The following is a 51,725-nucleotide window of genomic DNA, read 5'->3' on the forward strand; positions in this document are numbered from 1 at the left end:
CTGGGTTACAAATCGCCTGATCAATACGAAAAGCAGTTCAATCGCCTAGGGTATGTGCCCTAGGTTCCTTGTCCGAGAAACCCGGGGCACTCCAACCTGACTCCGTTATCGTCACCCACTTCGCTCGAAGCAGCTGCCGCTACAACATTGAAATTACGCGCAAGCACCTGAAAAAGCGCGGCCGGCAGCCTCGTCATTGGTGGGCTGAAGCTCGGGAACGGGATTGCTACTCCAGACATCGCGGCCATTTCGTTCGCCACACACGTTTTCAGATCAGAGGCAATCAGCTTAAGTAAAATGGAAAGTCCATGAGCCTCCTTATCGGCCTTATCCTTCGCGGCCGCTAGCTCCCCAATTGTGCCTCTCGCTCGGCCAATCAGAATCGAGTGCTGCATCAGAACACTAGAAATATGCGCCGCGAGCATCACGAATTCCGAAGCCAATCGATTAAATTCAGGGAAGTAGAGAAGCGTAAGCGTAGAAACCTTGATTCCGGGATTAGGGTCGATTGACTCTTCACCATCGAATACAATAGCAACGCTTTTCTCATCGATGTACTGAACGCTTGCGTTGAGTGCTGCCAAAAGTTCCTCAGCCTTCTGCCGCCTCAACAGCTTCCACTCACGACTCATCCAATCGTTGTGTGCAAGGTCGATGCGAACTTGCTCGGCAACTTCGGTCGTTTCACGCAACCGCTGTTTCAGCTCGTCGAAGTCCTGCTTGGTCGCATAGTTCTCACCCCGCTTTCGTAGGTAGGCGCCAGCAAAGGCTCCAACTGCACTGGCAACCGCTATCAGCGCCACCCATACAATCCAAGACGCCCAGGTTGGGGTCTGCTCGGCTGCGATAACTTGCGCGAGTGCATGGATCTGTTCTGCGTTCATCTTGCCCCTAGATTTGGTCTACCCACCAATAGCGCCTCAACTTGGACCGGGTGCTTCAAGGGAAGAAGCTTTGCGTGTGGTCGTATTACTTTGGTGCGCTGCTAGCCAGTTGACTAGGAAAGCGTAGCGCGATCGGATGCGGTATGCAGAGCCGCATTGGTCCGCGAGCCGGTGGCCCGTACGCAAACGGACTGCAGCCCACTCGCGTCCGAGCTTCGGCTCGCCGGGGTCTCCGCATTACGCTCCGATTGTCAGAAGGACCGGAAGCTAGGCCACTGAGGGCGCAGAGGAGGCGCAACAGGTAAATGATGCGCGGCGTCTTGAGGATCGAGGCAGGGCCGCCTCGCATCAGTTAAACGCGCGCGTCCAAAAGGCGAAGCTATTAGTGGGTGGTCGATCGCCCATTTGGAGACCAATCGTTCCTCTGGTTTTTGAACCATCAAGTGAATGATACTGCACTTTATCCCCTGTTTCGACGGTATTTATCTAGAAATGAAAATCTTGACTGATGATGTCGTCCAGCACCGTGTCAACGTTGTACAACTTTTCTTTGACGATTCGGTAAAGGTCAGCGAATGATTGGAGTGCCTCCCGGGTGCGCAGCTCTGCGGTCGTATACGTCACCGAAACGATGTCACCGTGCCAAGGGTCGGAACTGGCAGCAATGATCTCGTCCGCGGTCACCTCACCTGGATAGTACTGAAGTAAATAGCCATCATCGTTGTGCAGGATGGACCATCGGTGTGATGCGTAGTGAAAGAAAAATTCTGCGCTAGATAGCTTTACTACGTTACGGATGTTCTCTTTCTTCGAGATCATGGCGTTTACGGCTTGTACGATTTTCATCAGACATCTTCCCGCATGTTTTCTGCGTAGTCGGATAGGTCAATATGGCGAAGCGATTCGCGAAGTTCGCTCACGAGTGATCTTTTCAAAGGTTCGTTAAAGCGTCTTCCGCCGGTGCCGTCACGAATACGATCACATAAATTGGAAAGCCTGGGCTTCAGAAGCGGACTTCCATCAATCTGTCCGCAGATGTCGTGAAAAAGACTCACGGCCTCTGCGCGACTGGCGGGGTCGTTTGCATTGAGATCGTTCAACTTTTCAAGCTTGAAGCGAAGCTCTGCCAAGCTATTTTGGTGCACGAACGTTGAGATCGTACGTATAAAAGAAGTGATTTCAGCTCGCTTCGTTATGAATATCCAGACGGCGATTGCAGACGCAACTATCGTTCCAATATCCGCGGCAACCTCCAAGGTTGCTACCATCGATTTCCCTATCGCCAGCCACATACTCATGTGTCAAGTGTCCGTCGCAATTGGATGACATCGATGGGCGTCACACTTTACTGAGTCATTCCACGATGCGCGCTGCAGTCGTGCGTAATGCCTCAAACAGCCCAAGTTCATTTCTAAACGACTGACTGCAACTCTAGTTCTACGTTATTAACAGCTATCTCACCCGCATTTGCTGTACCCGCAATTCAAACACGTCGCACACCCGTCCATCAGCACCAGCGCCTTGGTGCTGCACTTGTGGCACATGGTCGCGGACGGCGGGAAACTCGCGCCGTCGCCGGTGATTTCGATGTCTTCGGGGTGGTCGTCGGCGCTGCTGGGCGCGCGCGGCGCGCCGCTCACGTCACTGTTTTTTTTTGAGCCTTCGCGCTGGGCGATCTGCTTGCGCTTCTCGGCGATCAGGGCTTTCTGGGCGTCGGACATTTCCGGGTCGTGCATCATGCCGATCGACTTGAGGTGGTCCTCGACGATCATCCCGAGCTCGGCGACCAGCGATGGCATGTACACGCCGCCGGCCTTGAAGTAGCCGCCCTTGGGATCGAACACGGCGCGCATTTCCTCGACCAGGAACGTCACGTCGCCGCCCTTGCGGAACACGGCGGACATGATGCGCGTCAGCGCGACGATCCATTGGAAGTGATCCATCGACTTGGAGTTGATGAAGATCTCGAACGGGCGGCGCTGTTCGTGCTCGGAGCCGGCGTTGAGCACGATGTCGTTGATCGTCACGTACATGGCGTGTTCGACCAGCGGGGATTTGATCTTGTAGGTGCTGCCGATCAGCACTTCCGGGCGCTCGATGCGCTCGTGCATGTGGATGACATCGGCCTTGGGCAGTTCCGCCTCGACGACCTCGCGCGGGACGGACGAGGCTTCGATAGCCTTGTCTTCCGGTTTGACGACGGCGTATCCGGTGATCTTGCGGTCGATCTTGACGGCCATGGCGGGTGTCCTGGGTGGGGCGGTGTTGGTGCGGCTGGTGGGAGTCGGGAGCGCGCGGACTGCGGCTCTCCTTCTCCCCGGGGAGAAGCTTTGCAACTGCGGTCGGTGGGATCGGGACGTCGTCTTTCCCTCACCCCAACCCCTCTCCCGGAGGGAGAGGGGCTTTGAAGCTGGGCGGGTGGAGATTGGGACGTCGTTCTTCCCTCACCCCAACCCCTCTCCCAGAGGGAGAGGGGCTTTGAGCGACCGCGCGCTCATCGAGAGCGCGGCTTCAGCAGATGGATCAGGCCTTCTTCGACGCGCGCTTGGCGGCGCCCTTCTTGGCGGCGACCGAACGCTTGGCGGTCTTGACCGTCTTCTTGGCGACGCCCTTGCGGGCGGCGACGCTGCGCTTGGCGGTCGCGGTCTTGGCGGCAGCCTTCTTGGCGACCTTCTTCACCGCTTTCTTGACGGTCTTCTTGGTCGCGTTGACCTTGCGGGTGGTCGCGGCCTTCTTGGCGGCGGTCTTGCGGGTTGCCGACTTCTTGGTGGCGGCCTTCTTCGCCGGTGCCTTCTTTGCGACCGACTTCTTCGCCACCGACTTCTTGGTGACTGCCTTCTTGGCCGTAGCCTTCTTCGCGGTGGCCTTCTTCGCCGCCGCCTTCTTGGCGGTCTTCTTGGTCGCGGTCTTGCCGGCGCCCTTGCGCTTGAGCGCGGCGATCTCGGACGAGGCGGCGGTCTTGGCGGCGGCGAGCGACTTCTTCACCGCGGTCACGCGCTTGCTGACGGCCTTGCTGGCCGTTTCGGCGCGCTTGGTCGCGGCCTTGCGCACCTTGGTGACGCGCTTGGTGACGGTCTTCTCGACGTCCTGCGCGCTCTTCTTCGCGGATTTCGCGACAGCGCTGGCGCGCTTCTTGACCTCGGCGACGATGTCCTTCGCCTTCTCGGCGACATCCTCGGCGGCGTGCGTCAGGGTATCGGCAACCCCGTTTCCGTTACTCATTATCGGTGTCCTCGTCAGTGAACTTTACGGAGCACTTTGTCCGCGGCGGAAATGTAGCGCGAAGCCGGTGCGCAGGGGAGCAGCAATTGCGGATGCAGCGGTGGTGCGAGTGCGGCGTGTGCTGCCATCCTCTGCGCCGGCGTTGCCGCCGACGCATCGGGCGGTGCTCAGAACTTGCCGTAATACCCTTCCTTCAACGCGTCGAACAGATTGGCGGCGGTGTGCATTTCGCCGTCGTATTCGATCTGTTCGTTGCCGGCGACCTCCAGCACTTCGCCGCCTTCCAGCTCGAAGCGGTAGGTGGTGTTGGCGAGATCCGCTTCCTTCACCAGCACGCCCTGGAACGCGGCGGGGTTGAAGCGGAACGTCGTGCAGCCCTTGAGGCCCTGCTGGTGGGCGTAGCGGTAGATGTCCTTGAAGTCCTCGTACGGGTAGTCCGTCGGGACGTTCGCGGTCTTGGAGATCGAGCTGTCCACCCAGACCTGCGCGGCGGCCTGCACGTCGACATGCGCCTTGGGCGTGATGTCGTCGGCGGCGATGAAGTAGTCCGGCAGCTGCGCATCGGGGTCTTCTGAGTACGGCATGGCCTTCGGATTGACGAGTTCGCGGTAGGCCAGCAGCTCGAACGAGAAGACGTCGACCTTCTCTTTGGATTTCTTGCCTTCGCGGATCACGTTGCGGCTGTAGTGGTGCGCGAAGGACGGCTCGATGCCATTGGAGGCGTTGTTGGCCAGCGACAGCGAGATGGTGCCGGTGGGCGCGATCGAGCTGTGGTGGGTGAAGCGCGCGCCGGCTTCGGCGAGCTGGTCGACGAGATCGGGTGCGACCTCGGCGATCTTCTGCATGTAGCGCGAGTACTTGGCGTGCAGCACCTTGCCGGGAATCTCTTGGCCGATCTTCCAGCCGTCAGCCGCCATTTCCGGGCGCTTGCGCAGCATGGCCGCGGTGACTTCGAAGCGTTCTTCCATGATCGGCGCGGGGCCTTTTTCCTGCGCCAGCGTCAGACCCGTTTCCCAGCCGGCGACGGCCATCTCGCGCGCGATGCGCTCGGTGAACTCGCAGGAGTCGGGCTCGCCGTACTTCATCTGCAGCATGGTCACCGTGCTGCCGAGGCCGAGGAAGCCCATGCCATGGCGACGCTTGCGCATGATCTCGTCGCGCTGCTTCTGCAGCGGTAGTCCGTTGACCTCGACCACGTTGTCCAGCATTCGGGTGAACACCCGCACGACTTCCTTGTATTCCTCCCAGTCGAAGCTCGCTTCGCGGGTGAACGGCTTGCGCACGAACTTGGTGAGATTGACCGAACCGAGCAGGCAGGCGCCGTAGGGCGGGAGCGGCTGCTCGCCGCAATTGTGTGCGTGCAGGCCGTTCGCATCGAAGGTGTTGATGCCGGGCACCTGCACGTCGTAGACGTCCTCCATGCCATCGCTGGTCACAGACGTCACGGTGGCCAGGAACCGCTCGCGATTCGGCGCGCGCACGTAGTCGCCGATCAAGCGCCACAAACGGGCCTCCTTGTCCGCGTCAGCAAATCCGACCGTCCGGGCGTAGGCCTCGACGTTGTCGCCACTGATCACAAGCTCATGTTGCGCACGCACGGCGTAGTCGGCGTGCCCGCCGCGCCCATCGGGTAATGCGCGCAGGCCCGCCCCGCGCCGGTTGCAGTAGATCGTCGACGCGATACCCAGACGCAGCAACATCCGCTGCACCGCCTCCAGGCACGGAAGATCGCTTTGCGCCAGACGCACGCTGACACCCTTGAGCTGGCTGCCCTGCACCGAGCCGTCGCTGTCGAACAGCCCTCGCAGAAAGCCGCGATGGCAGTCACTCGAACTACGCTCGAGCGCTGCCGAGATCACCTTGTTGCCGGGTGACATGCCCACTTGTTCTGCCAGACGTTTCAGCGCGGCCAGCGAGAGACGGAATTCGCTGCGGCCTGCCACGCTGTACCAGCCATCAAAATCGGCGCGATGCGGCAGCGTTCGCGCGGCTTGTTCCGCCGCGTCCATCAATGCGTACGTGCCCGACGACAACCCCACCGGCGCACCGTTGGCGACCTGGGCGGGCACGAAGACCGACAACACGGCCTTATCGGCCTTCAGCACGCCATCGCCGAGCAGTAGCCCGAGCAGGAAGCCCTCGTCGTGGGTGTAGTCGCCCGCCCACGTCGCCCCGTCGCGATGATTGTTGAGCAGCACGCGGTCGCCCGGCTGCAGATCGCCAGCCGCGCACCATTCGGTATCGAGGGACCACCGTGTGACGCGGCTTGCTCGCCGCACGCGATGGTCGGCGGTCAGACGCAGCCCATACCCTTCGCGGGTGGCAAGCCGCACAACAGGCTTGGTGGCTGTCCGGAAAAATCCCTCGGCGCCGGTCAGGTGGTCGCCCCCATCCACGCGGACGGCGAACTGCTGACCGACCAGATCGGAGACCTGCCGCGGCCCTTCGCCCGTCTGCACCCAGGTGTCGGCGGTGACGCACGGGTTGGTCGCGCGGATCGTCTCGCACCACCAGTTGTTGTTCATCTCGTTGACGCGGTCGATGAGGATGAACCCCGGCTCGGCGTAGTCGTACGTCGAGACCATGATCATGTCCCACAGGTGCCGCGCGCGGACCTTGCCGTAGACCTTGCAGGCGACGAGGCCGTCTTCGCGCGACACGTAGCTGCTGGTCTGCGGCCATTCGCGCCAGATCACCTGTTCGGGATCGGCGAGGTCGAAATCGGCGGCTTCCTTCTCGTTGATCGGGAACACCAGCGGCCAGTCGGCGTCGGTGTCGACGGCTTCCATGAAGCCGTCGGTGATCAGCAGCGAGAGATTGAACTGGCGCAGGCGGCCGTCTTCGCGCTTGGCGCGGATGAAATCGCGCACGTCGGGATGGCTGACGTCGAAGGTGCCCATCTGCGCGCCGCGGCGACCGCCGGCCGACGACACGGTGAAACACATCTTGTCGTAGATATCCATGAAGGACATCGGGCCGGACGTGTATGCGCCGGCGCCGGCGACGAACGCGCCCTTTGGCCGCAGCGTGGAGAACTCGTAGCCGATGCCGCAGCCGGCCTTCAAGGTCAGGCCGGCCTCGTGAACCTTCTCGAGAATGCCGTCCATCGAGTCGACGATGGTGCCCGACACGGTGCAGTTGATGGTGCTGGTCGCGGGCTTGTGTTCCAGCGCGCCGGCATTGGACGTGATGCGGCCGGCGGGAATCGCGCCGCGGCGCAGCGCCCACAGGAAGCGCTCGTGCCAGTGGCGCTGCTTCTCCACGGTGGTCTCGGCTTCGGCCAGCGCTTTCGCCACGCGCTGGTAGGTGCCGTCGATGTCGGCATCCACGGCCACGCCCTGCTTGGTCTTGAGGCGGTACTTCTTGTCCCAGATGTCGTCCGACGCGGGTTGCATCGGAATGTCGGGACCGGTATCGGACTTCACCGCCGCGAGGCGAACCGTGCTCATGGTGTTGCACTCTCCTTCGAAACCGTGATCCGGCTGGTGCCGACGCGGTGTGGATGTGTGGAACGGGCGCGCACTGCGCACGCGTGGCGCGAGCCGCGGCGCGATGGTGTGTGGCAGGTGGCGGCGCCCGATGACGGGATGGCGAAAGCGCACGGAGGCAGCGGCCCTGTGGGCCTGCGCTGGCAGAGGTCCGGCATGCTCGACCCGCGATCTTCCATCGCTGGCTTTCCCCATTGCGGCGACGAAACGGTTTTCCGTCGAAACCCTATCCGTAGGGCGCCGCCGGCGCCCGCACCCAAGATGTAGTGGACGACAGGACGGCCCACGCTACGCCGGTGCCCGACCGGCGTCAACGTGCGGGGCAGCAAGGGCGGTCGTGCGCGCACTGCACGCGCAGAGGCGCATCGCGCTCTCAGTCCGCAGGCGCCCAGAACGCCATGTCGCCGTATTCCCACCGCCAGGGCAGGCCGGTCTCGCCGAGCACGAACCGCACCAGATGCGGAAATGCCGCTTCGGCGCGCACGTCGTTCGCCAGGATCACCACACAGCGGCGGCCGCGATGCACGCACACCCAGGTGTTGCCGGTGTTGTCGTTGTGCCCGCCCTTGTAGAAGCCCGCCCCCTGCGGACCGTCGAACACGATCACGCCCAAGCCCGCGGCAAGTCCGGCATGCCGCTGCGCCGCGTCGGCCTCGGCCTGCAGCGTGGGGAACTGGCTGGCGGTGGTGATCGCCAGTTGCGGCCGTGTCAGTTCCGCCGCGCCTTGTGCGGTGAGACGGTCGCCGCGGATCCACGCGGCGGCCATCTTCGCCATGTCGGCAATGGTGGTGTCCATGGAGCCCGCCGCGCGGACCCGGCTGCGCGCATCGTGCGGCTCGCCGCTGCCGTCTGCGCGCCAGCCGTCGGCGAGATCGTCGGCAAATGCCGGCTGCCACACCATGTCGGTACGGGTCATGCCGAAGGGTTCGAAGACGCGTTGGCGCATCTGCTCGCCCACATCCAGGCCGAGGCCGCGCTCGAGCACGAACTGCAGCAGGATCATGCCCTCGCCCGAGTGGGCGTAGCGGCTGCCCGGATCGAAGTGGATGCGCAGCCTGCGGTCGGGTTCGAGGAAGGCGAAATTGCCGAAGCCGGCGCTGTGGGTGAGCAGGATGCGTGGCGTGATCGCGCGCCAGCGGTCATCACCTGCCAGGTCGCCCCAGGGTGCGTAGCCCGGCTCGGTGGGGTAGTCGCTCAGGGGCCGGGGCAGCAGATCGGCGATCGAGCGGTCCAGATCCAGCGCGCCTGCATCCACCAGCTGCATCACCGTGTGGGCGAACACCGCCTTGGTCAGGGAGGCGCCGTACATGACGGTGTTCGGCGTCAGCGGATCACCAGCGGCATTGCGCTTGCCGTGACTGCGCACGTGCACGACCTGGCCGTCCTCGATCACCGCCATCGCCAGTCCCTGCGCGCCGGTGGCGGCCATCGCGCGTGCGATCTCGGCATCGAGTGCCGAAGCCGTGGGCGCGGCCGCGCCCACGGGCAGGGCCCAGGCCCACATCAACGCGACACCGAGCCAGTACCTGTCACGCATGACGTCACCCCCGTGGCGGACCATGCCGAGCTTAGCAATGGCCGGCGCCATCGACGATGGAATCACCCGCATGAGATTCGGCCACGCCGCCGGCACAGGCTTGACGAGCACGACGGGCAACCGCATGAATGCGGACTTCAACACCGATTCAAGCACTGGCAACGACACTGGTGCGCAGCGCCGCTGTTCACCGGCGTTCGACCCGCTCCACCCGATCTTCCACGTGCCGCGACCACCACGCACCGCCGACAGGGGACGTTCCATGCGCGCCAAGACCACCACCCTCCTCGCCTTGACCTGCGCCGCCGCATTCGGTGGCTTCGCCGCCACTGCGATACGCGATGTGGTGCAGCAACCGGCCGGCGCCACGCCCGGCGGCCTGACCGCGGTGCCGACGATGGCCGCACTGCCGACCGCGGTCGATGGCGCGCCGCTGCCGTCGCTGGCGCCGATGCTCAAGACGGTGACGCCGTCGGTGGTGTCGGTGCATACCAAGCAACGCGTGCGGGTGAGCCCGTTCGGCAACGACCCGTTCTTCCGCCGCATGTTCCCCGAACTGAGCCAGGAGCGGATCAACGAATCCCTGGGCTCGGGCGTGATCGTCGATGCGCAGCAGGGCTACGTGCTGACCAATCACCATGTGATCGAAGGCGCGGACGATGTGTCGGTGACGCTGTCCGACGGGCGCACGGTGGAGGCGGAATTCATCGGCTCGGACATGGACACCGATATCGCGCTGATGCGGATCAAGGCCGACAACCTCACCGCGATTCCGCTGGCGCAGGACGCCAACCTGCAGGTCGGCGATTTCGTCGTCGCGGTAGGCAACCCGTTCGGCTTCGGGCAGACGGTGACCTCGGGCATCATCTCGGCGGTCGGCCGCAGCAACGTGCCGGGCGTGGGCTTCCAGAACTTCATCCAGACCGATGCGTCGATCAACCCGGGCAACTCGGGCGGCGCGCTGGTCAATCTGCGCGGCCAGCTGGTCGGCATCAATACCGCGAGTTTCAACACCCAGGGCAGCATGGCCGGCAACATCGGCCTGGGTTTCGCAATTCCGATCGGCCTGGCCCGCAACGTGATGACCCAGCTGGCGACGACCGGCAGCGTGCAGCGCGGCACGCTGGGCATCGACACGCAGACGGTGGATGCGCGGATCGCCCAGGGCCTGGGCCTCGACAACCCGCGCGGCGCCGTGGTCACGCGCGTGTACGGCGGTTCGCCCGCAGCACGCGCCGGCCTGCGCACCGGAGACGTGGTGATCTCCGCGAACGGCCAGCGCATCGACAACAGCGAATCGCTGCGCAACTTCCAGGGCCTGCAGGCGATCGACACGCCGGTGACGCTCGAAGTGCTGCGCGACGGCCGCACGGTGAAGGTGGACACGCGACTGACTGCGTTGCCACGCGACGGCGCCAGCGTCGACGCGCGGCTCACGGGTGCGACGTTCGCCGATCTGCCCGAAGCGCTGCGTCGGCAGAACCAGCGCGCCGGCGGCGTACTGGTGGAAAAAGTGGAGCCCGGCAGCCGCGCCTTCCAGAGCGGACTGCGCGATGGCGATCTGATTTTCGCGGCGAACAGCGGGCAATTCCGCGACCTCGCCGGCTTCCGCGACTCGCTGGCCGATCGCCCATCCGATCTGGTGCTGCGCATTTCACGCCGTGGACGCATCAACGACGTGATCATGCGTTGACGCCATTCCCCCGTGCCTCGCTTTCCGCGGGGCATCGTTCAACTGACAGGAGCACGACCATGAGCCCCACTTCGACCGACGCGGTGAAGACCCATCTTGGCGAGGCAGGTTCCCACCTGACCCAGGCCGCCCGCGATGCAGGCGCCGCGGTCAAGAACGCAGCGAGCGTCGCCGCCGACGAGCTCAAGCTCGGCCGTGCAACCGTGAAATCCGACCTCGCCGATTCCGCCATGGCCGGTGTGGCTGCGTTCGAGGAAGGTGGCACTGCCGCCAAGGAACAGTACGACGTGCTGCTCGACAAGGGCCGTGACCTGGTCGAAAGCGCTGCCGACCTGATCCGCGAGCGTCCGATCGCGGCGTTCGGCACTGCGTTCGCGGCAGGCTGGATCATCGCCAAGCTCGCGCGCAGCAAGTAAGCGCGCTTCGTGACCGAGCGCGTGACCGGGGAAGACCCGCGCGAGGAACCCGCCGGCAGCGCAGAGCGTGCGCCCGGCGAAACCCCGCATCTCGACGAGAGCATCCGCCGCATCCGTGCGGCGGCCACTGAAACCTTCAGCTCCGGACTCGACAGCGGCCGCGCCCTGCGCAAGCTGATGTCGGCCGACTTCGCCTTGTCGCGCAGTGCCCTCGGGCGTGCGCTGGCATGGTCGGCGGTGTCGGTGGTGTTCGGTGCATCCGCGTGGCTGCTGGCGATGGGCGCGGCGATTGCGTTGCTGCAGTCGTGGGGCCTGTCGTGGCTGGCGTCGATTTCCATTGCGACGCTGATCAGTCTGATCGTCACCGCGATCGCCGCATGGCGTGTCTCGGTGTTCTTCGACTACGCCGGCATGCACGCGACGCGCCGCCAGCTCGCGCGCCTGGGCATGTTTTCCGAAGCCGGTCACGACGATGACGACGAGGAAGCGGGCCTGCCCGCTTCCACGAGCGCATCCGACAGGGCGAAGACGCCATGAATTTCGAAGGCCTCAAGAATCGTGTCGACCGTGCCGAGGCACTGGTCGATGGTCGCGTGGTGCAGACCACGGACCGTTATCGCGCGTTGACCACAAGCTGGCGCGAAGCCTGGACACCGCCGCGCATCCTGATCGCCGGTCTGGTGATGGGATTTGCGACCGGGCATCTGGAGCCGCGACGCGCACTTGTGCGCCTTGGCAAGCTGGGCGGCCCGAAGTCCTTGCAACTCATCAGTGCGTTGTCGGGGCTGTTGACCTCGGTGCAGGCGACGGTGGCTGCCGCGACTGCGGAAAAAGCCGCAGAGACGGCGGACGACGCGGCGCAGACCGCCGACGAGGCGGCCGACAACGTGGCGGCGAAGACCGACGGCACGACCGATACGCAAGCGGCTGCCGCTGCTGGCGCTGCTGCAGCGGTGCAGGTGCAGCAGGCCGCCTCCGGCGCGACGCAACACCAGTCCGCCGGTGCCCAGACGCAGTCCGGCGCGACGCCGTCCGCGAGTGCATCGACGCCGCGACCCGATCGCAGACGTCCCGACCCGGTGCTGTCGGAACAGCCGCGTCCCGCTGAAGCGGCGACCGAGCTGTCGGAATCCGGGCGCTGAGCAGCGCCCGTTTCCCTGACCGCGTGGAGTCATCGCAATGAGTGTGCCCACCGTACCGCCGCCGGACGACGACGCGCCGCTTCCCGTGCCGACGCCGGTGGAACCGCGGCCGCGCGCGTCTACGGCACTGGTGGTGCTGACCACGCTGGCGGTGCTGGTGACACTGTGGGCCGCGCAGGGCGTTTTTCTGCCGGTGCTGCTGGCGATGTTTTTCGCGCTCGTCGGCAATCCCGTGTTGCGTGGTCTGCGCCGGTTGTGGATCCCGCGTTTCCTCGGCGCCTTGCTGGTGCTGTCGGCCGGTCTGGTAGCGGCCGGTGCGCTCGGCGTGCAGCTCTATGGGCCGGCCAGCGAGTGGGTGCAGCAGGCGCCCAAGCAGCTGCGCACGCTGGCACCGAGGCTGCAGTCTATGACCCAGCCCGTGCACCAGGCCAACCAGGCGGCCGAATCCTTCGCGCGGGCCACCGAAAACCGGCCGCAGCGGCGCGTGCAGCTGGTCGAGATCCAGGACAACGCCTCGTGGCGCACCCTGGTTGCGACGCCGAAGATGCTGGCCTCCGTGCTGGCCGTCGTGTTGCTGACGTTCTTCTTCATGGTCTACGGCGAAAACCTGCAGCGCAACGCGATCGCACTGCTGCCGGACCGGCAACGCCGCAAGCTCACGGTCGACATCATGCATTCGATCGAACGCGAGATCTCGCGCTACGTCTTGACGATCTCGATCATCAATACCCTGCTCGGTGCGACCTTCGCCGGTGTACTGCTCTGGATGGGATTCGCCCTGCAGGACGCCCTGCTGTGGGGCACGCTGGTGGCGCTGCTCAACTTCGCGCCGTATGTGGGTCCGTTGATCGGCCTGCTGCTGATGCTGCTGATGGGTTTCATCAGCTATGACGGCGCGTGGCCCACCGCGGCCTGGGCGCCCCTGGTGCCGGCGGCAATCTATCTGCTGTTGCACACGATCGAAGGCCAGTTCGTAACACCGATCGTGCTCGGCCGGCGCATGGCCCTGTCGCCACTGTTGCTGGTGCTGGCGCTGCTGGTGTTCGGTTGGATGTGGGGCATCATCGGCCTGCTGCTCGCGGTGCCACTGCTGGTCTGTGTGAAGCTGGTGCTGCAGCGCGTGGAAGGCTTCGAGGGCTGGGCGCGGCTGCTGGGCTGAGCCGCCGGGCGGCTGCTGCGCGCCGCTGCGGGACGCGCCGTTCCGCAGGGGCAACGGGACCACTCGTTACAATGGCCGCATGACGTTCCCCATCCGCGCCATCACGCTCGATCTCGACGACACCCTGTGGCCGTTCGCGCCGATCGGCGCGCGGGTCGAGCAGACACTGGATGCCTTCCTGCGCGAGCACAGCCCCGCGACGGCGGACATGTATCCGATCGAGAAGATGCGCGATCTGCGCACGCGGGTGTTCGCCGAGAACGCGCACCTGATGCACGACCTGTCCGCGCTGCGGCAGCTCACCATCGAACACGCGCTGCGCGACAGCGGCGGTGATCTGGGCCTGCTGGACGCGGCTTACGAGGTGTTCTACGCCGAGCGCAACAAGGTCGAGTACTACCCCGACAGCCTCGCCGCGCTCGAACGCATTGCGGCGCAGGTGCCGGTGGCGGCGGTGACGAACGGCAATGCGGATCTCGACCGCGTCGGCATCGGCCATCTGTTCGCGTTCACCCTCGGCTCGCGCGAACACGGCGTGGCCAAGCCCGACGCGAGCATCTTCCACGCCGCCTGCGATCGACTGAGCTGCGCGCATGGCGACGTGCTGCACGTCGGCGACCACATCGAGATGGATGTCGCGGGCGCCGCGCGTGCGGGACTGCGCACCTGCTGGATCAACCGCGAAGACAGGCGCTGGGAACACCCGACGCTCGCGCCCGATCTCGAATTCGACATGCTCACCGCGCTCGCCGATTGGCTCGATGCCGTACCGACCGTCGCCGACCGCACCTGACACGCTGCACTTGAAACAGGTTCCCCCAATGACCGACACCACGACCGACCTCTTCGCCACCACCTCGCAGGACGCACGTCCGCTGCACATCGTCGCGCGCGACGGTTACGCCGCCTGGCGCGACACGCAGCCGGCGTCGGTGCAGGCCTGGCTCGATGCGCAGGCCTTCGACGCGGCGCCCGGCGCGCTGGCCCTGTTGCCGGGCGATGGCGGTCTCGAAGGCGCGGTGCTCGGCATCGGCGACGCGCTCGATCCCGACAGCTACGCGCATGCGGTCTACGGCCTGCCGGAAGGCGACTGGCGCGTGGCCGGCGCGCACGACGCGGCGACGCTGCAGCTCGGCTGGGGCCTGGGCGCGTACCGGTTCGCCCGCTACAAGACGACGGCACGCAAGCCGGCGCGGCTCGCGGTCGATGCGCCCGATGCCGAAGCCGTCGACGTGATTGCGGCGACCACGCGCGTGCGCGATCTGGTCAACACGCCGACCGAGCACATGGGCCCCGAACAGATGGAAGCGGTGGTGCGCGAGATCGCGGACGCACACGGCGCGCGCTTCGAGAGCATCGCCGGGGATGCATTGCTCGAACAGAACTTCCCCGCGATCCACGCGGTCGGCCGCGCCTCGCATCGCGCGCCGCGCCTGCTGCACCTGAGCTGGGGCGAGGCGTCGCATCCGCATGTCGCGATCGTCGGCAAGGGCGTGTGCTTCGACACCGGCGGACTCGACATCAAGCCGGCCGACGGCATGCGCAACATGAAGAAGGACATGGGCGGCGCGGCGCATGCGATCGCGCTGGCCGAACTGGTGATGGCGCGCAAGCTGCCGCTGCGCATCACCCTGCTGGTGCCGGCGGTGGAGAACGCGATCGGCCCGGATGCGTTCCGTCCGGGCGACGTCATCGCCACGCGCAAGGGCATCAGCGTCGAGATCGACAACACCGACGCCGAAGGCCGCCTGGTGCTGTGCGATGCGCTGACGTTCGCCGGCGAGCAGTCGCCGGATGCGATTCTCGATTTCGCCACGCTCACCGGCGCGGCGCGCATCGCGCTGGGCCCGGACCTGCCGGCGCTGTTCTGCAACGACGATGTGCTGGCGAATGCCTGGATCGCCGGCGGCGAAGCGACGCGCGACCCGGTGTGGCGCATGCCGCTGTGGCGGCCGTACCTGCGCTACCTCACCAGCGGCATCGCCGACATCGCCAACGCCGGCTCACGCATGGCCGGCTCGGTCACCGCGGCGCTGTATCTCGAGCGCTTCGTGCCGGCGGGCACGCCGTGGGCGCACCTCGACACCTATGCCTGGAACGACAGCAGCCGCGCGGGCCATCCGCAGGGTGGCGAGGCGCTGGGCCTGCGCGCGGCATGGGCGTTGCTGAAGTCGCGCGTCTGAGGCGGCGTCAGCGCAACCAGCCGCGACGCGCGGCGCTGCGCGCGAACAGCCAGACCGCGGCGACGACCAGGATCAGCAGCAGCGGGAACCCGAGGCCGCGCAGCCCGGTCAGCGACCAGACCGGCGTCAGCGCATAGCTGGCCAGCATCTGCACGACGATCGCAACGAATGACACCCGCAACATCGGCTCTGCCCAGCGACGCGCGAACAGCAGCGCGACCGAACCGGCCGATCCCGCCAGCGTCGCCAGACCGAACAACCCGTAGATCCAGACCGGCATCGCCGCATTGATCTGCTGCTGGTCCAGCGGCAGCGCGGCACGCTGTTCGGGCGTCATCGACACCTGCAGCGCGAACACCAGCAGGCCGAACAGGTTCCACAGCAGCGCGGTCAGCGCGACCACACGGGCGCCCAGCGGCATTCGGGTCTGCATCGGGTGGTCCTTGGTCTGCGGCGACGGTGCATAGCGTAGCAGCGAGGGACTTTCGGCCCATCCAAGGGCCGGCGCCTGAAGCGGACACGACGCCGTTGCGGGCGAAGTTCCCGAAGCCGCCGCCGGCAGGCGAAAATGGGCGCTTCGCCGGGCACTGCCCGGTCCTCCATCCGGTCCCCGATGAACGCTTCGACGCAGCTGTCCCCCGACGAGATCCGCAGCCTGTTCGCGCAGGCGATGTCGCGCATGTATCGCGACGAAGTGCCGCTGTACGGCGCGCTGATGGAACTGGTGTCTGAGGTAAACGCTGCGACGCTGGCCGACGATCCCTCGCTCGCCGCGCGCCTGCAGCGCAGCGATGCGCTCGACCGGCTGGATGCCGAGCGGCACGGCGCGATCCGCGTCGGTACGCCGCGCGAACTGGCGACGTTGCGGCGCCTGTTCGCGGTGATGGGCATGCATCCGGTCGGCTACTACGACCTCGCCGTCGCCGGTGTGCCGGTGCATGCGACCGCGTTCCGCCCGGTCGAGGCTGCGGCGCTCGCGCGCAATCCGTTCCGGGTGTTCACCTCGCTGCTGCGGCTGGAACTGATCGAGGACGCCGCGCTGCGCGAGGAAGCCGCTGCAATTCTGGACGCGCGCGAGATCTTCACCCCGCGCGCGCTGGCGTTGATCGAACGCTTCGAGCAGGCCGGCGGCTTGAACGCCGAAGAAGCCGCCGAGTTCGTCGCGCAAGCGCTGGAAACTTTTCGCTGGCACAGCGAAGCCACCGTCTCGCACGCGACCTACCAGGCGCTGCTCTCAGCGCATCGGCTGATCGCCGACGTGGTCTGTTTCCGCGGCCCGCACATCAATCACCTGACGCCGCGCACGCTCGACATCGACGCCGCGCAGGCCGCGATGCAGGCGCGCGGCATCGATGCCAAGGCCGTCATCGAAGGGCCGCCGCGCCGCCGCTGCCCGATCCTGCTGCGCCAGACCAGCTTCAAGGCGCTGCAGGAGCCGGTGCTGTTTCCGGCCGGCGCCAGCGCCGACGCCGGCACGCACACCGCGCGCTTCGGCGAGATCGAACAGCGTGGCCTCGCGCTGACGCCCAAGGGCCGCGCGCTCTACGACAGCCTGCTCGCGCGTGCACGCGATGCCGGCGGCGCAGGCAGCACCGGCGACTACGCCACGCGCCTGGCCGCGGCGTTCAAGGATTTCCCGGACGACGACGACACGCTGCGTCGCGAGGGACTCGGCTATTACCGCTACGCGCTGACCGATGCGGGACGTGCGGATCCATCGGCTGTTGCGCGTGGCAATGTGGACGATGCGATCGCAGCCGGCCTGGTGACGGCCGACCCGGTGGTCTACGAGGATTTCCTGCCGGTCAGCGCGGCCGGCATCTTCCAGTCGAACCTCGGCGGCGGCGAACAGCGCGCCTTTGCGGCGCAATCAAACCGCGACGCGTTCGAGGCGGCGCTGGGTGCGAAGGTGCATGACGAATTTGGGATCTATGCGCGGATCGAGCGGGAGTCGCTGGTGGCGGTGGGGCTGGCGGGCTGAGTCGCTTTCAGCCCTCCCCCGCAGGCGGGGGAGGGAGTAGATCCCGCGCGCGACTGAGTTGTGACTACAACCACCCCTTCTGCCGCGCCAACCGATACGCCTCGATCCGGTTCCCGACACCCAGTTTTCCAATCGCCTCCGACAGGTAGTTGCGTACCGTCCCGTGTGAGAGCTTCAACTGCGCGGCGATCTCGCTGGCGCTCATGCCCTGCCCGGCCAGACGCAACACCTGCCGCTCGCGCTCGCTCAGCGGGTCCGGTTCGCTCCAGGCTTCAAGCGCGAGCTGCGGATCGATCGCGCGGCCGCCTTCGTGCACGCGGCGCAAGGCCTCGGCGAGTTGTTCGGCCGGCGCGTCCTTGAGCAGATAGCCGCCGACACCGGCATCCAGCGCGCGGCGCAGAAAACCTGCGCGCGCGAAGGTGGTGACGATGACCACGCGCACCGGCAGTGCGTGGCGCTGGATGCGCTGTGCGAGTTCGAGGCCGGTCAGGCCTGGCATCTCGATGTCGGTGACGAGGATGTCCGGCGACAGGCGCTGCAACTCGCGCCAGGCTGATTCGCCATCGCCGACGCTGCCGACCACCGACAGATCGTCTTCGAGATTCAGCAGCGCGGTCAGCGCGCCACGCAGCATCGCCTGGTCCTCGGCGATGAGGATGCGGATCGGCGCTTCGGGGGTGGGCATGCGTGGCATGGCGATGACGGTAGCAGCGGGCGTTGCTGGAAAGGCGAGCGGACGCATGCGTTGCGGATCATCCGTCCGGCGCTGCGTGCGTCACGCCCAGCGGAATGACCGCATCGATCCGCGTTCCGTCGGCGCCGCTGTCGATGCGCAACTGGCCACCCACTGCTTCGATGCGCTCGCGCATGCCGGCCAGGCCGTTGCCGGGCACGATCGCACCGCCGCGCCCGTCGTCGCTGACCTGCAACCGGATCGTGTCGCCTTCGCGCGTGAACTGCGCCTGCGCGGTGTGCGCATGCGCGTGGCGTTGCAGGTTGGTCACCGACTCGCGCAACGTCATCGCCAGGGCAGTCTCCACGGCGGGCGACAGGCCGGCGCCCGCGACGTGTTCGTCGAGGCTGTAAGCAAACGCCACGCCATCGGTTTCCAGCAGCAGGCGCGCGGACGCGAGTTCCGCGGCCAGACCTGCGGCGCGGATGCCGCTGACGGCCTGTCGCACCTGGGTCAGCGCATCGCGGGCGATGCCGCCGACCTCGCCGATCTCGCGCTGCGCCCCATTGGGATCGCGCTCGACCAGGCGCGCGGCGAGATCAGCTTTCAGCGCGACCATCGACAGCGTGTGGCCGAGCAGATCGTGCAGGTCGCGGCCGATGCGTTCGCGCTCGCCGACCGCGGCCAGCCGGCGCACCTCGTCGTGCGACAACCGCAGCGCGGCGTCCTGGCGGTTCTTCAGCCGCTCCGCGTGCACCAGCAGACCGATCATCACCGTCGTCACCGGCATCCAGGCCAGCGCCGCCCACGGATAGCCGAGCGCCCGCGCCCAGGTCAGCAGCACCGCGTTGAAGACCATCAGCGCCAGCACGTAACGCCAGACCGACGTGCGCGACAGCGCGCCGAGGAACACGCAGCCGAACACGAAGTAGCTCAGGCCCGACACGTACCAGGGCAGCAGGCCGAAGCACAGCGCAATCATGCCCAGCGCACACCACGGCGAGCGGCGCGCCGGCAACAACAGCGCGCCGGCGAACAGGGCAATGAAGACCGGATACGACAACAGCGTCAGCAGCAACCAGCGCAGGTCGTACCCGTACGGCGAGAACATCGGCACGACGAACACCCACACCGACCAGAACACGTGGATACCTTCGCTCCACGCTGGCCGGCCCTGCCGCAGCGCGGCCCCGATGATGGAATCCGGTGCGGCCCGCAGGCCGGCAAAGGTACGCATCGTCGTGGCGGTGGTGTCGGTCTGCATGTCGCGCAGCGTAGCCATCTCAGGCGCCCGCCAGAAGTGGCGTCCGTGCCGGGCCGTGGCGCTCGGCCTGCATCTCAGCGCAGTTCCACGTCGTCGAGTGCAAAGGCAAATGCGCCGTCGGTCTGGCCGGCGGTCCATGCGATGCCGCGCACCTGCGACAGATCTGCGCCTGCGAACCCGGCGAGCGGCAGGCGCACTTCGGTCCAATTGCTGCCGGCGTCGAAGCGCTGCATCGCCGGCATCGCGCTCGGCGATGCGCCGGAGAACAGCAGGGCGCTGTAGCGGCGCCCGTCGCCACGCACGCGGAACACGAGTTCGCGGCGCGATGACAGATCCGCGGGCTGCATCGCCTGCGCGGCCGGGAAGAAGATCACGCCGGACCACGGGAACGCGAAGCCCGGTTTGATCTCGCCCGAGACCTGCAGCGCACCGGCCGATCCATTCGCGCCGCCGGCGATGCGTGCATGGGCGACGGTCGACGCCCCGCCGGCCATCTGATCGGTGGTCGGCGCCCAGTTGCCGAAGCGCGCATCGAGACCGGCTTCGAAATCGCTGATGCGGGTGTCGCCCGGCACAGCGCCTGCGGTAGCTGCAGCAGCAGCGGGCTGTACGCGTTCGACGCGCGCGCCGTTCTTCCACACGGTGTCGATGCGTCGGGTCGCGGTGATGTCGTCGAGCGGGTTGCCTTCGACCAGCACAAGATCCGCGCGCAGGCCCGGCGCGATGCGGCCACGGTCGGCAATGCCGAAGCGCGCGGCCGGGGCGGACGTCGCCGCGACCAGCGCCTGCTGCGGCGTCAGCCCGGCCTGCACCAGCAATGCGAGTTCGCCATGCAAGCTCGCACCCTGGGCGGTTCCGGGGTTGGGTGCATCGCTGCCGGCAAGAATCGTCACACCTGCCGCATGCAGGCGGCGCACGCTATCGATCGCATCGACGATGCGGCGTGCCCTGGGCCGCGTCGACATGCGCGCGCCGAGACTGTCGCGCTGTTCCTGCGTCAGCCATGGCGACAGCGCCGGATCGTCCGCGAGCCGCCGCCCCGTATCCATGCCTGCCACCGAGGCGATCACCACGAGGGTCGGCACGACGAACACATCACGACCTGCGGCGTCGGCGACAAAGGCGTCGCTGGCGACGGCATCGTCGGCCACGTGCACGAAGCCGTCGATGCCGGCATCCAGCACCTCGCGGGCGCTGGCCTGCGTGGAGGCGTGGGCGACGGCGATGCGCCCGTGCGCGTGCGCCGCGTCGACGACGGCGCGGACCTGTGCGGCGCTCAGCGTCGGCAAGGTGCGGCCCGTCGCGTAGCCGCTGAGATCCTCGACGATGAGCTTGATGAAGTCGTCGCCTTCGGCCAACCGTGCGGCGATGAAGGCCGGAATATCCGTGCCGGCGTCGACGGTCGGCACCGGGAATCCGTACTGCGTGCCGTGCCCGCCGGGCGCGGTGATCGCATAGCCTGCGGCCCACAGGTCGGCGTGGGTGGTCGGCGCAGTGGATTCGCGTTGTGCGCGCAGCGCCGGCAGGCGTTCCGGCGTGCCGTGCATGTCGAGCCCGGTGGTGACGCCGACGCGCAGCATGTCCTGCTGCGCGTCGCCCCAGGCGTGCACGTGCGCGTCGATCAAACCGGGCAGCAGCGTGCGACCTGCGCCATCGATGACGGTGATGCCATCCGGCACCGCGAGGTGGGCGCCGACCGCTTCGATCAGGCCGTCGCGCACCACGACGGTGCCGCGCTCGATGACATCGACGCCATCGAAGATGCGCACGTCACGGATCGCGAATCCAGCACCGGTCGTGCTCACTGCCGGCGCTGCTGCCGGTGGCAGCGTCTGTTCCCGCCCCACCAGCACCACCGCAAGGCCGAGCACTCCCACCAGGGCCGCGACTGCCATCACACCGCGCCAGCGACGCTGGCCGTGCGCACGTGTCTGCATCACTGCGTCCTCCACTGTCGAAGCGGATGGTTTCAGACCGCGCGCGCAAGGCGGCGCAGCGCGAGCACACAGCAGGCCACGGTCACGACGACCAGTACCAGCAGGTGCAGCCACAGCGGCGTGGGTACTGCCTGTCCGGTCGCGCCCAGCGCGACCTGCGCCAGATGCCAGGCCGGCCACACCGGCGCGAGCGTTGTGAACACGGCGGGCAGCATCGACAGCGGCAGCCACAGGCCGGACAGGAAGGCCATCGGCAGGAACAGCAGGTTGACCCAGGCCGGCGCCGCGTTCGCGCTGGAGAGGCTGCCCAGCAGCAGGCCGATCGCGCAGAACGGCAGCGCGCCGAGCACGGTCACCGTCCACAGCAGCGCCCACTGCCCCGGCGCCAGCGACACGCCGCCGAACACCGTTGCCAGCAGCGCAAGCTCCAGCACGATGCCCAGTGCGAACAGCATCGCGATCAGCATCCGCGCGACGAGCCAGGCACTGGGCGGGGCCGGCAGTGCGCGGCGCAGGGCGAAGAAGCCGCGTTCGCGATCGATCGCCAGCGTGACCGAAAAGCCGAACAGGCCCGCGCCCATCGCGCCGAACACGCCGTAGGTCGCCAGCAGGTAACGCGCTGCCTCACCGCTGCCGCGACCGCCGAGCAGCAGGCCGAACATCACATAGAACAGCGCCGGGAACAGCAGCGTCGGAATGATGTACATCGGCTCGCGCAGCAGCCGCAGCAGTTCGCAGCGCGTGTCGAGCAGATAGCAGCGCCACAGGCGCGCGCGCGCGCCGGTCTCGATCGTCATGTCCATCACGCGGCCTCCTGCTTCGAATCGGAGACGGGCTCGCTGGACGCCGTCATCGCGACGAAGGCCTCGGCGAGGCCGGCGCGCTGCACGTCAAGATCGCCGAGCTGCGGATCGGCTTCCAGCAGGCGACGCAGCACCGCCTCGGCCTGCTCGGCCATGACGACGAGCTGCCCATCGACGGTCTCCGCCTTGCGCACGCCCGGCCAGCTCGCGACGACCGCGGGCGGCACGACGCTCGTGCAGCGGATGCGTCGCTGCGCGACCTGCGCGCGGATCTCGCCGACGCTGCCGTCGGCGCGCACACGGCCGGCATCGAGCACGACGACGCGATCAGCCAGTGTCTCGGCTTCTTCCAGGTAATGCGTCGTCAGCAGGATGCCGACACCGTCTGCGACCAGGCTGCGGATCGCACGCCACACCTGCTGGCGTGCGCCGATGTCGAGGCCGGTGGTCGGTTCATCGAGGAACAGCAGCTTCGGTCGCCCGCACAACGCGAGCGCGAACTGCACGCGGCGCTGCTGCCCACCCGACAGCCGGCCGTAACGCCGGTCGAGCAGTCCATCGAGGCCTGCGAGTGCGACGCAGTCGGCGACGCTGCGCGGCTGCGGATACCAGCTGCGCGTCAGTGCGAGCAGTTCGCCGACCTGCAACCGCTCCGGCAACTGCGCTTGCTGCAGCATCACGCCGATGTGCCGGCGCGCTTCGAGATCCGACGGATGCCGCCCGAACAGCGAGACTTCACCGCTGTCGGCGGGCTGCAGGCCGAGCAGGACCTCGATCGCGGTGGTCTTGCCGGCGCCGTTGACGCCGAGCAGCGCGGTGACCTGACCGGATGGCAGCGTGAGATCCACACCATCGAGTGCCTGCACGGCGCCGCGGCGACGTCGCACGCCGCGCAGGCTGGCGAGCGGCGGCAGTGCGTGCAGCGCGGTATCTGCAATGAGCGGGGCTGGGTGCATCGCGGTTCCTCCGAATTCCCCGCAGTTTCGTGCCCGGCACCCGGCGCGTGCAGGCGCAGGCGTCATGCCTTGCAGGTGACACCCGTCAGGTGACCCGCGGGCAGGAAGCGCGCAGACTCGGCCCGGCGCATCGCTGCGCCTGCTTCGCTGTTCGGCGCCCCGTCGGAAACTGACTTCCGGCAGGTTGGATCGCCCGACCCCCGCGGTCACACTCCCGCCTGTCGTCACGTCCTGCTTTACATGGAATCCATGCATACCAAGGCCGACCTGCTCAACGAACTCCGCATCGACCGCAAGGCGCCGCCCGAGCCGCCGTCGCGGCGCGGCCTGTGGATCGCCATCGCGATCGTCGTACTGCTGCTCCTGCTGGTCGCCGGCTGGGCGCTGTTCGGGCGCGATGGCGGCGTCGAGGTACGCACCGCGCCGGTCGTTGCTATCACCGCTGGTGGCGCGAATGCATCGGTGCTCGACGCGACCGGCTACATCGTCGCCCGGCGTACCGCGACGGTGTCGTCGAAGATTACCGGCCGCGTGCGTGAGGTGCTGATCGAGGAAGGTCAACGCGTCGAGGCCGGCGACATCATGGCCACGCTCGATCCGATCGACGCCGATGCGCAGCGCAATCTTTCTGCATCGCAGCTCGCCGCGGCGCGCAGTCAGACCGGCAGCGTGCAGGCGCAGCTGGCGCAGGCCGATGCCGATGCGACGCGCCTGGCCTCACTGGTCGATCAGCAACTGGTGTCGCGCTCGCAGTACGACCAGGCCGTCGCCCAGCGCGATGCGCTGCGCGCGCAGCTGGTCACCGCCCAGCGCAATACGCAGGTCGCGTCCGACTCGCTGGCCATCGCCGATCTCGGCGTCGACAACACCATCGTGCGCGCGCCGTTCGCCGGCATCGTGATCGCGAAGTCCGCGCAGCCGGGCGAGATTGTCTCGCCGCTATCGGCCGGTGGCGGGTTCACCCGCACCGGTATCGGCACGATCGTCGACATGGATTCGCTTGAAGTCGAAGTCGACGTCGGCGAAGCCTTCATCGGCCGCGTGCAGCCGAAGATGCCGGTCGAGGCGACGCTCAATGCCTATCCCGACTGGAAGATTCCCGCCGAGGTCATCGCGATCATCCCGGCCGCCGACCGCGGCAAGGCGACGGTCAAGGTGCGCATCGCCATCAAGCAGAAGGACGCGCGCATCGTGCCGGACATGGGCGTGCGCGTGAGCTTCCTGGAAGCGCCCAAGGCCGACGATGCGCAGCAGCCGCGCGGCGTGCGCGTGCCCGGCGCGGCGATCGTGCAGCGCGACGGCGCCGACGTCGCCTTCGTGCTCGGCGAGGACAACACCGTGACCCGGCAGACGCTCGAGACCGGCATCGCGCTCGGCAACGACCGCCAGGTGCTGTCGGGTGTCAACGCCGGCGACACCGTCGTGCTCGATCCGCCCGAGACGCTGGCCGACGGCGCGAAGGTGCGCATGGCCGCCTCCGACGCCGACAGCCGTTGATCGCACATCACATCCATCGAGCAGCATCCACCCCGGAGCGCGCCATGTCGTCCCTCGTCAGCATCCGCAACCTGCACAAGACCTACCAGCGCGGCCCGGAGAAGGTCGACGTGCTGCACGGTATCGACCTCGAGATTCCGCGTGGCGATTTCGTCGCGCTGATGGGCCCGTCGGGCTCGGGCAAGACCACGCTGCTGAACCTGATCGGCGGCCTGGACACGCCGACCGCGGGCGAGATCGAGATCGAAGGCGAGCGCATCGACCGCATGAGCGCCGGCCAGCTGTCGAACTGGCGCAGCCGCCACGTCGGCTTCGTGTTCCAGTTCTACAACCTGATGCCGATGCTCAACGCGCAGAAGAACGTCGAGCTGCCGCTGCTGCTGACCACCCTGGGCGCCGCCCAGCGCAAGCGCAACGCCGAGATCGCGCTGACCCTGGTGGGCTTGGCCGACCGGCGCACGCACAAGCCCAACGAACTGTCTGGCGGGCAGCAGCAGCGCGTGGCGATCGCGCGGGCGATCGTGTCCGATCCGACCTTCCTGATCTGCGACGAGCCCACCGGCGATCTCGACCGGCAGAGCGCCGAGGAAATCCTCGGCCTGCTGCAGGAACTCAACCGCGAGCACGGCAAGACCATCGTCATGGTGACCCACGACCCGAAGGCCGCCGAGTACGCGACCCACACGATCCACCTCGACAAGGGCGAACTGGTCGACAAGCCGGTCGGCGCGCACTGACCCACCACTTTCCGGAGACGGCACGATGAAATACCTGTCGCTGGTGTGGGCCCAGCTGTTCCGCAGCAAGACGCGGACACTGCTGACATTGCTTTCGGTGGTCGCGACGTTCCTGCTGTTCGGCATGCTCGATTCGGTGCGCGTGGCGTTCAACGCCGGCGGCAGCGTCGACGGCGCCAACCGGCTGATCGTCGCGTCACGGCTGTCGATCACCCAGTCGCTGCCGGTGCGCCTGCAGGCGGAGATCGAAGCGATCCCGGGCGTGCAGCAGGTGACGTACGCGATGTGGTTCGGCGGCATCTACCAGGACCAGCGCAACTTCTTCCCCAACTTCTCGGTCGCGCCGAACTTCTTCGACGTCTACGGCGAGTACGAGGTGCCGCCCGACCAGCTGCAGGCCTTCCGCGACACGCGCACCGGCGCGGCCGTCGGCGAGGCGCTGGCGAACAAGTTCGGCTGGAAGATCGGCGACACGATCCCGCTGCAGGCGACGATCTTCCCGCGCGGCGGCAGCAACGACTGGCCACTGGAACTCAAGGCGATCTTCCGCGCCAAAGACCGCGGCAACGTCGGCGCGGAGAACCAGTTGATGATGAACTGGGCCTACTTCGACGAGTCCAACGACTACATCAAGAACCAGGTCAGCTGGTTCACCGTGCAGCTCGCGAATGCGGACCAGGCCTCGCGCGTGGCCCAGGCGATCGACGCGATCTCGGCCAATTCCGACCGCGAGACCAAGTCGCAGACCGAATCGGCGTTCCAGCAGGCCTTCGCCAAGCAGTTCGCCGACATCGGCCTGATCGTCACGGCGATCATGGGCGCGGTGTTCTTCACCCTGCTGCTGCTCACCGGCAACACGATGGCGCAGGCGGTGCGCGAACGTATTCCGGAACTCGCGACCTTGAAGACACTCGGCTTCAGCGACGGCACCGTGCTGGTGCTGGTGATGGTGGAATCGGTGCTGCTGGTGGTGATCGGCGGGCTGGTCGGCCTGGGGCTGGCCGCGGCGATCATGCCCGGGGTCAGCGCGGCCAGCGGCGGCGTGATCGCGCTGCCGACGGTGCCGGCGCAGACGTGGTTGATCGGACTGGGCCTGATGATCGGCATCGGCATCATCGTCGGCGTGCTGCCGGCGCTGCGCGCGCAGCGGCTGAAGATCGTCGACGCGCTCGCGGGACGCTGACGTCATGGCCCATCGCACTTCCTTCCGCTGCACGACCAACCGGATCGGACCGACATGAAAAGCCCGTGGCTCTGGAACCTGCTGTCGATCGTCGCGCTGATCGTCGGCCTCGTGGTGTGGGTGCTGCTGCCCTGGTACGGCGTGCTGGCGATCGCGGTCGCCATCGCGCTGTGGCTGGTGCTGACGCGCGGCGGCCGGCTGGCCCTGGCAGCGGCGCGTATCGGCATCAGCAGCCTGCCGCAGCGCTGGGGTGCGTCATCGGTGATCGTGGTCGGCATCGCCGGTGTGGTCGGTGTGCTGGTGGCGATGCTGGCGATGGGCGAAGGCTTCAAGGCGACGCTCAACAGCACCGGCGACGACACTTCGGCGATCGTGCTGCGCGGCGGCTCGCAGGCCGAGACCAATTCGGTGATCACCCGCGACCAGGTGCCGCTGATCGGCACGCTGGCCGGCATCGCCCGCGACGCGCAGGGCCGGCCGTTGCTGTCGCCGGAGCTGTCGCAGGTGGTCAATCTGCCGTCGAAGGCCGACGGCACCGACGTCAACGCGCAGTTCCGCGGTGTCGGCGAACTGGCCTGGGCGGTGCGCGACAAGGTCCAGGTGATCGAAGGCCGCAGGTTCGAGCCGGGCCTGCGTGAGATCGTCGTCGGCCAGGGCGCGCGCAGCCAGTTCCGCGGGCTCGAAGTCGGCAGGACGTTGACGCTCGGCAACCAGCAATGGACCGTGGTCGGCGTGTTCGCCTCCGGCGATGCACACGATTCGGAGCTGTGGACCGATGCCGAGACGCTCGGCTCCACCTACAACCGCAGCGCCTACCAGTCGATCACCGTGCGCACCGACGGCACCGACGGCTTCACCGCGTTCAAGACCGCGATGGACGCCGATCAGCGCCTGAAACTCGACGTCTCGACCACGCGCGCCTACTACGGCAAGCAATCCGGTCAGCTGGCAACGCTGATCAATGTGCTGGGCACGGTGATCGGCGCGATCATGGCGGTCGGCGCCGTGTTCGGCGCGCTCAATACGATGTACGCCGCCGTCGCCGGCCGCGCACGAGAGATCGCGACGATGCGCGCGATCGGTTTCCGCGGCCTGCCGGTGGTGGTGGCGGTGATGCTGGAGACGATGCTGCTCGCCCTGCTCGGCGGCCTGCTCGGTGGGCTGCTCGCGTGGAGCATCTTCAACGGCTACAGCGTCAGCACGCTGGGCAGCAACTTCAGCCAGGTGGTATTCCAGTTCAAGGTGTCTCCCGAGCTGCTGTGGAACGGGCTGAAATGGGCGCTGGGCATCGGCCTGGTCGGCGGCCTGTTCCCGGCTCTGCGCGCCGCGCGCCTGCCCGTCACCGCAGCTTTGCGCGCGACATGAGTGCCGCATCGCCGGATACGTTGTCGAACGCCGACATCGCACGCGAGATTCAGTCGCTGCAGAAGCGCGCGTTCGAGCGCTACGAGGACGCCGCGCTGCGCGCCGAGGCCGATCCGGCGCGCGCGGAGGCTATCTACGCCCAGGCCGAACGCGACACCGCCCCCTGGATCGCACGCGCCACTGCGCTCAACGACGAACGCGTCGCCCGCTATCGGCGGCGTGCGAAACGCTGGCGCAACGCAGCGCTGGTGATCGGTGTCGTGGGTGCGATGGTCGTGATGTGGATGATGACGCGTGCGGGCTGATTGGCACCCGTAGGAGCGCGCTCGCGCGCGATGTGTCGATCCAGGAAATCTGCACTCGTGACGGCAGAGGGGTGACCGGGCGCCTGATGCTTGAAGACGCCATCAAAGCGCCGCAACGTCTAGGGAAGGTCTGAACAATTCCGCTTTGGCCGTCATTCCCGCGAAGGCGGGAATCCAGCGTCTTCGGTTTTCAAAGGCTTGAAGTCTCTGGATCCCCGCCTTCGCGGGGATGACGGCAGTCATTCAGACCTTCCCTAGCACGCTAGACCCCGCGATCCAGCAGCCCGTCCGCCAGCGCCTGCTGCACGTCATCCGGTGTGTCGATGTCCTGCGCGAGCGACGGCGCCTGCAGCCGGAACAGCTCCTCTTCCGGCAACGCCGCCAGCAGCGACCCGAATCCCCGATCACCTTGCAGCGCATCCACCTGCGCGAACACAGTGTGCGACAGCACCGCCGGCGCGCCGGGCCGCTCGCCGTGCATCACCGCTGCGCAGCCCGAGCGCACGCTGCGCGATCCATCGAGTAATGCGCGCAGATGCAGCGCGTTGAGCGCGGGCTGGTCGATACCGGTCACGAGCACCGGCCCGGGATGCGCCTGCAGCGCGCGCGATGCGGCCATGAGGCTGGCAGACAGCCCCTCGCGCCAGTCCGGCACCTCATGCAGTTCGACGAAGCTGTGCGGCGACGGGGCGAGCTCGGAAGCGACGTCATCGTGATACGCGCCGAGCATCACCACGAGCCGGCAGGGATGAGTGTCGGCGACCAGCCGCACCACGCGCGCGACCAGGCTTTCGCCACCGTGACGCAGCAGTTGTTTCGGCCGGCCGAGCCGTGTGCTGCCACCGGCGGCGAGCACGATCGCGGCATGCGCAACGGTCATCAGATGGGTTTCGGGGCGAAGGGTCGACATGGCCGCACTGTGCCAGAAGCCCGGTGCAGCGACCGGCGCACGCTGATGAACGGCGACCGTCTGTCATGCAGTTGTCATCGCAGTGCGATAGCGACGCCCGGGGGCGCGTCGATAGTCTGCGCGGCCGCCCCGCTCCCGCCCCCCGCCATGCTTCGCCTTGCCGTCCTCCTCGCCGCCTGCCTGCTCGTCGCCGGATTCTCGTCATGGCCGGGCATGGCGCATTCGCTGGCATCGAAGCTGGTCGCGCCGCCGGGAGCATCGCCGCTGTTGCAGACCGATCGTGTCGACGCCGCTTTTGCGCGACTGCCAAACCGCAGCGGTCACGTCACCACGAGCGACGGCGTGCCGCTGTTCTGGCGCGCGCTCGATCCCGGCGACTACGGCATGGACTACGCATGGACGCGACCGGCAGACGATCCGCACGGCATCGACTTCTCGCTCGATTTCCATGCCCCCTCCGCGCCGTCCGCCACGCCGCGCGGCACGGTGGTGCTGCTGCACGGCTGGATGATGGATGGCGGCTCGCTGCTGCCGTGGTCGATCGCGCTGGCCGAAGCCGGCTATCGCACGATCACCCTCGACCTGCGCAATCACGGCCGCTCGGGCCATGCGCCCTCGGGCTACGGCACGCGCGAGGCCGGGGACGTCGTCGACGCGGTCGTCGCGCTCCGCGAGCGCGGCGAGATCGCCGGCCCGCTGCACGTGTTCGGCGTGTCCTACGGCGCCGCGACCGCCCTGTTCGCGGCGGCCGATCCGCGCCTGCAGGCCGAACGCATCGTCGCGCTGGAATCCTTCGACAATGCCGGCGCCGCAATCCGCGACATGGTGCCGCACATGCTGGGCGAAACCGGCGGCAGCTGGCACGCGCAACTGACCCGCCGCTGGCTGCGTTGGCGCATCGATGCCTCGGTGCTGGATGCGGCGATCACACGCGCCGGCGACACGCTGTCCCTGCCGCTCGACGGCGTCGATGTCGGCACCGCGCTCGCACAGGCGCCGGGCTGCGTGCTGCTGGTGCACGGCGATGCGGATCGCCATGTACCGGTCGAACACGGCCGTGCACTCGCGGCCGCGATGCCCGGCGCGCGCTATCTGGAACTCGCCGGCGAAGATCACCTGAGCCTGCCGATGCGGCTCGATACGCTAGCGCCGACCGTCGTCGACTGGTTCGACGCGGCGACGTGTCCGCAGACCGCGCTCGCCGCCCGCTAAACCCGACTGTAGGAGCGCGCTTGCGCGCGATGGGCTCTCCCGGCAACGCTGCATCGCGCGCAAGCGCGCTCCTACATCGGGATACCGCGCCGATTACGCCTGCTGCGCGACGATCCGCCGGCGCGACTGCAGATAACCGTCGACCGCGAACACCACCAGCCCCACCCAGATGAAACCGAAGCCGATCGCACGGTCGATGCCGAAGGCTTCGCCGAAGAAGAACACACCCAGCAGCAACTGCAGCGTCGGGCCGATGTACTGCAGCAGGCCGATGATCGTCAGCGGCACGCGTCGCACCGCATAGGCGAAGCAGATCAACGGAATCGCGGTCAGCGCGCCACCGAGCACCAGCAGCACGTCGGTCCAGCCACCCCAGCGCAGGGAGAAGAACCCGCCGCCGCCCTGGGTTTCGAACCACACGAGGGCGAGCAGTGCGGGACCGAACACGAACAGGTTCTCGACGCCCAGTCCCTGCACCGCTTCGACCGCGGCGAACTTGCGGATCAGTCCGTACAGCGCAAACGAAGTCGCCAGGCACAGCGCGATCCACGGAAAACTGCCGTAGTTGAAGGTCAGCCACGCGACGCCGCCACCGGCGAGCGCGACCGCGATCCACTGCGGCAGCGACAACCGCTCGCGCAGGAACACCACACCGATGACCACGTTGAGCAGCGGATTGATGAAGTAGCCCAGGCTCGCTTCGACCACGTGGCCGCTGTTGACGGCCCAGACGTACAGCGCCCAGTTCGCCGCGATCAGGCAACCGGACATCGCGAGCATGCCGGCGAGCTTCGGTTGCGCGAGGATCTCGCGCAACCAGCCGCGGCCCTGGCGGATGGTCAGGAACGCGGCGACGAGGATCGCGCACCAGATCGAGCGGTGCAGCACGATCTGCAGCGACGGCACCTCCCGCAGCAGATACCAGTACAGCGGCATCAGACCCCAGATCACGAAGGCCGCGACTGCGATCCACAGGCCGCGGCGGCTTTGCGCGGCGTCGATCATGGCTCTTCTCCAGCGACTGCCGCAGCCGGTGTCGGGACGGGCTTCTTCGCGCGCGCGCGGCCCAGCGTGATCGCGACCACGGCGACCAGGATCACCGCCATCGCGCCGAGATCGTTGACGTGGAAGCGCTCCGACGCGAGCCACGCACCGAGCAGCACCGCGATTGCCGGATTGACGTAGGCGTAGCTGCCGGCGAGCGTCGGGCGCACGTTGTGCAGCAGCCACACGTAGGCAGTGAAGCCGATGATCGAACCGAACGAGGCGAGATACGCGACCGACAGCGTGCCCTTGAGCGTCGGCAGCTCGGCGAAGCGCTCGCCGATCAGCAGGCCCACCGCGAGGATGATCACGCCGCCGGCGAGCATCTGCGCGGCGGCCGCCATGAACGGCGACGGCAGATCGCGGCCGCGGCTCCACACCGAGCCGAACGCCCAGGCGAGCGGCGCGATCAACAAGGCGATGAGGCCGGTCGGCGTCGCGGTCAACGAACTGCCTGCGTTGAGCCACAGCACGCCGGCGAAACCGACCGCGAGGCCGGCCCATTCGATGCGCGACGGCCGATCACCGCGGATCGCTGCGAACAGCGCGATCCAGATCGGCGCCGACGCGACCGCGACCGCGGCGAGACCCGACGACACGCTCTGTTCGGCGATGCAGACCATGCCGTTGCCCAGACCGAGCAGCAGCACGCCCATCGCGAGCAGGGTCTTCCACTGTTTGCGCGTCGGCGCCGGCGCACCGCGCAGCCGCAGCGCCGCGTACATCAGTCCACCGGCAACGATGAAACGCATGCCCGCCATCAACAGCGGCGGATAACCACCCTCGAGGGCGAAGCGGATCGCGAGATAGGTCGACCCCCAGACGAGATAGACGGCCGCCAGCGCCAGCGCGATGGCCAGGACCGAGGCGGGACGCGACACCGGCGCGACGCTCATGGGGCTTCCGAAAGAGGAGACGACCGCGGATGCGGGAGCGGAATTCTACGCCTGCGGCCCGTTGCACGGCTGGAACGGTGGTGTTGCAGTCCTGCTGTAGGCGCGCGCTTGCGCGCGATGCGGCGTGACCGAGGAAAGCCCGATCGCGCGCAAGCGCGCGCCTACAGATATGAAAAAGCCGCCGCGATCACTCGCGGCGGCTTCGTCTTCGAACATGTCAGCGAATCAGCGCGCCCAGCGACCCGGCGCGGTCGAGACCGGCAACACCGTCGCCGACAGACCGCGGTCCGCATTGAGCAGGCGCACCGCGTCGGCCAGGATCGCCGCCGACTCGCGCAGCAGTGGATCCGGACGATCCTCGGCCGCCTTTTCAAGGCGGTTTTGCTGGGCGATCGCGCGCTCGTTGGCCTGCAAGCCGTCGTCGTCGGAATCCTCGGCGAGCGGATCGAGCTCCAGACCCAGCGCGCGACGCTCTTCCTGCCGCACCCGGCGCTTCTCGGTCTGGCGGTCGCGCTCGGCGCGGCGCTCGGCCTCGTTGAGCGAGACGAACTTCTTCTCGCGCTCGGCACGGAACTCGGCGATGTCCTCGGCCCACCAGACGAATTCCTTGTCCGTGGCCACGCGACTGTCGTGCAGTTGCTCAAGTTGCGGCAGCAGCGGCGCGAAATCGCCGTACTGGGTGTGCGGCACCGCGGCGATGCGCGTCCACGGCAATGCATTGTCGTAGGTGCTCTCGCCGAACTCGGTCGCATCGACCGTCACCGGGAAATGGATATCCGGCTCGACGCCCTTGTTCTGTGTGCTGCTGCCGCCCGGCAGGAAGAACTGCGCGATGGTCAGCTTGACCTGGCCGAAGCGCTTGGTCTCGTTCGCCGGCCAGCGGTCGAGATCGACCAGGTTCTGCACCGTGCCCTTGCCGAAGGTGGTCTCGCCGATGATCAGACCGCGGCCGTAATCCTGGATGGCACCGGCCACGATCTCCGACGCCGAGGCCGAACCGCGGTTGATCAGCACGGCCAGCGGACCGTCCCAGGCCACGCCCGGAGTGCGATCGCCCTGCACGCCGACGCGGCCACCGGCCTCGCGGACCTGCACCACCGGGCCCTGGTCGATGAAGAGACCGGTCAGTTCGACCGCCTCGTTGAGCGAGCCGCCGCCGTTGTTGCGCAGGTCGAGCACGACGCCGTCGACCTTCTTCGCCTTGAACTCTTCGAGCAGCCGCGCGACGTCGCGCGTCGCTGACGCGTACTCGCCATCACGGTTCCGGCGACCTTCGAAGTCCTGGTAGAACGCCGGCAGCTTGATCACGCCGATCTGCTTCTCGCGTCCGCCTTCGGTGTCCGCCGGCAGGGTGAGCGTCTGGGCCTTGGCCGCCTGCTCTTCCAGGCGCACGCGGGCACGGGTGAGCGTGATGCGCACCGGCTCGCTGTCGAGCGTGGCCTCGGCCGGCACCACGTCCAGGCGCACCTGGGTGTCCTTCGGCCCCTTGATCTTGTCGACCACATCGTCGATGCGCCAGCCGATCACGTCTTCCATCGGCCCGTTGGTGCCCTGGCCGACGCCGACGATGCGGTCGCCCGGCTTGAAGCGGTTGCTGATCGCAGCCGGACCACCGGGGATGACCTCGCGGATCACGACCACGTCGTCCTGCTTCTGCAACTGCGCGCCGATGCCTTCGAGCGACAGCGACATGCTCTGGTTGAACAGGCGCGCCGCGCGCGGATTGAAGTAATCGGTGTGCGGGTCGATCGAGCCGGTGTAGGCATTGAGGAAGCTGCTGAAGGCGTCCTCGTCGTTGAGCGCAGCCACGGTGTTCGCGGTGTTGAGGTAGCGACGGTCGAGCGTCTTGCGGATCTCGTCGTCGGCCTTGCCGGCGAGCTTCAGGCGCAGCCAGTCGTTGCGCACCGACTGGCGCCACAGGGCGTCGAGTTCCGCCGCATCGGCGGCCCACGGCGCGTCCTCGCGGTCGTATTCCCAGCGGTCGCTGCCGCTGAAATCGAAGATGTCCTGCTTGAGCAGTTCGCGCGCACCGGTGATGCGCTCGTTGACGCGCTGCTTGTACAGCGCGAAGACCTCCAGCGCCGGCGCCACGTCGCCGTCCCGCACGGCGGCACCCATGCCCGAACGGAGCGGTTCGAAGCGGGCGATGTCCTGCTGGGTGAAGAACAGCTTGCCGGCATCGAGCGTCTCGAAATAGCGATCGAAGATCTCGCCCGAGAGACTGCCGTCGAGCGCGCGCGGACGATAGGCGTAGCGGCTGTCGGACAGCAATCCGTAGACGAGCTTCGAGGCTGCCACCTGGTCGGCATTGGGCGTCGCCGGTGCACTGGCGATGGCGTCGGGCCTGGCCATCAACGCGAGCGGCACCGCCAGCGCGAGAGCGATCAGGGAGCCGGAAACGACGCGGGAAGCTTTCATGCAGGGTCCTGGATTGCGGATGCGGTCATCATGCGACAAGCCTTCGAGCCTGTCGCGTGAACAGACGCGTCGACAGTGCCGAAAGTTGCACGTTGCATGCAACGGACTGTACGGAAACCGGATGAATCGCCGCTGCGTTCATCGCGGCGTCATTCGAGCGGGGCGGATCGGAAGCCGGCTGGAGCGTCCCACTCTGTCGACTTTCTCGCACGCACCTGCGCCGTTTAATCGAGGTGCCCCGCGGAAGCGGATAAGGGCGCAACCTAGAATGTCCCAAGAGGTCCCCGCTCTCACCCGACACGCTCTGCGCGTCGACCTCTCCCAAAGAGAGAGGTATGAGGTTTCTGCGCGAGTCTAGATGACGCGTAACCGGACTGGACCGAGATACGAATCAGGCGGCGACGCCGGCGTCCATTGCCTGCTGGTCGGCGTGGTAGGACGAACGCACGAGTGGGCCGGAGGCGACGTGGCTGAAGCCCAGCGCCATGCCGTAATCCTCGAGCGCGCGGAACTCGTCCGGCGTCCAGTAACGCAGCACCGGATGGTGGTGCGCGCTGGGCTGCAAGTACTGGCCGATGGTGACCATGTCGACATCGTGCGCGCGCAGGTCGCGCAGGGTGCCCTGCACCTGCTCCATGTTCTCACCGAGGCCGAGCATGATGCCGGACTTGGTCGGCACGTTCGGATGCTGGGCCTTGAACTTCTTCAGCAGGTCGAGCGACCACTGGTAGTCGGCGCCGGGACGCACGTTGCGGTAGAGATCCGGGACCGTCTCGACGTTGTGGTTGAACACATCGGGCGGATTGGTCTTGAGGATCTCCAGCGCGCGTTCCATGCGGCCCTTGCCGCGGAAGTCGGGCGTGAGCACCTCGATGCGGATGTGCGGCGACTGCTTGCGAACTTCGCGGATGCAGTCGACGAAATGCTGGGCACCGCCGTCGCGCAGGTCGTCGCGGTCGACCGACGTGATCACCACGTACTTCAGGCCCATGTCGGCAATCGTGTTCGCGAGGTTCAGCGGCTCGCTCGCATCCGGCGGCTTGGGCCGGCCATGGGCGACATCGCAGAACGAGCAGCGGCGGGTGCAGACCTCGCCGAGGATCATGAAGGTCGCGGTGCCGTGGCCGAAGCACTCGTGGATATTCGGGCAGCTGGCTTCCTCGCAGACCGTGACCAGACGGTTCTCGCGCAGCTTCGACTTCAGCGCGGCGACCGCGCCGTTGGACGGAATGCGCACGCGGATCCACGAGGGCTTGCGCAGCACGGGGGCGTCGGCGAACTGCACCGGCGAGCGCGCGATCTTGTCGCCCGCCACCTGCTTGACGCCGGTCTGCAGCGACGCCGGCGGCGGCGCGGACACCACCTGCAGCGGGATCGATTTGTCGACGGAAGAGGACATGGCGGCCAGGACTGCGGGCGGAGGTTCATTGTAGGCCCCCGCCCCCGCAGTGTCTTGCCGGGCACCGGGGACGCTGCGTGTCATTCAGTGGCCGGAAGCGCCGGCGCGGGGCCCGCAGTCATCGCCAGGCCGAACTGCGCGGCCAGGTTCTCGAGCAGCATCGGCGCGACTGCATCGGGCGAGGACGGCCCGCCGAGATCGGCCAGCGACACCACCTGCAGGCCTGCGTAGCCGCAGGGATTGATGCGCTGGAAAGGCTCGAGATCCATGGCGACGTTGAACGCCAGGCCATGGAAGGTGCAGCCGCGGCGCACGCGGATGCCCAGCGCGGCGATCTTGGCGTCGTTGACGTAGACGCCCGGCGCGCCATCGCGGCGCACGGCTTCGATGTTCCAGTCGCCGAGGGTGTCGATGATCGACTGCTCGATCTTGCAGACGTACTCGCGCACGCCGATCTTGAGCCGCGGCAGGTTCAGCAGCGGATAGACCACCAGCTGGCCCGGGCCGTGATAGGTCACCTGGCCGCCGCGATCCACCTGCACCACCGGAATGTCGCCGGCTACCAGCACGTGTTCGGGCTTGCCGGCCTGGCCGAGGGTGAACACCGGATCGTGCTCGACCACCCACAGTTCGTCGGCGCCGTCGGGGCCACGTGCATCGGTGAAGCGCTGCATCGCGCGCCACACGGGCTCATAGGGCTGGCGACCCAGTTGGCGGACGATGACCGGCGCGCTCACAGCACGCGCTCCATGACCTTCGCACAGCCCAGTCCACCGCCCGGCACCGGCGCGCCGCGCAGGAACGCGCGCATCGCAGCGGCGACAGGATCGCGCGCGGCGGCCTCCAGCAGTCCGAGCGCCGTGCGGTCCGTCTCCAGACCCGCGAAGGCCGGCGCCTCGCCATCGGCCGGCGACTCCGCCCAGGCCATCGACCATCCCGGCAACAGCGGCATCCGGCGCTCGCCGCGCACCAGCAACCGCACTTCGCAATGACGCGGATCGGATGCAATGCGCGCGTACAACGCGTCCACCGCGACGGCAGGCCCTTCGAGCAACTGCATGAACAAACCGTCCTGCGACAGCAACATGCCGCCGATGCCGTCACGTGCGTTGTCGTCCCGTGACTGGCGCAACAGGCGCACCATCTCGGCGGTGGTGAACTCGTAGAGCTGGCCGCTTCGATAGAGCAGCTGGCGGATCACGCGCGACGCTCCAGCTGGCCGGTCAGAGCGTCCACTTCACTTCGGGGTGGTCGCGCAGCGCCGCGTGCGCGGCGTCGTACTGGGCGCGCGACTCGGCGCGGAAGCTGAGCTTGATGGACACGTACTTGCCGCCGCTCGACTCGCGCGCGGTGACGGTTTCGTGGAGTACGGCGATGCCGGCAGCCGTCAGCAGGCGCGGAATCTCGGCATCGAGCCCGGCAGCGGCCGGCCCCATCGCGGTGATCTCGAAGACGCCGGGAAACTGGAAGCCGTGATCGGGGTTGTCGGAGGTGATGTCCATCGCGGGATTATCGGGGCAGTGGCGGCCGAACCCAAGCGGTGGATACAGCAAATCCGATGCACACCTCCCCCTTCGGGAGAGAGCCTGCCCCGGACCTGATCCGGGGTCGACGCGCGCAGCGCGTCGGGTGAGGGCCGGGCTTCAAACGGATGGCCGCAAAAGCACCCTCATCCGCCCTTCGGGCACCTTCCCCCAGAGGGGGAAGGGTCAGAGCAAGCTTGGCGACTTCTGCCAGACCGCGAAGCACCCGCTCTTACGCGTTCCACCACATCAGGAATTCGTGCCACAGGCGCTTGAAGAAGCCGGCCTCTTCCACCGCTTCCAGCGCCACCAGCGGACGCTCGGCGATGACCTTGCCGTCGAGCTCGACGCGCACGGTGCCGATGGCCTGACCCTTCTCGATCGGCGCTTCCAGCGTCTGCGGGATGTCCATCGACGGCTTGAGCTGCGCGTACTTGCCGCGCGGCATCGACACCAGCATCGGCTCGGCGACGCCCAACTGGACCTCGTTGGCCTTGCCCTTCCAGACCTTCTGCGTAGCGACGACCTTGCCGGCGTCGTAGACGGCATGGGTTTCGAAGAATCGGAAGCCCCAGTTGAGCAGCGCCAGCGAATCGGTGGCCCGCTGCGCTTCGCTGGTCGAGCCCATGACCACCGAGATCAGGCGCTGGTCGCCGCGCAGGGCCGAGGCCATCAGGCAGTAGCCGGCGCCGCTGTGGTGGCCGGTCTTGATGCCGTCGACGCTGTCGTCGCGCCATAGCAGCCGATTGCGGTTGTGCTGGGTGATCGGCCCGACGGTGAATTCCTTGATCTTGTTGTGCGCGTATTCCTCGGGGAAGTCGCGCACCATCGCGCGGCCCAGGATCGCCAGATCGCGCGCGGTCGAGTAGTGCTCCGGGCCGGACAGGCCGGTCGCGTTCTCGAAGTGGCTGTTCTTCATGCCGATGCGCGCGGCGTAGGCGTTCATCAGCTGGGCGAAGGCTTCCTCGCTGCCGGCGACGTGCTCGGCGAGGGCGATCGCGGCGTCGTTGCCCGACTGCACCACCATGCCGATTTCCATGTCCAGCAGCGGCGCACGCTGGTTGACCGGGAAGCCGCTGTAGCTGCCGTCGGTGCCGGCGCCGCCCTTGCGCCAGGCGTTCTCGCTCATCAGCACCTGGTCGTCGGTCTTGATCTTGCCGGCGGCGAGTTCGGCGGCGATGACATAGCTGGTCATCACCTTGGTGATGCTGGCCGGCTCGACACGCTCATCCGGGTTGTCGCCCGCCAGCACCTGGCCGGTGGCGTAATCCATGATCACCCAGGCGGTGCCGGTGACGGTCGGCGGGGGCGGCGTCGGCAGGTCGTCGCTGAGCGCGGGCGCCGCGGCGGCAGGCGCGGCGGGCCGGGGCGCGGGCTGCGGCGTGGGCGCGGGATCCTGCGCGACGGCGATCCCCACCGTGGCGGTGGCCAGCGCGGCCAGCAACATGCGCGAAACGACTACGGACACTTTCATGTAATGCACAACTCCGGGGAACCGGCCGCGTCGACCGGCGATGGATGAAAAGGATTCAGTCGCGCACGACGGTCGGCGCGCCGAAGCCGAGACCGGCGACGCGCGAGGACACATCGGCGACCTGGGTGGCCTCGACCGGACCCACGCGCAGGCGCCAGACCGGCTTGCCGGCGGCGGTGCCGTCCTGCAGCTGCGCGGCGGCGATACCGGCGCCGCGCAGCGTCGCAAGCGCCCGCTCGGCATTGGCGCGGGCGCCGAAGGCGGCCACCTGCAAGGTCACGCCGCCCAGGGCGGCGCCTGCCGCGCGAACCGGCGCAGGTGTCGGCGCGGCGACAGCGGCGACCGCAGTCGGGGCCGCGGCGACAGGCGCGGCAGCTGGCGTAGCGGCGGGCTGCGGATGCAGCGGCACCTGACGGCCGTTCTCGAGCTTGATCCCGCGCGAGGCGAGCCAGGCATCGAAATCGTCGGCCGTCATGACCTTGCCGTTCTGGTACATGTTGAAGCGGCCGTCCGCCGGATCGCCCTGCGGCGCAGGTGCCGGGCGTTCGCCGGCCTGGGCGGTGGCGATCGGCAGGGCTTCGACGATGGCGTCCATCGCGCTGCCGGCGGCCGAGGTCGTGGCTGCGGGCGTTGCCGACGCGGTGGCGGTCGCCGGACCGCGCGTCGCGCGCGGCGCAGACGCGGCAACCGGCGGCGCACTGGCGACGGCGTCGTACTGGTTGCGGGCGTTTTCACCCGGGCTCAGCGCGCGCACTTCGACGCGACCGGTGCCGGCGGGATGGATGCCGATCTTCACCGCCGCCGCGTAGCTCAGATCGACGACGCGGCCTTCGTGGAACGGGCCGCGATCGTTCACGCGCACGACCACCGACTTGCCGGTGTCGAGATTGGTCACCCGCGCGAAGCTCGGCAACGGCAGCGACTTGTGCGCGGCGGTGAACGCGTACATGTCGTAGACCTCGCGGTTGGAGGTCAGGCGGCCGTGGAACTTGGCGCCGTAGTAGGACGCGGTACCGGTTTCGGCGAACTCGCTGTGGTCGTCGAGCACTTGATAGCTCTTGCCCAGCACCTGGTAGGGGCTGCGGTTGCCGACCGGCGAACGCGGCAGATCGACGACCTCCGGCTCCGGGATCAGATCCACGTTGGGCAGGTAGTCGGGCAGGCTGTCGGGCACGCCTGGGCGATACAGGCCGCCGGCGGTGTAGTGGCCGCGGGTATTCGGATCTTCCTGCGCAGGTGCATACGGCGAGACGCCGCGCTGGCCCGACGCAGGCCGGTGCGTAGGTGCAGACACGGTGCCGCCTGTCCCGGGCGCATCGCCGCGCTTGGCATTCCCCGCGCAGCCCGCGAGCAGGGCCACCGCCGCCAGCGGCAGCAGCCATCGGATCACGGACCGACCCCGGCCCGGATCGCCTGCGCGAGCTGGTGCACCGACAGCGAATACATCGGCGAGCGGTTGTAGCGGGTGATCACGTAGAAGTTGCGATACGCCAGCCAGTACTCCATGCCGGCCTCGCCATCGAGCGACAGCAGGGTGGCGCCTTCGCCGATCGGCTGCCCCGGCGCCGGCGTGTAGCCGCGCTTTGCCAGGTCGGCCAGCGGATACACCGGATCCCAGTTCTCGGGTTTGAAGTCGGCCGCCGATGGGTCGCGCTGGGCGCGGGCGACGACCGGGCCGCCCCGCTGCCAGCCGTGTACGACGAAGTAGTTGGCGATCGAAGCGAACACGTCGGGCTTGTGGGTCAGCAGGTCACGGCGGCCATCGCCGTCGCCGTCCTTCGCCCACAACCGATAGCTCGATGGCATGAACTGGCCCATGCCCATCGCGCCGGCGTAGCTGCCTTTGAGTTCGAGTACATCGAGCTGCGGCTCGGCCTTTTCCAGCGCGAACAGCTGCGCGAGTTCGCCGGCGAAGAACGGGGCGCGCGGGGCGTAGTCGAACGCCAGCGTGTACAGCGCGTCGAGCACTTTCCAGTTGCCGGTGATGCGGCCGTAGCTGGTTTCCACGCCGATGATCGCGACGATGTACTCGGCAGGCACGCCGGTCTCGGCGGCCACGCGGTCGAGCGCAGCGCGGTTCTCGCGGTAGAACGCCACGCCGCCATTGATGCGCGCGTCGTTGATGAAGATGGGTCGGTAGTCGCGCCACGGGCGCACGGCTTCGGCCGGGCGACTGATCGCGGTGAGGATCGGCTGCTGCACCTTCGCCTGCGCCAGCACGCGGCGCACGTGCGCCGGATCGGCGCCGTAGGTCTGCACGGTGTAGTCGATGAAATTCTCGACACGCTGCGCGCGCGGAATTCCCGGATCGGTGACCGAGGTCGGCGCGACAGGACGTTCGGGCGGCTGCGGCACCGGGGCCAGCAGCGCACCTTCGGTCCGTGCGGGTTCGGGCAACGGCGTCACCGCACCGTAGTCCTCGGCATGGCCATCGGACGGGTTGACGGGGGTCGCACACGCTGCCAATGCAATCGGCAGCGCGGCCACGGCGAGTCGGAAAAAAGGGCGTCGGCTCATCGGCGGCGAGGTTAGCACGCACGTGCGCGCGGCATGCACCGCTGCGCGGGTGCAGTCAGGGCCGGTAAGGCTAGCGCCGCCGCGTCGCACTCGCCTGCACCGCCATCACCACACCAAAGCCGGCCAGCAGCGAGACCGCCGCGGTGCCGCCGAAACTCAGCAGCGGCATCGGCACGCCGACCACCGGCAGCAGGCCGGAGATCATGCCGCCGTTGACGATGACGTAGACGAACAGCGCCAGACCCAGGCTGCCGACCAGCAGGCGCGAGAAGCCGTCGCGCGCCTCGCTGGCGATCCACAGGCATCGGCCGACGATAAACAGATACAGGCCCAGTACGACGCTCACCCCGAGCCAGCCGAACTCTTCGCTCAGCACGGCGAAGATGAAATCGGTGGTGTGCTCGGGCACGTAGTTGAGATGCGACTGCGAACCGTCCCCCCAGCCCTGCCCCGAGAACCCGCCCGAGCCGATCGCGATCTTCGACTGGATGATGTTCCAGCCCGTGCCGAGCGGATCGGATTCGGGATCGAGGAAGGTCAGGATGCGGTCCTTCTGGTACTGCTGGAAGTACCAGAACCAGGCCGCCGGCGCGGCCACCGCGAACGCCGCGGCGCCGCCGATGAACCACCACCACGACAGACCAGCCAGATACAGCGCGAACACGCCGCCCGAGGCCACCAGCACCGCGGTGCCCAGATCCGGCTGCAGCAGGATCAAGCCGGTCGGCAGTCCGATGATCAGCGCGGCGACCGCGACCGTCCCCAGCCGCGGCGGCGTGGGCTGCTGGCCCAGCCACCAGGCCGCCATCATCGGCAGCGAGAGCTTCATCAACTCCGCCGGCTGCACGTAAAACACGCCGAGGTTGATCCAGTGCTGGCCACTGCGCCCGGTGCCCATGAACAGCACGGCGACCAGCGGTAGCAGCGAGGCGATATACGCGGCCGGCGTGAAGCGGCGTAGCTGCACCGCGGGAATGCGCGACAGCACCCACATCCCGCCGAGGCCGATGATGAAACGGCTGCCTTGGGATGCGACCATCGCCACGTTCTGGTTGGTGGCGCTGTGCAGGACCGCCAGGCCGATGCACATCAATGCGAGCAGCGCGGCGAGCAGCGGCCAGTCGAGGGTGCGGGTGAAGCGCTGCAGCATTTCCAGCAGCCAGCGCAGGATCACGTTCATCGCGTCGGCTCCGTCGGCGCTGCATTGCCGTTCGAAGGCGCGCTCGCCGGCGGCACACCTGGGAACTTGCCGTTCGCATCCCGCGGCGCGGTGCGCACACCGGCCACGACCGCCTCGAACGACGGCTCGGGCGCGAGCTCGGCCCCGGGCACGATCGCGGCCACCGCAGCGGGCGCACCCGTGGCCGGGTCGATTTCCATCTCCGGCATCTTGCCGAGCAACCAGGCATCGAAGATGCGACGCGCGATCGGTGCAGCCGTGCTGCCACCGTAACCGCCGTGTTCGACCGTGATCGCCACGGCGATCGTCGGATTCTCGGCCGGCGCATACCCGACGAACAGCGCCTGGTGGCGCAGGTGATACGGCAGGCTGCGCGGATCCATGCTCACGCTGCCGCGGCGGCTGACCCGCTGCGCGGTGCCGGTCTTGCCGGCCATCCGGTATTCGGCGCCGATGGCCATGCGCGTGCCGGTACCGCGGCCGTGGATCGTGGTCACCATGCCTTCCTGCACCGCGCGCAGATGCGCGGGGTTGTCGGTGATCGAGGTCGATGGTGGCCGCGGGACCAGTCGCCACGGCGCGTCGAAGCCGTCGCGGCGTTCATTGGCCAGGTGCAGGGTGTTGAGCTGGCCGCCGTTGGCGATCGCCGCGGTGCCGCGCGCGAGCTGCAGCGCGGTCGCGATCCAGTAGCCCTGGCCGATGCCGGCGATCACCGTTTCGCCGGCGTACCAGGGCTCGCGCGTCCGCGAGGCCTTGAAGCGCGGCGACGGCACGATGCCGGCGTTCTCGCCGAGCAGATCGATCCCCGTGGGCTGGCCGAAGCCGTAGCGCGTCATGTACTGGTCGAAGCGCTCGATGCCCATCTCGTAGGCGAGCTGGTAGTAGTAGTAGTTCACCGAACGCGCAATCGAATCGCGCAGGTCGGTCCAGCCGGCGCCACGCGCGGCATCGCGATACCCGCGGCGCTGGCCGGGAATGAAGAACTCGCCTGTGGAGAACACACGCGATTCCGGCGTGCGCAGGCCGCTGTCGACACCGGCCAGTGCGACCAGCGGCTTGATCGTCGAGCCCGGCGGGCCGCCACCGAGCACGTTGCGGTTGAACAGCGGACGCGCCGGATCATCCATTAGGCTGCGGTAGTCGGTATGAGAAATGCCGTTGACGAACAGGTTGGGGTCGAAGCTCGGCAGGCTGACCATGCCCAAGATGTTGCCGGTCGCCGGCTCGACCGCCACCGCCGAGCCGTGCAGGCCGCCGAAGGCCAGCACCATGGCCTGCTGCAGGTCGGCATCCACGCTCAAGCGCAGGTCGGCGCCGGCGGTCGCAGGCTGCAGGCCGAGCCGCCGCAGCGCCCGCCCTTCGACATTGGTCTCCACCTGCTCGTAGCCGATTTTGCCGCGCAGTGCCTCGTCGTAGAACCGCTCCAGGCCCGTGCGTCCGGTCTGCGGATACAGCAGATGCGCCTGGCCGTAGCGCGTGACGTCGCTCTCGTCGGTGCGGCCGACGTAGCCCACCACGTGCGCGAACAGATCGCCGTAGGGGTAGTAGCGGTTGAGATACGGCACCACTTCCACGCCCGGGAAGCGCCAGCGGTCGAGCGCGAAGCGCGCCATCTCGTCCTCGCTGATGCGCAGCTTGAGCGTGACTGCGCGGAAGCTGCGCTGGGCCTTGCGTTCGCGATCGAAGCGGGCGATGTCGTCGGGCGAGAGCGCGATGATTCGCGACAGCTCACTGATCAGCCTGCGCGTGTCACCGGCTTCCTCGGGCGTGACTTCGAGCCGGTAGGCCTGCTCGTTCTCGGCGAGGATGCGGCCCTTGCGGTCGAGAATCAGCCCGCGCCCGGGCACCACCGGACGCGGCTTGATGCGATTGGCTTCCGAACGCTTGGCGTAGATGTCGTGGTCGACGACCTGCAGCTTGAAGTACCAGCCCGCCAGCACACCCAGCGCGATCACCACCGCGCCGAATCCGATCAGCGCGCGCGTGCGGAACGCCGCGGCCTCGGCGGCGTTGTTGCGGATGTCGGGACGTCGCCCGCGCCTGGCCATCGCGTCGTTCCTGTTACGGCTTGCGCCCGAAGCGCAGTGCGTCCATCACCAGATACAGCGGCGCCCACAGCAGCATGCCGATCAGCGGCGCCAGCCAGTAGGCCCACGGCAGCTGCGGCACGCCGAGCGCGACGTGGATCGCCGCGCTGACGATGCGGTCGTTGAGCAGCAGGCCGCCGATCGCCAAGGCCTGCTGCGTGACCGGGAAGAAGCGCAGCTGCGAGCGGAAGCGCTGCAGGATGAAGGCCATGATCACCAGCCGCAGCGCCTGTTCGCCAAGCAGGCCACCGAACGCGAGATCGGCGATCAGGCCCATCGAAAACGCGAAGCCGAGGCCCGCGCGGTCGGGATCCTCGATCACCCAGTAGGCGACGACCAACGCCAGCCAGAACGGCCGGAACGGCTGCAGGCCGGGCGGCAACGGCAGCAGGCCCAGCAGCAAGGCCACGAACAGGCTGACCGGCAGAATCCAGGGATTGCGACGACGGCTCATCGCTGCGGCACCTGCGCAGGTGGTGTCGCTGACGGCGCCGGGGCGTCGTTGGTCGGCGCCGGTGGCACGTCGGTCGGCGGTGAATCGCCGGTATCGGCGCCGCCCGCCCCGTTGCCTGTAGCGGAATTGGCAGCAGCGTCCGCGTCGGCCTGGGCGCGCGCGGCCGCCTCGCGTTCGACCGCCGCAGCTTCGAGATCGGCGGTCGTCACCGGCACCACGACATCGCGCAGCAACAGCACGTCGCGACCGCGATCGAGCTGGGCCGCCGGCGCCAGATCGCCGATCAGGAATGCGCGGCTGTCATCAGGCTGCAGATCGGTGATCGTGCCGACCGGAAAGCCCGGCGGAAACCGCCCCCCCAGGCCTGACGTCACCACGGTGTCGCCGACTTCCACATCCGCCGACAGCGGCACGCTGCGCAGCGCGAGATGATCGGCGCGGCCGCTGCCGTAGGCGACCAGGCGCACGCCGTTGCGGGCGATGATCACCGGCACCGCGTGTTCGAGATCGGTCACCAGCAGCACGGTCGAGGTCAGCGGCGTGACCGTGATGACCTGCCCCAGCAGCCCGCCGGCATCAATGACGCTCTGGCCGACCCGCACACCGTTGCGGCTGCCCGCGTTGAGCAGCAGACGCTGGCGCGTGGGGTCCTGGTCGACATCGAGGATCGGCGCCAGCTGCACGTCGAGACTGCCCTGCTCCACCGCGCCGAGCAGCGCGCGCAGCCGCGCGTTCTCGACCGCCTCCACGCGCAGCCGCGCCTGGCCGGCGTTGAGCAGCAGCAGTTCGTTGCGCAGGCGGCGGTTGTCGGCCGACAGCTGGGTGCGCGTGGCGGCATCGTTGCGCATGCTGTCACCCAGTCGCGACGGCAGACCGGCCAACCACCACAGCGGTTGCATCGCCACGCTGGCCTGCTGGCGGAACTGCGACAGCCAGCCGCCCTGGTGATCACTGACCACCAGCGCGCACGACAGCGCGAGATAGGCGAGTAGACGCAGCGTGCCGGCGACGTCGCCGGGCCTGGGCGCGGGAGAGCTGGCGTAGGAGGACATCAGGGGCGGTCGCTCGGCGTCATCTCGGACGTGGGCTCAACAGTCGAAGGCCGCATTGTCGTCGCCCCAGCGCAGGCTGGGGCCCATCTTGATCCTGGGAGCAGGTTGATCCTGGGAGCAGGCTCTGGCCCGGACAGCCAGCCGCCGGTTGAACACCAGCAGTGCCGCGGGTCCTGCGAACGCGTCGCAGCGTCGGCGCTGGAGGACATCGACGACCGGGTGGCGACCAGAACTTCGCGCCGATCGCCGGTCCCGATGCCATCAGTCCGCGAAGAACTCGTTGCCGTGCAGGTCCAGCAGCTCCAGCGCACGACCGCCACCGCGGGCGACGCAGGTCAGCGGATCCTCGGCAATCTGCACGTGCAGGCCGGTGGCTTCGCTGATCAGGCGGTCGATGTCGCGCAGCAGCGCGCCGCCACCGGTCAGCACAATGCCGCGCTCGGCAACGTCGGCGCACAGCTCCGGCGGGGTCTGCTCCAGCGCCTGCTTCACCGCTTCGACGATGCCCGACAGCGGCTCGCGCAGCGCGTCGAGCACCTCGTTGGAGCTGATCGTGACGATCTTCGGCACGCCCTCGGCAAGATGGCGGCCGGACACTTCCATCTCGATCGCGTGTTCCTGCGGATAGGCGCAGCCGATCTCGAGCTTGATCCGCTCGGCGGTGGATTCGCCGATCAGCATGCCGTGGTTGCGACGCACGTAATTGATGATCGACTCGTCGAAGCGGTCGCCGCCGATGCGGGCCGACTGCGAGTAGACGATGCCGTTGAGCGCGATCACCGCGACTTCCGTGGTGCCACCGCCGATGTCGACGACCATCGAGCCGCGCGCCTCGGTGACCGGCAGACCGGCGCCGATCGCGGCGGCCATCGGTTCTTCGATCAGCGACACGTCACGCGCGCCGGCCTCGAGCGCCGAATCCTTGATGGCGCGCTTCTCGACCTGGGTGGAGCCGGCCGGCACGCAGATCAGCACGCGCGGGCTGGGCCGCAGGAAGCGCGACTTGTGCACCTTCTTGATGAAGTACTTCAGCATCTCCTCGGTGTAGGTGAAATCGGCGATGACGCCGTCCTTCATCGGGCGATGCGTGGTGATGTTGCCGGGCGTGCGGCCGAGCATCTGCTTGGCCTCCGAACCGACCGCGGCGACGACCTTCTGGCCGGCGGTGCGATCCTGGCGCACGGCGACGACCGACGGCTCGTTGAGCACGATGCCCTGGCCGCGGACGAAGATGAGGGTATTTGCAGTGCCCAGGTCGATGGACAGGTCGTTGGAGAAGAGACCGCGGAACTTCTTGAACATCGGGAGAGGGCGTCCGGCAGAGAGGCGAAACGAAGCGGATTAGCCTAGCAAAAAACAGGGCACTCCGCGGCCCCGGGACACCCCCAGTTGCGCGCCCGCCCGGGCACTGCTGCGGTCCGGGCGACGCCGCGCAACGGGCTTCGCGCTGGCCTCGCGCCCCCCGCGCCGGTACCCTGTGCGACCTTTCCGCGCGAGCTTCCGCCCGATGTCTGCACTGATCTGCGGCTCCCTGGCCTACGACACCATCATGGTGTTCCCGGACCAGTTCAAGAACCACATCCTGCCGGACAAGGTGCACATCCTGAACGTCTCGTTCCTGGTGCCGCGGATGCGTCGCGAGTTCGGCGGCTGCGCCGGCAACATCGCCTACAACCTGAAGCTGCTCGGCGGTGACCCGATCCCCATGGGCACGGTCGGCCAGGACTTCGGCCCTTACCGCGAGTGGTTCGAGGAACACGGCATCGACCTGTCGCAGGTTCGCGAGATCCCCGACCTGTTCACCCCCCAGGCCTTCATCACCACCGACCTGGACAACAATCAGATCACCGCCTTCCACCCGGGCGCGATGATGCGCAGCCACGAGAATCACGTGAAGGACGTTGCGAACGTGACCATCGGCCTCGTCGGCCCGGACGGGCGCGACGGCATGCTGCAGAACGCCCAGGAATTCCATGAGGGCGGCATTCCCTTCATCTTCGACCCCGGCCAGGCCATGCCGCTGTTCAACGGCGAAGAGCTGCGCAACTTCATCGACCTGGCCGACTACGTTGTCGTCAACGACTACGAGTCGAACCTGCTGCAGGAGCGCACCGGCTGGGACGAGACCGTCATCGCCGGCAAGGTGCGCGCCTATATCTGCACGCGCGGCCCGAAGGGCGTCGTCATCCACGCCGAAGGCCAGACCCACGACATTCCGCCCGCCCACGAGCGCCGCGTGACCGACCCCACCGGCTGCGGCGACGCCTTCCGCGCCGGCCTGCTGTTCGGTATCGAAAAGGGCTGCGACTGGCTGACCATCGGCCGCATCGGCAACCTGATGGGCGCCCTGAAAGTCGAACACCCCGGCACGCAGAACCAGCGCTTCGATTACGCCGAGTTCTCGCTGCAGTTCCGGCAGCAGTTCGGGTATGCGCTGGAAAGCAAGACGACGGCTTGAGTTGGGGCGCTATCGCGAAGCGATACAAACAGGGCGCCCTTCGGGCGCCCTGTTTTTTTGACTCGGCGTTGGTCCGCGACGGACGACGGGACGACGGGACGACGGGACGACGGCATTCCACCAGACCCGTTATTGAAGGAGTGGGCGCCTGTGTCGACCGCAAATTGCCGGCGTTACACCCCACTTCTGTCGCATAACGTCGCCCCACGACCGTCGCCTGATAACGCAGCCGGCCGTGCGATCACGACAACCGGCATACACGACGCAAACCATTGATCCCATATGCAAGGCCCTCGTCTTTGCGATGGCCCCGCGCCCGACGCATACTCCACGCAACACCCCGCATCCGGGGTCGAATACTAGTTGGGCCGCGGAATTCGCATTCTCTTTGTGCGGCTCCCCACGGCCGCCAGTTCACAGGCAAAGCCCGCTCCACCAGATCGCGCACCATCGCTTCACTCTGGTGGCATCGCTGGGCAAGCCGGCTGCTTACGGAGGCATGGATGCATCGGATTTCTAGAATCGCTATCGGCAAAGCCCCGCGCTTGCTAGCCCTGTCGTATCGTCAGGTCAACCGGCTTCGGACTGACTGCCCGCGGCCCAACAAGTCATTCAAGCCGATGCCGCTTCGCGGCACGGCTTAATTCGAGCGTTGGGCCGCGGAATTCGCATTCTCTTTGTGCGGCTCCCCACGGCTGGCAGTTCACAGGCAAAGTCCGTTACGCCAGTCCGCGCGCCCTCGCTTCACTCTGGCACCATCGCTGGGCAAGCCCGCTACTTACGGAGGCATGGATGCACCGGAACTCCTGCAAGGCCATCGGCACAGCCCCGCGCTTGGCAGCCTTGTCGTATCGTTAGGTCCACCGGCTTCGGACTGACTGCCCGCTGCCCAACAAGTCATTCAAGCCGATGCCGCTTCGCGGCACGGCTTAATTCAAGCGTTAGGCCCCGGAAGAGATCCGTCGCAGGCACACCATTTCATGACAAGGAGTCAACGTGGGCGCGTTCTACACCAATGTTACTGTTCGCAGTTCCTCACTTGAGGAAGTTCTTTCCTATCTGAGTGGAAGAGCCGCCTTTGTCTCGCCGGAATGGAACGGCTATATCACCATCTACGACGAACAATGCGACGAGGGTGGTCTTTATCCAAATGAGTTCTCTTCGGATATATCCCGCCATCTAAGCACGGTCGCATTCCTCGTTACAGTCCATGATGATGACATCCTGTACTTTGACGTGTTTGAGAATGGAGAGCGCAGAGATGAGTATGACTCCTGCCCGAACTATTTCTCAGAAGACGGAGAGGATGTCCCTCCAGAAGGGGGGAACCCTGAAGTCCTTTGCGCACTCTTTAACTGCAAGGATATAGCAGCAGTGAGGCACACACTCTATGTTGATGATGAAGAGTCCGACATTTGTATTTTCGCCACTGAGCGGCATCGCGTCCTTGCTGAGCAGCTTCGACTTCCTAGCTTTTCAGTGGGATATGGATACAAGTACCTCGCGACAGGTGAAGCCCCAAATGGGCTATCCGCAGATAAACTCATACATACCGCCAGCGGGGCCTAACAATTCGTTCAAGCCGAACCCGGTTCGCGGGTCGGCTTAACTCAAGCGTTAGGGCTCACATGGAAGTAGTCGTGCAACCTCCAGCCTGCGAACTTGGCGACCGAATCATCAAGGTCAATCACGCCGGCGAGCATGGCGCTATTGGCATCTACAGCGGGCAGATCCTTATGGCTCGGCTGACCGCTCCAAAGATGGTCGATGAGCTTCGAGAGTTCCGGTCCCATGAGCAACGGCATCGGGCCATTTTTGGCGCTGAGTTGGAGCGGCGTGGCCGCCGTCGCTGCCGCAGCTACTGGCTTTGTGGCATGGGTGGTTTTGTGCTCGGCGCCGTAACCGGCCTTCTCGGTAGCAGTGCTATTGCTGCAACCACAACGGCGGTCGAGAGTGTCGTTCTTCAGCATCTAGAGCAACAGCTGATCGTGCTGCAAGGCCATGACCCGGCCGCTGTATCAGCAATCTCATCCATAGTTGCTGAGGAGCAACAGCACCACGACCAATCGCTAGGGCACGTCCGAGCAGGTACATTCTGGCCGAGGGTTCTCACACCCTTTGTATCCATCTCGACTGAGGCGGTAATTTGGCTGGGTATGCGGCTGTGAGTCCTAACCATTCATTCAAGCCGATGCCGCTCCGCTGCACGGCTTAATTCAAGCGTTAGGTGCTTATGAGAGTTCAACTCGACATTGAAACCCATGACCGGCGCCTAGGCTTCGATATTGCCGGAGTCGGCAATAGCCTTTCCGCTGGAACCCGCGTGGATGTTCCAGGCGGCGCAAAAATCGTGTTCCAAGGCGCAATTGTCCGTAAAGGTTTTGGCATTCCGGAAGTCCTACAGTTCGTTGTGGACGCTGCCGTGAGCATTGAGATCGGTCTTTTCAGCGCATGGCTCTACGACAAGGTTAAGGATAGGCAGGTAGAGCGCATTGTCATCAACCGCCGGGTGGTCACGGAAATTACAGAGCACGGAATTCGGCAGGTGCTTGAAGAAGAGATTCACTCTTTAGAGTAAGCACCTAACAATTCCGTAAGGAGCTTCCTGTCAACTCCGAGTGCATGAGCGCCGCGCCTGAGCGTTGAGGCATTTGCTGTTCTCCTGTTGTCGGGTAT

Annotated in this window: 47 protein-coding genes; 17 read left to right on the forward strand and 30 right to left on the reverse strand. The window is 67.1% G+C overall.

The features are described 5' to 3' along the window. Nucleotides 1-59: 59 nt before the first annotated feature. The 7 genes from J2X52_RS16740 to J2X52_RS16770 form a co-directional block, all read right to left on the reverse strand. The gene (locus J2X52_RS16740; RefSeq protein WP_310156048.1) at nucleotides 60-884 is read right to left on the reverse strand and encodes a hypothetical protein; all 825 of its coding nucleotides are present in this window, start codon (nucleotides 882-884) and stop codon (nucleotides 60-62) included. A gap of 486 nt (nucleotides 885-1,370) precedes the next feature. Continuing rightward, nucleotides 1,371-1,730 (reverse strand): hypothetical protein, encoded by a 360-nt coding sequence (locus J2X52_RS16745; RefSeq protein WP_310156050.1) that lies wholly within the window; start codon nucleotides 1,728-1,730, stop codon nucleotides 1,371-1,373. Continuing rightward, entirely contained in the window at nucleotides 1,730-2,182 is a 453-nt protein-coding gene (locus tag J2X52_RS16750) for a hypothetical protein (protein WP_310156052.1), read from the reverse strand. Before J2X52_RS16750 ends, J2X52_RS16745 begins: the two co-directional genes overlap by 1 nt. Before the next feature lie 159 nt (nucleotides 2,183-2,341). After that, the gene (locus tag J2X52_RS16755) at nucleotides 2,342-3,124 is read right to left on the reverse strand and encodes an NrdJb (RefSeq protein WP_310156055.1); all 783 of its coding nucleotides are present in this window, start codon (nucleotides 3,122-3,124) and stop codon (nucleotides 2,342-2,344) included. A 283-nt stretch (nucleotides 3,125-3,407) separates the two neighbouring features. Beyond that, on the reverse strand, nucleotides 3,408-4,106 hold the full coding sequence (locus tag J2X52_RS16760) for a hypothetical protein (RefSeq protein ID WP_310156057.1): 699 nt from the start codon (nucleotides 4,104-4,106) through the stop codon (nucleotides 3,408-3,410). A 167-nt stretch (nucleotides 4,107-4,273) separates the two neighbouring features. Then, nucleotides 4,274-7,555, reverse strand: coding sequence for an LAGLIDADG family homing endonuclease (locus J2X52_RS16765; protein WP_310156061.1), 3,282 nt, complete (start codon nucleotides 7,553-7,555; stop codon nucleotides 4,274-4,276). Between the two features lie 412 nt (nucleotides 7,556-7,967). Next, nucleotides 7,968-9,131, reverse strand: coding sequence for a serine hydrolase domain-containing protein (locus tag J2X52_RS16770; RefSeq protein ID WP_310156064.1), 1,164 nt, complete (start codon nucleotides 9,129-9,131; stop codon nucleotides 7,968-7,970). Nucleotides 9,132-9,393: 262 nt separating this feature from the next. Between J2X52_RS16770 and J2X52_RS16775 the strand changes: the two genes are divergently transcribed. The 7 genes from J2X52_RS16775 (at nucleotide 9,394) to J2X52_RS16805 (ending at nucleotide 15,724) form a co-directional block, all read left to right on the forward strand. Next, nucleotides 9,394-10,824, forward strand: a complete 1,431-nt coding sequence (locus J2X52_RS16775) for a Do family serine endopeptidase (RefSeq protein WP_310156067.1) — start codon at nucleotides 9,394-9,396, stop codon at nucleotides 10,822-10,824. Between the two features lie 59 nt (nucleotides 10,825-10,883). Beyond that, complete coding sequence (locus tag J2X52_RS16780; RefSeq protein ID WP_310156070.1) at nucleotides 10,884-11,240, forward strand: hypothetical protein; 357 nt, start codon at nucleotides 10,884-10,886, stop codon at nucleotides 11,238-11,240. A 21-nt stretch (nucleotides 11,241-11,261) separates the two neighbouring features. Beyond that, nucleotides 11,262-11,777 carry a phage holin family protein gene (locus J2X52_RS16785; RefSeq protein WP_310156176.1) on the forward strand — a complete coding sequence of 172 codons (516 nt, stop codon included), beginning with the start codon at nucleotides 11,262-11,264 and terminating at the stop codon, nucleotides 11,775-11,777. After that, nucleotides 11,774-12,382 carry a hypothetical protein gene (locus J2X52_RS16790; RefSeq protein ID WP_310156073.1) on the forward strand — a complete coding sequence of 203 codons (609 nt, stop codon included), beginning with the start codon at nucleotides 11,774-11,776 and terminating at the stop codon, nucleotides 12,380-12,382. Before J2X52_RS16785 ends, J2X52_RS16790 begins: the two co-directional genes overlap by 4 nt. A 37-nt stretch (nucleotides 12,383-12,419) precedes the next feature. Beyond that, nucleotides 12,420-13,541: an AI-2E family transporter gene (locus J2X52_RS16795; protein WP_310156076.1), complete on the forward strand. Its 1,122-nt coding sequence runs from the start codon at nucleotides 12,420-12,422 to the stop codon at nucleotides 13,539-13,541. Nucleotides 13,542-13,620: 79 nt separating this feature from the next. After that, nucleotides 13,621-14,334: an HAD-IA family hydrolase gene (locus J2X52_RS16800; protein ID WP_310156078.1), complete on the forward strand. Its 714-nt coding sequence runs from the start codon at nucleotides 13,621-13,623 to the stop codon at nucleotides 14,332-14,334. A gap of 28 nt (nucleotides 14,335-14,362) precedes the next feature. After that, nucleotides 14,363-15,724, forward strand: coding sequence for a leucyl aminopeptidase family protein (locus J2X52_RS16805; protein WP_310156081.1), 1,362 nt, complete (start codon nucleotides 14,363-14,365; stop codon nucleotides 15,722-15,724). Nucleotides 15,725-15,731: 7 nt separating this feature from the next. On the opposite strand, the gene J2X52_RS16810 is transcribed toward J2X52_RS16805, so the two are convergent. Continuing rightward, complete coding sequence (locus tag J2X52_RS16810) at nucleotides 15,732-16,157, reverse strand: hypothetical protein (protein WP_310156084.1); 426 nt, start codon at nucleotides 16,155-16,157, stop codon at nucleotides 15,732-15,734. Nucleotides 16,158-16,337: 180 nt separating this feature from the next. Between J2X52_RS16810 and J2X52_RS16815 the strand changes: the two genes are divergently transcribed. Then, on the forward strand, nucleotides 16,338-17,705 hold the full coding sequence (locus tag J2X52_RS16815; RefSeq protein WP_310156087.1) for a VOC family protein: 1,368 nt from the start codon (nucleotides 16,338-16,340) through the stop codon (nucleotides 17,703-17,705). Nucleotides 17,706-17,769: 64 nt separating this feature from the next. Here the strand turns inward: J2X52_RS16815 and J2X52_RS16820 are convergent, their stop codons facing one another. The 5 genes from J2X52_RS16820 to J2X52_RS16840 all read right to left on the reverse strand — a co-directional run bounded on the left by J2X52_RS16820 (nucleotide 17,770) and on the right by J2X52_RS16840 (nucleotide 23,338). Continuing rightward, nucleotides 17,770-18,390: a response regulator transcription factor gene (locus J2X52_RS16820; RefSeq protein WP_310156179.1), complete on the reverse strand. Its 621-nt coding sequence runs from the start codon at nucleotides 18,388-18,390 to the stop codon at nucleotides 17,770-17,772. Nucleotides 18,391-18,457: 67 nt separating this feature from the next. Next, nucleotides 18,458-19,660 carry a sensor histidine kinase gene (locus J2X52_RS16825; protein ID WP_310156090.1) on the reverse strand — a complete coding sequence of 401 codons (1,203 nt, stop codon included), beginning with the start codon at nucleotides 19,658-19,660 and terminating at the stop codon, nucleotides 18,458-18,460. 56 nt (nucleotides 19,661-19,716) lie between these two features. Beyond that, nucleotides 19,717-21,579 carry a CIA30 family protein gene (locus tag J2X52_RS16830; RefSeq protein ID WP_310156093.1) on the reverse strand — a complete coding sequence of 621 codons (1,863 nt, stop codon included), beginning with the start codon at nucleotides 21,577-21,579 and terminating at the stop codon, nucleotides 19,717-19,719. 32 nt (nucleotides 21,580-21,611) lie between these two features. After that, complete coding sequence (locus J2X52_RS16835) at nucleotides 21,612-22,382, reverse strand: ABC transporter permease (RefSeq protein ID WP_310156097.1); 771 nt, start codon at nucleotides 22,380-22,382, stop codon at nucleotides 21,612-21,614. Further along, entirely contained in the window at nucleotides 22,382-23,338 is a 957-nt protein-coding gene (locus tag J2X52_RS16840; RefSeq protein ID WP_310156099.1) for an ABC transporter ATP-binding protein, read from the reverse strand. Before J2X52_RS16840 ends, J2X52_RS16835 begins: the two co-directional genes overlap by 1 nt. A gap of 249 nt (nucleotides 23,339-23,587) precedes the next feature. On the opposite strand from J2X52_RS16840, the gene J2X52_RS16845 reads away from it, so the two are divergent. The 5 genes from J2X52_RS16845 to J2X52_RS16865 are packed head-to-tail and all read left to right on the forward strand — an operon-like array spanning nucleotide 23,588 to nucleotide 28,425. Next, entirely contained in the window at nucleotides 23,588-24,835 is a 1,248-nt protein-coding gene (locus tag J2X52_RS16845; RefSeq protein ID WP_310156102.1) for an efflux RND transporter periplasmic adaptor subunit, read from the forward strand. A gap of 44 nt (nucleotides 24,836-24,879) precedes the next feature. Continuing rightward, nucleotides 24,880-25,572, forward strand: a complete 693-nt coding sequence (locus tag J2X52_RS16850; protein ID WP_310156105.1) for an ABC transporter ATP-binding protein — start codon at nucleotides 24,880-24,882, stop codon at nucleotides 25,570-25,572. Nucleotides 25,573-25,597: 25 nt separating this feature from the next. Next, a complete protein-coding gene (locus J2X52_RS16855) occupies nucleotides 25,598-26,755 on the forward strand; it encodes an FtsX-like permease family protein (protein ID WP_310156108.1) in 1,158 nt (385 codons plus the stop codon). Nucleotides 26,756-26,809: 54 nt separating this feature from the next. Next, nucleotides 26,810-28,120 carry an ABC transporter permease gene (locus tag J2X52_RS16860; RefSeq protein WP_310156111.1) on the forward strand — a complete coding sequence of 437 codons (1,311 nt, stop codon included), beginning with the start codon at nucleotides 26,810-26,812 and terminating at the stop codon, nucleotides 28,118-28,120. Continuing rightward, entirely contained in the window at nucleotides 28,117-28,425 is a 309-nt protein-coding gene (locus J2X52_RS16865; protein ID WP_310156113.1) for a hypothetical protein, read from the forward strand. Before J2X52_RS16860 ends, J2X52_RS16865 begins: the two co-directional genes overlap by 4 nt. Before the next feature lie 262 nt (nucleotides 28,426-28,687). On the opposite strand, the gene J2X52_RS16870 is transcribed toward J2X52_RS16865, so the two are convergent. Beyond that, nucleotides 28,688-29,335, reverse strand: a complete 648-nt coding sequence (locus tag J2X52_RS16870) for a nucleotidyltransferase family protein (RefSeq protein WP_310156115.1) — start codon at nucleotides 29,333-29,335, stop codon at nucleotides 28,688-28,690. A 147-nt stretch (nucleotides 29,336-29,482) separates the two neighbouring features. Between J2X52_RS16870 and J2X52_RS16875 the strand changes: the two genes are divergently transcribed. Beyond that, the gene (locus J2X52_RS16875; RefSeq protein WP_310156118.1) at nucleotides 29,483-30,547 is read left to right on the forward strand and encodes an alpha/beta fold hydrolase; all 1,065 of its coding nucleotides are present in this window, start codon (nucleotides 29,483-29,485) and stop codon (nucleotides 30,545-30,547) included. A gap of 93 nt (nucleotides 30,548-30,640) precedes the next feature. Here J2X52_RS16875 and rarD read toward each other — a convergent pair whose 3' ends face one another. The 15 genes from rarD to J2X52_RS16950 all read right to left on the reverse strand — a co-directional run bounded on the left by rarD (nucleotide 30,641) and on the right by J2X52_RS16950 (nucleotide 47,893). Continuing rightward, the gene (rarD, locus tag J2X52_RS16880) at nucleotides 30,641-31,552 is read right to left on the reverse strand and encodes an EamA family transporter RarD (protein WP_310156123.1); all 912 of its coding nucleotides are present in this window, start codon (nucleotides 31,550-31,552) and stop codon (nucleotides 30,641-30,643) included. Continuing rightward, a complete protein-coding gene (gene yedA, locus J2X52_RS16885; RefSeq protein ID WP_310156126.1) occupies nucleotides 31,549-32,487 on the reverse strand; it encodes a drug/metabolite exporter YedA in 939 nt (312 codons plus the stop codon). Before yedA ends, rarD begins: the two co-directional genes overlap by 4 nt. Before the next feature lie 225 nt (nucleotides 32,488-32,712). Beyond that, nucleotides 32,713-34,905, reverse strand: a complete 2,193-nt coding sequence (locus tag J2X52_RS16890) for a carboxy terminal-processing peptidase (RefSeq protein WP_310156129.1) — start codon at nucleotides 34,903-34,905, stop codon at nucleotides 32,713-32,715. A gap of 391 nt (nucleotides 34,906-35,296) precedes the next feature. Further along, complete coding sequence (gene lipA, locus J2X52_RS16895; protein ID WP_310156133.1) at nucleotides 35,297-36,304, reverse strand: lipoyl synthase; 1,008 nt, start codon at nucleotides 36,302-36,304, stop codon at nucleotides 35,297-35,299. 80 nt (nucleotides 36,305-36,384) lie between these two features. After that, the gene (gene lipB, locus J2X52_RS16900; RefSeq protein WP_310156136.1) at nucleotides 36,385-37,041 is read right to left on the reverse strand and encodes a lipoyl(octanoyl) transferase LipB; all 657 of its coding nucleotides are present in this window, start codon (nucleotides 37,039-37,041) and stop codon (nucleotides 36,385-36,387) included. After that, entirely contained in the window at nucleotides 37,038-37,505 is a 468-nt protein-coding gene (locus J2X52_RS16905; RefSeq protein ID WP_310156139.1) for a BLUF domain-containing protein, read from the reverse strand. Before J2X52_RS16905 ends, lipB begins: the two co-directional genes overlap by 4 nt. A 22-nt stretch (nucleotides 37,506-37,527) precedes the next feature. Then, nucleotides 37,528-37,806: a DUF493 family protein gene (locus J2X52_RS16910; protein ID WP_310156142.1), complete on the reverse strand. Its 279-nt coding sequence runs from the start codon at nucleotides 37,804-37,806 to the stop codon at nucleotides 37,528-37,530. Nucleotides 37,807-38,059: 253 nt separating this feature from the next. Then, nucleotides 38,060-39,274: a D-alanyl-D-alanine carboxypeptidase family protein gene (locus J2X52_RS16915; protein ID WP_310156182.1), complete on the reverse strand. Its 1,215-nt coding sequence runs from the start codon at nucleotides 39,272-39,274 to the stop codon at nucleotides 38,060-38,062. 82 nt (nucleotides 39,275-39,356) lie between these two features. Then, nucleotides 39,357-40,691: a septal ring lytic transglycosylase RlpA family protein gene (locus J2X52_RS16920; protein WP_310156144.1), complete on the reverse strand. Its 1,335-nt coding sequence runs from the start codon at nucleotides 40,689-40,691 to the stop codon at nucleotides 39,357-39,359. Continuing rightward, nucleotides 40,688-41,818: a lytic murein transglycosylase B gene (gene mltB / locus J2X52_RS16925; protein WP_310156149.1), complete on the reverse strand. Its 1,131-nt coding sequence runs from the start codon at nucleotides 41,816-41,818 to the stop codon at nucleotides 40,688-40,690. The genes J2X52_RS16920 and mltB overlap by 4 nt, the downstream gene beginning before the upstream one ends. A 70-nt stretch (nucleotides 41,819-41,888) precedes the next feature. After that, nucleotides 41,889-42,998 carry a rod shape-determining protein RodA gene (gene rodA / locus J2X52_RS16930; RefSeq protein ID WP_310156151.1) on the reverse strand — a complete coding sequence of 370 codons (1,110 nt, stop codon included), beginning with the start codon at nucleotides 42,996-42,998 and terminating at the stop codon, nucleotides 41,889-41,891. Then, nucleotides 42,995-45,046: a penicillin-binding protein 2 gene (gene mrdA, locus J2X52_RS16935; protein WP_310156154.1), complete on the reverse strand. Its 2,052-nt coding sequence runs from the start codon at nucleotides 45,044-45,046 to the stop codon at nucleotides 42,995-42,997. The genes rodA and mrdA overlap by 4 nt, the downstream gene beginning before the upstream one ends. Nucleotides 45,047-45,059: 13 nt before the next feature. Further along, nucleotides 45,060-45,539, reverse strand: a complete 480-nt coding sequence (gene mreD, locus J2X52_RS16940) for a rod shape-determining protein MreD (RefSeq protein ID WP_310156156.1) — start codon at nucleotides 45,537-45,539, stop codon at nucleotides 45,060-45,062. Beyond that, nucleotides 45,536-46,591 carry a rod shape-determining protein MreC gene (mreC, locus tag J2X52_RS16945; RefSeq protein WP_310156159.1) on the reverse strand — a complete coding sequence of 352 codons (1,056 nt, stop codon included), beginning with the start codon at nucleotides 46,589-46,591 and terminating at the stop codon, nucleotides 45,536-45,538. The genes mreD and mreC overlap by 4 nt, the downstream gene beginning before the upstream one ends. Before the next feature lie 261 nt (nucleotides 46,592-46,852). Beyond that, the gene (locus J2X52_RS16950) at nucleotides 46,853-47,893 is read right to left on the reverse strand and encodes a rod shape-determining protein (protein ID WP_310156161.1); all 1,041 of its coding nucleotides are present in this window, start codon (nucleotides 47,891-47,893) and stop codon (nucleotides 46,853-46,855) included. A gap of 205 nt (nucleotides 47,894-48,098) precedes the next feature. On the opposite strand from J2X52_RS16950, the gene J2X52_RS16955 reads away from it, so the two are divergent. Both J2X52_RS16955 and J2X52_RS16960 read left to right on the forward strand, forming a co-directional pair. Beyond that, entirely contained in the window at nucleotides 48,099-49,049 is a 951-nt protein-coding gene (locus tag J2X52_RS16955; protein ID WP_310156165.1) for a carbohydrate kinase family protein, read from the forward strand. Nucleotides 49,050-50,045: 996 nt separating this feature from the next. Continuing rightward, complete coding sequence (locus J2X52_RS16960; protein WP_310156168.1) at nucleotides 50,046-50,618, forward strand: hypothetical protein; 573 nt, start codon at nucleotides 50,046-50,048, stop codon at nucleotides 50,616-50,618. 41 nt (nucleotides 50,619-50,659) lie between these two features. Here J2X52_RS16960 and J2X52_RS16965 read toward each other — a convergent pair whose 3' ends face one another. Further along, nucleotides 50,660-51,019 (reverse strand): hypothetical protein, encoded by a 360-nt coding sequence (locus tag J2X52_RS16965; protein ID WP_310156171.1) that lies wholly within the window; start codon nucleotides 51,017-51,019, stop codon nucleotides 50,660-50,662. Nucleotides 51,020-51,282: 263 nt separating this feature from the next. On the opposite strand from J2X52_RS16965, the gene J2X52_RS16970 reads away from it, so the two are divergent. Then, on the forward strand, nucleotides 51,283-51,627 hold the full coding sequence (locus J2X52_RS16970; RefSeq protein WP_310156173.1) for a hypothetical protein: 345 nt from the start codon (nucleotides 51,283-51,285) through the stop codon (nucleotides 51,625-51,627). Nucleotides 51,628-51,725: the final 98 nt, after the last annotated feature.

The organism is Luteimonas sp. 3794 (assembly GCF_031456825.1).
GTDB lineage: Bacteria > Pseudomonadota > Gammaproteobacteria > Xanthomonadales > Xanthomonadaceae > Luteimonas.

Bases quoted from the DNA above. Each gene is read 5' to 3' on its own strand.
- J2X52_RS16770 (WP_310156064.1), bottom strand. From the start codon at position 9,131: ATGCGTGACAGGTACTGGCTCGGTGTCGCGTTGATGTGGGCCTGGGCC.
- J2X52_RS16955 (WP_310156165.1), top strand. From the start codon at position 48,099: ATGTCTGCACTGATCTGCGGCTCCCTGGCCTACGACACCATCATGGTG.
- J2X52_RS16850 (WP_310156105.1), top strand. From the start codon at position 24,880: ATGTCGTCCCTCGTCAGCATCCGCAACCTGCACAAGACCTACCAGCGC.
- J2X52_RS16825 (WP_310156090.1), bottom strand. From the start codon at position 19,660: ATGGCTACGCTGCGCGACATGCAGACCGACACCACCGCCACGACGATG.
- J2X52_RS16970 (WP_310156173.1), top strand. From the start codon at position 51,283: ATGAGAGTTCAACTCGACATTGAAACCCATGACCGGCGCCTAGGCTTC.
- lipA (WP_310156133.1), bottom strand. From the start codon at position 36,304: ATGTCCTCTTCCGTCGACAAATCGATCCCGCTGCAGGTGGTGTCCGCG.
- J2X52_RS16845 (WP_310156102.1), top strand. From the start codon at position 23,588: ATGCATACCAAGGCCGACCTGCTCAACGAACTCCGCATCGACCGCAAG.
- rodA (WP_310156151.1), bottom strand. From the start codon at position 42,998: ATGAACGTGATCCTGCGCTGGCTGCTGGAAATGCTGCAGCGCTTCACC.
- J2X52_RS16835 (WP_310156097.1), bottom strand. From the start codon at position 22,382: ATGGACATGACGATCGAGACCGGCGCGCGCGCGCGCCTGTGGCGCTGC.
- J2X52_RS16805 (WP_310156081.1), top strand. From the start codon at position 14,363: ATGACCGACACCACGACCGACCTCTTCGCCACCACCTCGCAGGACGCA.
- J2X52_RS16855 (WP_310156108.1), top strand. From the start codon at position 25,598: ATGAAATACCTGTCGCTGGTGTGGGCCCAGCTGTTCCGCAGCAAGACG.
- J2X52_RS16890 (WP_310156129.1), bottom strand. From the start codon at position 34,905: ATGAAAGCTTCCCGCGTCGTTTCCGGCTCCCTGATCGCTCTCGCGCTG.
- J2X52_RS16755 (WP_310156055.1), bottom strand. From the start codon at position 3,124: ATGGCCGTCAAGATCGACCGCAAGATCACCGGATACGCCGTCGTCAAA.
- rarD (WP_310156123.1), bottom strand. From the start codon at position 31,552: ATGATCGACGCCGCGCAAAGCCGCCGCGGCCTGTGGATCGCAGTCGCG.
- J2X52_RS16865 (WP_310156113.1), top strand. From the start codon at position 28,117: ATGAGTGCCGCATCGCCGGATACGTTGTCGAACGCCGACATCGCACGC.
- J2X52_RS16840 (WP_310156099.1), bottom strand. From the start codon at position 23,338: ATGCACCCAGCCCCGCTCATTGCAGATACCGCGCTGCACGCACTGCCG.
- J2X52_RS16740 (WP_310156048.1), bottom strand. From the start codon at position 884: ATGAACGCAGAACAGATCCATGCACTCGCGCAAGTTATCGCAGCCGAG.
- mreD (WP_310156156.1), bottom strand. From the start codon at position 45,539: ATGAGCCGTCGTCGCAATCCCTGGATTCTGCCGGTCAGCCTGTTCGTG.
- J2X52_RS16745 (WP_310156050.1), bottom strand. From the start codon at position 1,730: ATGAAAATCGTACAAGCCGTAAACGCCATGATCTCGAAGAAAGAGAAC.
- J2X52_RS16750 (WP_310156052.1), bottom strand. From the start codon at position 2,182: ATGAGTATGTGGCTGGCGATAGGGAAATCGATGGTAGCAACCTTGGAG.
- yedA (WP_310156126.1), bottom strand. From the start codon at position 32,487: ATGAGCGTCGCGCCGGTGTCGCGTCCCGCCTCGGTCCTGGCCATCGCG.
- J2X52_RS16915 (WP_310156182.1), bottom strand. From the start codon at position 39,274: ATGTTGCTGGCCGCGCTGGCCACCGCCACGGTGGGGATCGCCGTCGCG.
- mrdA (WP_310156154.1), bottom strand. From the start codon at position 45,046: ATGGCCAGGCGCGGGCGACGTCCCGACATCCGCAACAACGCCGCCGAG.
- J2X52_RS16815 (WP_310156087.1), top strand. From the start codon at position 16,338: ATGAACGCTTCGACGCAGCTGTCCCCCGACGAGATCCGCAGCCTGTTC.
- J2X52_RS16790 (WP_310156073.1), top strand. From the start codon at position 11,774: ATGAATTTCGAAGGCCTCAAGAATCGTGTCGACCGTGCCGAGGCACTG.
- J2X52_RS16760 (WP_310156057.1), bottom strand. From the start codon at position 4,106: ATGAGTAACGGAAACGGGGTTGCCGATACCCTGACGCACGCCGCCGAG.
- J2X52_RS16800 (WP_310156078.1), top strand. From the start codon at position 13,621: ATGACGTTCCCCATCCGCGCCATCACGCTCGATCTCGACGACACCCTG.
- J2X52_RS16810 (WP_310156084.1), bottom strand. From the start codon at position 16,157: ATGCAGACCCGAATGCCGCTGGGCGCCCGTGTGGTCGCGCTGACCGCG.
- J2X52_RS16775 (WP_310156067.1), top strand. From the start codon at position 9,394: ATGCGCGCCAAGACCACCACCCTCCTCGCCTTGACCTGCGCCGCCGCA.
- J2X52_RS16830 (WP_310156093.1), bottom strand. From the start codon at position 21,579: ATGCAGACACGTGCGCACGGCCAGCGTCGCTGGCGCGGTGTGATGGCA.
- J2X52_RS16875 (WP_310156118.1), top strand. From the start codon at position 29,483: ATGCTTCGCCTTGCCGTCCTCCTCGCCGCCTGCCTGCTCGTCGCCGGA.
- J2X52_RS16765 (WP_310156061.1), bottom strand. From the start codon at position 7,555: ATGAGCACGGTTCGCCTCGCGGCGGTGAAGTCCGATACCGGTCCCGAC.
- J2X52_RS16820 (WP_310156179.1), bottom strand. From the start codon at position 18,390: ATGCCCACCCCCGAAGCGCCGATCCGCATCCTCATCGCCGAGGACCAG.
- J2X52_RS16780 (WP_310156070.1), top strand. From the start codon at position 10,884: ATGAGCCCCACTTCGACCGACGCGGTGAAGACCCATCTTGGCGAGGCA.
- J2X52_RS16910 (WP_310156142.1), bottom strand. From the start codon at position 37,806: ATGGACATCACCTCCGACAACCCCGATCACGGCTTCCAGTTTCCCGGC.
- mltB (WP_310156149.1), bottom strand. From the start codon at position 41,818: ATGAGCCGACGCCCTTTTTTCCGACTCGCCGTGGCCGCGCTGCCGATT.
- J2X52_RS16795 (WP_310156076.1), top strand. From the start codon at position 12,420: ATGAGTGTGCCCACCGTACCGCCGCCGGACGACGACGCGCCGCTTCCC.
- J2X52_RS16965 (WP_310156171.1), bottom strand. From the start codon at position 51,019: ATGCTGAAGAACGACACTCTCGACCGCCGTTGTGGTTGCAGCAATAGC.
- J2X52_RS16950 (WP_310156161.1), bottom strand. From the start codon at position 47,893: ATGTTCAAGAAGTTCCGCGGTCTCTTCTCCAACGACCTGTCCATCGAC.
- mreC (WP_310156159.1), bottom strand. From the start codon at position 46,591: ATGTCCTCCTACGCCAGCTCTCCCGCGCCCAGGCCCGGCGACGTCGCC.
- J2X52_RS16870 (WP_310156115.1), bottom strand. From the start codon at position 29,335: ATGTCGACCCTTCGCCCCGAAACCCATCTGATGACCGTTGCGCATGCC.
- J2X52_RS16860 (WP_310156111.1), top strand. From the start codon at position 26,810: ATGAAAAGCCCGTGGCTCTGGAACCTGCTGTCGATCGTCGCGCTGATC.